Here is a 57,671-nt window from a genome sequence, read left to right on the forward strand (position 1 = left end):
ATGCTTATCAATTAAACTACACGAGGGCTATCCACATATGTCGCCATTTTCTATCAATAAAGAAGGAAGCTCCTCCTGACGTGGAATTCCTCATCAGTAAAGAGCTTCTTCCAATCCGACCTGGACGCAAAGACCCTCGCAAAGTCAAAGTCCAAACCGCTATAAGCTTTCTGTACAGAGTAGCTTAACAAACTAATTATACTATCATTTCGGCAGATGGACATCTGCCTATTTTCTATGCCCTGAAGGTTTAAAAACCATCAAAAAAAGAGAACTGATTACCTTATTCAGGTTCTCAGTTCTCTATTTCTTTTTGTTGTCATCTTATCTTAATGACATTGCTCAACTGAGCCGTTCTTTTTAATGGATTAGGCGGGAGTCGAACCCGCGTCCAAAAATTCATCCCCTGTCCTTCTACTATCATAGCCGGTTATTTCGGAATTCTGCATTCCTGTTCCCTCATACCTGCGGTAACTGGCAACTGCAGATAATCGGTAGCCCCTGATACGTCCATGGAATCGAGGCATCTTCCATGTCGTTTCCTACAAAGTTTGACGCCGGTTATCTGATGTGTAGGTGCATCAGAGCCGACGCGCCGCACTTAGGCAGCGAGTGCTAAATTATCGTTAGCGTTTAATTTTAATTTGAGGTTTAACGCAACCGTCCTTCGGATAGCTTCTCCAGCTTCAAAATCCCTGTCGAAACCTTTACTAACCCTTATTCAATTTGCTTAATCAGTATATCGGCTTTTGATTATAAAATCAATAACCTGCAGGTTTAGTTTTTTGAGTCACCGGGGACGTTTCAGATTGACTCAAAATGAGTCAATCTGAAACGTCCCCGGTGACTCATTTTTCCTTTACTTAAAGCTCTGCCTGAAGTCCCTCATAGCTTCCCTCTGCTGATCCTTCTTGGCCATGTCGGCTCTCTTGTCGTAGAGCTTTTTACCTCTGGCAAGACCAATCTCAACCTTGACTCTTCCGTTCTTGAAATAAACTTCAAGGGGCACTAAAGTGTAGCCGGCAGTCATCTTCTGCTGGTCAATCTTTCTGATCTCAGCCTTGTGAAGAAGAAGTCTCTTTACACGAAGAGGATCCTTGTTGAAGATGTTTCCTTTCTCGTAAGGGCTGATATTCATACCATTAATGAAAGCTTCTCCCTTATCAATAGTAACCCAGGCTTCCTTGATGGAGCACTTTCCCTGGCGGATAGACTTGACCTCAGTACCAAAGAGCTCAATTCCTGCCTCGTACTTCTCTTCTATGAAATAGTCGTGATATGCTTTTTTGTTGTTTGCGACAAGCTTCCTTGCCTTATTATCTTCTGCCATTGTTTATCACCTGTAATCTGTTATCTCTTCTTTTTTCTGCCCTTGCCCTGGGAGCTCCTGGCTGCCTTGCTGGTAGCAGACTTCTTGTACTTATGTACCTTGTACACTTTCCTTCCTGCAGGTTTCTTGAGCTTAGGCTTACCGGTTCTGGGGTCAGGTTCCACGTCCCTAAGGTCCACCATCTCTCCACGAACATTTACCTTTTTTCTGCTCTTTTTTGGCTCTGATTTCTTCCTTGGAGCTTCACTGTGCACCCCAGACTCATGATCATATTCATAACCATCGTCTTCATCATCTTCTTCAGCTACCTCCTGGGCGATTCCCATGAGCTTTCTGACCTTGCTGGCCCTAAACTCCGCAGCCTTTCTTGCTTCGGAATACTCAACAAAATCGTCTCCGTCATCCTCAGCATCGGGATCAATTATCTTAAAATCTATAGCCTTGGTGAGTCTGTCAGCGCCCACAACCTTGATCCAGACCTTCTGTCCAAGATTATACTCCTTGTGATAGCGCTCTCCAACAAGCTTCATGTTGTTCTCATCATATACATAGAAGTCATCTTCCATGGATGCTGCTCTGATCATTCCCTCGCAGGAATTCTCAAGCTCCACAAAAAGTCCCCAGGCTGTAACACCTGAAATAACTCCCTCGAAACGCTCTCCGAGGTGATTCTCCATATACTGAGCCTTCTTGAGCTTGTCAGTTTCTCTCTCAGCCTCTTCAGCTCTTCTCTCGGTCTCGGATGAGTGCTTTGCTACTTCATCCAGAATCTCTGTGTAATGATGAGCCTTAGCTTCGGTCATCCTTCCGCGCAAATGATCCTTGATGATCCTGTGGATCTGAAGGTCCGGATAACGCCTGATGGGCGATGTGAAGTGACAATAAAAATCAAAAGCAAGTCCAAAGTGACCTGTACATTCAGTGCTGTACTTGGCCTGCATCATGCTGCGCAGCGCCATTCTGCTGATAACGGCTTCTTCCTTGCTGCCCTCGATATTTTTGAGGAGCTTCTGAATCTCTTTTGGCTTAACCTCACCGTCATTTCTTATCTTCATATGATGGCCAAGGTGTCCGGCAAAAGTCGCCAGTGTAGCCATTTTCTCCGGATCCGGCTGCTCATGGATACGATATACGAAGGGACTTTGCAGGTAAAAGAAATGTTCTGCAACCGTCTGGTTCGCAGCCAGCATAAAGTCCTCTATAAGCTTGGTAGCAGTATTTCTCTCATGAGGAACAATATCAACAGGATTTCCATCCTTATCAAGGATGATCTTGGACTCCGGGAAATCAAAGTCGATGGCGCCCTTCTTCTCCCTCTTCTTGCGAAGGATTGACGAGAGCTCTGCCATTTCCTTAAACATCGGAACCAGCTCTTTATATTTCTCTATGGTTTCAGGATCCTCATCCTCTAATATTCTGGCAACGTCTGAGTAATTCATTCTCTCATTGACGTTAATGACAGTCTCTGCAATCTCGTGATCAACAAGTCCGCCGTTCTTATCAAAAGTCATAAGGCAGCTAAGAGCGAGTCTGTCCTCACCGTGATTGAGCGAACAGATTCCGTTTGAAAGCCTGTGGGGAAGCATGGGGATAACCCTGTCCACCAGATATACACTGGTGCCTCTTTTAAGAGCTTCTCTGTCAAGGGCCGAGCTCTCCTGAACATAGTTGGTTACATCCGCAATATGAACCCCCAGATGATAAAGACCTTCCTCATCTATATGAAGGCTTACTGCATCATCAAGGTCTTTTGCATCTTCACCGTCGATGGTGACCATAACAACATCACGCAGATCCTTACGGCCATACATGTCAGCCTCACTGATCTGATCGGGGCATCTGTTTGCCTGATTAATGACCTTCTCCGGAAACTCGTAGGGAATGTCATATCCCATGACAATTGATAAAATATCAACTCCGGGGTCGTTTATATTGCCAATGACCTCCTTGACCTTGCCCTCGGGCTTCTTGCGCTTTATGGGATCGCCGTAATCAGTAATGGTGACTACGACCTTATCTCCGGTCACAGCTGCTCCGTGGTGCTCAATGGGAATAAAGATGTCGCTTGTGATCTTGCCGTTGTCAGGAACAACAAAGCCAAAGTTCTTCTCACCCTGGTAGGTTCCAACGATCTCCTCAATTCCTCTTACCAGTATATTCCTGATACGTCCCTCTTGTCTCTTACCCTGTGAGTCAGGTAAAAGCTCAACTTCAACGGTATCTGTGTGGAAGGCTCCGTGAACATAGTCCTCGGGGATAAAGATATCTTCCTCCATCCCTTCAACTTCCACAAAGCCAAAGCCTCTGGCATTGCTTATAAACTGGCCTACCACATAGTTCTTATTATTCTTTTTTGTGCCAAAAAGGCTGTCATCCATGCGCTTTATGCGCTTTCCTTTACTCATAAACTCTACCTATAAAACAAGGCACCCTAATTAAAATTAGAGTGCCTTAAAACAATTCATCAAAAGAAATTAGGGAATTAAAGGATTCCCATATTAAGAACAATAGCCAAAACAATGAAAAGAACTGAAAGAGCAATTGTTATCTTCTTAAGAACGCCCTCTCTTGAACGGCCCTTGTTCTTGCTCCAATATGTATTCTCAACTGTTCCCTGAATTGCACCAAGTCCCTGGTTCTTGCCTTCCTGAGCAAGCACGAGAACTACAAGTGCGACACAAACTATGATAAATAATACTCCGAAAACATAACCTAAAACGTTCACGATCAAACCTCCAAAGGTAAAACTATCATTAAAAACACGCAACAGTTAATATAACATATTAGTAACGCCGAGTCAATTCTTTCTTAAATCATTTCTTAATAAGAAGAGACTTTCCTGTCATTTCAGCAGGCTTCTCCTCGCCCATGCACTCAATAAGCGTAGGAACGATATCTGCAAGACATCCGCCCTCTGCAAGTGTGTATGCAGGATCATAATTAACAAGGATGAAAGGAACAGGGTTTGTTGTGTGAGCTGTCCAAGGCTCTCCTGTCTCATAGTCAACCATCATATCTGCATTACCGTGGTCAGCGCAGATGAACAGTGTTCCGTTTGTTGCCTTAATAGCATCAACGATCTTACCAACGCACTCATCAACAACCTCGATAGCCTTAACAGCTGCAGGAATAACGCCTGTGTGTCCAACCATGTCAGGGTTAGCAAAGTTTGCTACTACTACGTCATACTTCTGAGAATTGATAGCATCAAGGATCTTCTCGCAAACCTCGGGAGCGCTCATCTGAGGCTTAAGGTCATAAGTAGGAACGTCCTTAGGGCTGTTTACAAGTACTCTGTCCTCGCCCTCGTTAGGCTGCTCAACACCGCCGTTGAAGAAGAATGTAACATGAGCATACTTCTCTGTCTCAGCGATACGAGCCTGCTTCATTCCCTTGTTTGCAAGCCACTCGCCAAAGGTATTTGTAAGCTGAACCTTCTTGAAAGCAACTTCCTTGTTAGGGATAAGTGGATCGTAATCTGTGAAGCAAACGTAAGTTACGTCCTTACGAGGTCCTCTGTTAAACTTATCAAACTCATCATCACAGAAGCAGTGTGTGATCTCTCTTGCTCTGTCAGGACGGAAGTTGTAGAAAATGACTGAATCTCCATCCTTGATAGTAGCTACAGGAGCACCGTTCTTCATGATGACTGTAGGAATTACGAATTCGTCTGTCTTACCGTTCTTGTAAGAGTTGACCATGCACTCGTGAGCTGAATCAGCCTTGTTGCCCTCGCCCTTTGTAAGTGCATTGTATGCGATCTCTACTCTGTCGTAGTTGTTATCTCTGTCCATAGCGTAGTAACGACCTGAGATTGAAGCGATGGCACCAACGCCGAGCTCCTTCATCTTGTCCTCAAGCTGCTGTACGAAATCAATTCCGCTCTCCGGAGGAGTATCTCTTCCGTCGAGGAAGCAGTGAACATATACCTTATCAAGGCCGTTCTTCTTAGCAAGCTCTAAGAGGCCATAGATATGTGTGATGTGGCTGTGTACACCACCGTCTGAAACAAGGCCGTACATATGGAGAGCTGAATTCTTCTCCTTGCAGTTGTAGATTGCCTGCATAAGACCTTCATTTGTAAAGAAATCGCCGTCCTCAATAGACTTTGTGATTCTTGTGAGCTCCTGGTAAACGATTCTGCCGGCGCCCATATTCATGTGACCAACCTCGGAATTACCCATCTGTCCGTCAGGAAGACCAACAGCAAGACCTGAAGCGTAGCCCTTTACGAAGGGATAATCCTTCATAAGGCCATCCATTACAGGAGTGTTTGCCATTGCAATGGCATTATACTCAGGATTGTCATTAAGACCATATCCATCAAGAACTAAAAGAACTGTAGGTTTAGAACCTCTCATATTTATATCCTCCATTTTTACAATAGATCAAAACATATTTGTCCTTGCATAGTATATCTCATTGAGGTCACATATGACAAGCATTTAACAATACTTTTATAATTAGTGATAAGCGTAGTACCCGTCAATATCAAGATACTCAACATCCCCGTCTTCTCCGATGCGCAGATATACCCTGGTCAGATATAAAAGGCCGCCGTCCGGTGTGACAACAGGTGTGCTTATGGTATGCGTAAAATCATACTCTATTCCATCATTGTCATAAGCTGCCTCAAGCTCTTTTACCATAAAAGACAGGTCCGCATATCCGACAACTGAGGTTTCCTGACCGTTTGAAGCCTTAAGCTCAAACCTTGTGACATCAATCTCCCCACCGTCATCATCTGCATGAGTGCTGATCACAGCAAGATTCTTGTATCTTGAGACATCTATCACATCCACATCGTTATAGGCATAGATTTCCTTATCGTTCCCAAATGTATCTTCATAATAGTAGGAATCACTTGTGCCAAGCTCATCACCAAAATCAATATCAGGATATTTCTCCTCAAGCTCTTTTAAAAAGCGCAATCCTTCTGCATTACCGTTGTTCTCAATCTGTCTGTAAGCAGACTTCGCCTTGGCTTTTTCCTGAGAATTTATCTCATTACCGCCTGCAGCTGCCACGACATATTTCATTACCACTGCCTTCTGAGAGCCGGTAATTGCCGCATAGACATTGATTCCGGGCACAAGATAGTAGATAACCACGAGGACCAGAGCAATTGGGAAAAGAAATCCACCAATCCCCTCCTGCTTTCGAAACCTGTAAACATAGTAAATAAGGTAGATCACCTCGAAAACAATAAACATGATTCCGAGATATCTTCTGGTTGTGATCCCGTACTGACCAATTCTCATGGCAAGACACATGATCTGAACCACGATAAAAGGCACAAATAAAAGCGGAGAAATCTTAAGCATCTTTAATAGCCCACCCTCGGTGCAGCCCTGAGCCATTGTTATTACAACAAGCCCTGTGGCAAATAAAGATGTGGTAATGGTGTAGGCTTCGTTGGAAGGGAATGTCCAGGTAAAGATTATCTTAAGAAGATAGACATATACGATAACCGCAGCGACTGCCAGAAGTCTGGTGAATACATAGCCCACCATGACCTTTGAAAAGCGCGCCATGTTCTCTCCCATTTTTGAAAGGCCCACAAGCAGCGCAGGGTATCCGACAAGTGCTGCAATTAAGAGTTCCACAGTCGCGGCATAATCAAAGCTTACGATAAGTGAATCGAACACCCAGATAATGCAGAGAAATCCTATTGCTACAACAGCGTAGACCGCCAGCGCCTTAAGGCTTCCAAGGAAAGCCTTTACGCTGTAGCTTTCAAAAGACTCTCCGCTCTTTTTGTACATGAAGTACCATGCGCTTATAATGCACACAGCAATGTACACCCAGAAAAAGCGATAGAATATATCAAACCTGATTCCAAGCTCGGCAGAAGCAGAAAGATCTTTTGACGTAATATATGCCTGTCTGTAGGCATGAACTATGCTGAGTAAAAGAGATATCGCCATCACAATGGCATAAATCAAAGACCCTCTTCCATCAAAGAGCTTCTGCAATTTGCCGATCTGTTTTTTGTAATTGTAATTGGATTCACATAGGACAAAGCCGAAAATAAGGCCTAATGATAAAGTCTGGATAAAGGTAAGGATCTTCCAAATGCTGCTATGATCCTTAACATTCAAAATATCCTCAAGAAGCGCAGTACACACTGCAAAAATAAAGACACTGACAATAGAAGCAGGATGCTCTTTGAAAATCCCCTTGGCATCCTCCTTAAGCTTTTTAACCCACAACATTCTCTTTTCATTCCTCTCTCATTTGTTTAGTTATTCCCAGATGACGCTAATGAGCAAAGTCCCCTCTTTGACTGTAACTTCCGCTTCCTCATCAATGATAAACTCATTGCTCACACCCAGCGGAAAGTCTCTTCTTAGTTCGCCATCCTCCATGCCATATAAAAGGCCCTTAAGGCTCACGCCACGGGATACCTCCGATAAAGAAAATACCGAGAGGGTTCCTGTGTTTCCCCTGTGAAACTTAATAGTCTCATTCTCTGCTAAAAAGAGCATGGAGTCCCTGTCCATTATATATCCTCTGCCTCCCTGGTGTTTTATAAACTCAAGTGTCTGGATATTGGCAAAACTGTGATCGAAGCGCTTTCCTCCCATAGCACCGTAGAGATAGAACTTCCGATACCCCTTAGATAAGCCTATCTTCACCGCACGCATGGTGTCTGTATCATCCTTCATCACTTCCAGCTGCACGACGCGCCCCGGATCATTTTCTGCAATTTCCCTAATACCACGAAGGACCTCAGGTGGTGCGTCTTTTGCTGAATCAAAATCTCCCACAATGAGGTCCGGTAGAATACCGAGCCTTTGCGCGTAACCAAATCCCGCGTCCGCCGCGATACAAAGATCGCCCTCCCGAAGGTCTATCTCCACCTCCGGAAAACTTCCCGCTGATATGATCACACACTTTGGCTCACTATCAATATTATTCATATTATGCTCTAATCCTGGATTCGATGGTATCGATATCCATTTCCCATTCGTTTTCTCCACCCCAGTCGCCGACGATGGAATTGATGGTACTTCCATCTTCAGAAGTGATGGTGGTCTCAAGCCTGTAATTCATCTTGATGGTCTTGGTTGACTTACCTGAAGTTATATAGCTCTTAAGGTAAGTTACGTCGTACTTGGTGTGAGGATAAAGCTGTCCGTCTATAGCGCCGGGCTCATAAGAAATTGAATCTCTCTGTACACCATCATCCTCAAAGAAGTTGGCCCAAAGTGTTATAACACCTGTTGTCTCAGGATTCTCTTCAAAATCAAGGAACCTGTAGGACCATTTCCCGTCATTTCGGTTAAGGATCATTGCCTCACGGCTTATTGGCACATAGGTTGTGTTCTCCTGAGGTGTATATTCATCATTTAAAAAGATATCTCTGAGAGCCAGATACTCATCTGATACAACAAAGCTTCTGAGCTCATCTACATTTCCAACATCAAGCTGTGTGAAGATGTCAGCAAAAACTGCCTGAACCTCCTGTGCGTTTGAAAGGCACTCCTTAAATGAATCAAGGTTCTCATCTGTTCCGCAGGCAGCCTCAACCTGAGATATCAGCTCCTGATAAGCCTCCACGTCTGAGTAGTTCATGGTAAAAGAGCTGACTCCGGGTGTAGCGTACTCAAGGATTACCTTCTTAAGCTCGTCAGTAGGGTTGGTCTCATATATTGCCAAAAGCTCTTTCTCAAAGTTCAGATACTCTTCAAATGAGAAGGTATCACTTCCGCGCTCGCTTGAATATGTTGAAGCATCAGATCTAAAGAGTGCATCTGCGTTGTAGCTGTATGCATCATCAAAAACTCTTGTATATGCTGCATCTAAAAGCTCTACTGCATCCTTGTTGGTGTTGTCATCCTTAAGCACTGATTCTATGGAAAGAACTGTCTCCATATCAGCGTTCTTGGTGTTCATGGAATCTACCGCTTCATTTAAGATAACTGTGTGGTAGTTGTCCAAAAGACCTGTGTTCTCAGTGTTCTGCCATCCATCATAGAGGATCTTCTTGGCAGACTCAGAATCATCTATACTAAGGAATGCGCCTGCCATATTGCTGTAGGCTGTAACTGAGTGCTTGTCTATCTTGATTGCCTCTGAATAGGAATCGATTGCTGCCTCGTAATCAGCATCCTCAGTATATCTGTTTCCTGCTGCTATCGCTTTATTTACTTTTACAAAAGGAAGGTGATTATAAACTGTATATCCGCCAACTACTGCCAAAACTGATGCTGCAGCTATTACTGCGATCTTTCTCATATCGTAGTGGCGCCTCTTCCTTATTTTTGGTCTTCTGACAGTTACGTTTCTGCTGTAACTCTTGTCCGAATTTCTGTAACTATTAACTCTTGCCGTGCTCAAAACTAAATCCCTTACTTCCCCTCATAATAAAAATTAATGCAACAAAAGAAGCCATATGCTTCCCCACATACAGTTTCTCTCCTCGAAAATCATACACACTTTTGATAGTATAGCACAAACCTTCCTGAACTGAAAGATAAATATTAATTTTTTCTTAACAAATATCTTTTGACTAAAATCTTGAAAATATGACACATTGACCTCAAAAGCGTAGACACAGGTCTATTCGAAAAATAAAATATACTTATCAAAATATACATTTATTTAAACTACTGTTGTTTTGGAGGGATTTAAAATGAAAATTGCTCTTATCAATGAGAATTCTCAAGCAGCCAAGAACGCAATGATCTATGGCGCGCTCAAGAAGGTAGCTGACAAGCACGGTTTTGAAGTGTTTAACTACGGAATGTACTCAGCAGAGGACGAGGCACAGCTTACCTATGTACAGAACGGTATCCTTGCCTGTGTGCTCCTTAATTCCGGCGCTGCCGATTATGTTGTTACAGGCTGCGGAACAGGCGAAGGCGCTATGCTTGCATGCAACAGCTTCCCTGGTGTTATCTGCGGACACGTAACAGATCCTCTTGATGCCTACACTTTTGCACAGGTTAATGACGGAAATGCCATCGCCATGAACTTCGCCCTTAAGTCAGGCTGGGGTGCCGAATTAAATCTTGAGTACAGCTTCGAGAAGCTCTTTAGTGAGCCAAGCGGACAGGGATATCCAAGAGAAAGAGCTGTTCCTGAGCAGCGCAACAAGAAGATCCTCGACGAGGTAAGAAAGGTTACTGTAGTTCAGGATGTTCCTGCTATTCTTAAGAGCCTTGATCAGGACCTTGTTAAGGGTGCATTCTCAGGTGAGCACTTCCTTGAGTACTTCGATGCCAATGCTAAGGATGAGAACATCAAAGCTGCTGTTCACGAAATCCTCGGTAAGTAAGATTTTAAGAAAACCGTCCCCTGGGTCACCGGGGACGGTTCTTTTATTTTAGAATTATTATCACATCATCAAGGATATAATGAAAGGTCGGATACGACGTATTCTGATTTTCAATATATCCATTCTTTAAACTTATCTTATCAGACGGGTTCTTTGGATCAGTTCCTGTATAATCTCCCCAGAAAACGAAGTCATTGTGTCCTCTCTTGAATTTATCTATCGCAACATTCATGGCTTTTTGTGTTCCGGGAGCACAGACCTGGAGATTTAAGTCAACTATTTCAACCCATCCGAACTCATATCCTGCTGCTATATCAGTTCCGTGAACGCTTCCCTGTACAACGCTCTCAATCTCTCTGCTGTTCATCACAGCATCAACCGCTCCAAGCACGTATGGCTCCCAACAAATTCTGGATGTTACCAGTGATGATCCCGGTGCAACCTCTGACATACTCTGGTTATAGCCGACAAAGTAAACTTCCTTTTTGGCTGAAGCCTCTTCACATGCAATGGCAGGTCCAATGGTATCGGTGTGCTGCGACAAAATAACACATCCGTCTTTAATAAGCTGCATCGCTGCACTCTTTTCATGAGCATAGCTGCTCCAGGTATTGGTGTAGCAGACCTTCATCTTAGCTTCTGGAACAATACTTCTTACTCCCAGCAAAAATGCCGTGTAGCCGGATATTACTTCAGATGTTGGAAATGCTGCGACAAAGCCTACCAAGGCCTCATCAGATCTTATTGTTCCCTCGCTTATCATCTGCTTTATCTTCATGCCGGCAGCAATTCCGCTGACATATCTTCCCTGATAAGCTTCCCCTTTAAATGTGTGGTAATTCTCCGGAACGGGAACTCCGTTCATATCCATATACGAAGTCTGGCAGAACTGGGTATTGGGATATTCAGGAGCAAGCTCTTTAACCATCTCACTATAACCGTTGAAAAAGATGATATCGCACCCCTTGTCTGCAAGCTCTCTTAAAGGCTCTTCCATCTCATCGTCAAGAACGTTGCTGCAGGTAAATATCTCTACATGATCACCGTATTTCTTTTCCAGTGCGTCCTTTGCCAGAGAGAAGTTGTAAGTATATGGAGTGCTCTCGTCGTTGTCATAAATAAAGCCAACTTTTAGTGTATCTCTGCCCACCGAAGGATTGAGGATCTTGAACACAATACAGAATGCAGCGAGCGAAACAAGGCATGTTATAAAAGTTATAATATGAGTTTTTTTCATACCTTATCCTTTCTCCGCCTTATCCTGAGCCGGTTCGTTTTTCTTCATTTCAGCTTCCTGTATCTGTTTATCTTCCTTCTGCCTTCTCTCAAGTTCTTCCTGTGACTTTTCATCAACCTTCTGAATCTCTGACTGTTTCTGGCCATAAATAGCTTCCAGGTCGATAACTCCTTTGTCTACTAGACGAAGGAACGCATCAAGGGCATCAGGATCAAACTGTGTTCCTCTTCCCCTCTTCATCTCATTCATAACATAATCGTTATCCATGTGATTACGGTATACACGGTTTGAAGTCATGGCGTCGAAAGCATCCGCCACACCGATTATTCTTGCAAAAAGAGGTATCTCCTCTCCTTTTAGTCCATCCGGATATCCACGGCCGTCGTATCTCTCGTGATGATATCTTGTTCCGTCCTGAACATGGTCAACCAGCGTGAAGTCTTTAAGGATCTCTGCTCCGCTTACTACGTGGGATTTCATCTTGGCATACTCTTCATCCGTAAGACGACCTACTTTATTAAGCACGCTGTCAGGAATTCCAATCTTACCGATATCATGCATCTGTGCTGCTTTTCGAAGGTTTGAAAGAGCTTTTTCTCTCTGCCACCAGGGGAAGCAGTTCATCTCTTCTGCAATAAGCACAGCATAATCCGCTACACGGGATGAGTGCTGACTTGTACGAACATCCTTGGCATCGACGGAATTAGCTATGGCCATGACCGTCTCATTTGCCATATTGATCTTAACCTGCTGCTGACGGAGCTGTCTTTGAACCACAAGCCAGGTTGTCCAAACGATCAGCGCTATAAGTACAAGGAGCATATATAATAAGAACCCTGACTGTTCATAGAACTCACCTTCTTTTATTACCGTGAACTTTCGCTCCTCAAGCACTTGTTCTCCGGCACTGTCCAGTATTGCCAGATGGAATGTGAACGTGCCTGAGGGCAGGTTTACGTAGATGATATTGCTGAGGTTATTCTGCGCAACCTTGGTCCACTGGGTATCATAACCTTCAAGATAATAGCCCACATTTGGATCCTGAATGGTATAGTTTAATATCTCGGGATCAAGTTCAACTCTGCTGATGCCCTGACCGATAGTAATTGAACCATGGCGATCTATAGGAACCGGAGTTCCGTCAAGCTTTACAGCTGCCAGCTGCATTCTATAGGATCTTACATCGCTGTTGTATTTTTCAACATCGATGACATAAACACCTGTATCACAAGGAAGGAACAGCTCTCCGTTTCCGTTGTAATAATTCCAGGAATTGGCTGTAAGTGATGTACCTAGTCCTCTTCTTGCATCTAAAAGCTCCCAGGCAATCTCGCCGCCTTCAACAAGTTCATCACGCTCAACAACATAGATTCCGGCACTGGACATTACAAAGAGAGTATCCGCATCCTTTACCCAGATATCATAGTTGTTAAAGTAAGGGAACTTGTCCAGAACTCTGATATTTTTGTTCTCGTCAAGATAACACAGACTGTTACTGGTAACGAGAAATACGCCTTCGGATTTCGGATCCTTTATTGTCCTTAAAATTACACCGCTGCTAAGGCCGTCATCCCTGGTAAGCATCCTTTCTACTTTGCCGTCTTTTATTACCGCAATGCCGTCTCCGTCTGTGCCTGCCAGGATTGTTCCATCTCTCATCTCGGTAATGGTAAGGATCATGGAGTTAATAAGACCATCTTCGTTCTTTATTGTCTTTGTTACTTTATGGTCTTCTATGTAACTGATGCCGGTATCTCCCGCTGCAATGATGGTGCCATCAGAAAGCCCTGTCACGATACGTGCTCTGCTTCCAAAGCTTCCGTTATCAGCATTATATGCCCAGCTTTCGCCGGTGGGTGAATACTCTATAAGGCCGTTTCCGTAGGTGCAAACCCACAAATGGTTTTTCTGGTCAACGTAGAGGCATCGTATTCTCTTTCCCTCAAGCTCCTCTGTAAGCTCATTTTCTATCTCGTTGTGACATCCCTTGTCTACTATATCCAGACCTTTATCAGTTCCGATATAATAGTTTCGCTGCCAGGAAACAATGGAATTCACCACGTTTCTCTCCATTCCGATAGCGCCGTAAACATCCCTGAACGGAGATTTTGCAAGACGAAGAAGGCCAAGTCTTGATGATGTAAACCAAAGATTGCCCTGATAGTCACACAACATATGATCAATGGAATTATTAAAATCGTTGGTATTAAGATGATGGAACCCATGGATATTAGAATAAGAAACTCCGCTGTCAGATGAAACAAACATGGTTCCGTTATTTAAAAAGCTGATGTCATTAATATTGATAGCGCCCTCGCAGGTGGTTACTCTTATCTTCTTAAAACTTCCGGCTGAGATGTCGTAGTTGTAAATATTATTGGTAGAAGTTCCGACCATAAGCGTTCCGTTAGGCGCAAAGGTACAGCAATTGAACTCCTCTCCATCCTGGGACAGCTTAATGGAATTTAAAATATTACCGCTCTTAAGAAGGTATAGCGTTCCATCTGATGAAATGGCAGCTACATGCCCCTCATCATCAGCGGTTATACTCTCAACATAATAAACTTCGGGGAGTGTACTTGCAGCCTTAAGTCCGTTGTTCATCACCAGGATCTGCATACTTCCGCTGGTACCAATATAATAGTATCCATCAGTGGCACGAACTATACTTTTAACAGAATTCGAAGGAAGCCCTGTGGACTGATCAAGAACATTTACTACCTTCTCGCGGATAACAATGGACAGACCATTATCGTTGGTCCCGATCCAAAGTCGTCCCTCTTCATCTACATAGAGGCAGTTTACGTTTTTTACAGATTCATAATTGTCTATCCAGCGAAATTCCCTTCCGTTATACCTATAGAGTCCTGCGTAAGTACCAATCCAAAGCACGCCGTCATTGGTCTGTGCAATATCATTTGCCTCACCACAGGGAAGGCCATTATTGGAGCTGTAAACACTTTGAACATAGTCGTTGTAGTCTTCCGTAGTATCCGCAGTAATATCCTCTGCTTTTGAAGGGAAAGATAAGCACATCGACAGACACAGGATAAGAGCAGCTCCTGTTGTAGTGCCCTTCCTTACTGCATCAATTTCATCCTGATTGTCCTTGATATGCATTAAGAAAACCGTAACGAAAACTGCACCTATTGTAAGAACCTTGTCTACAAACTCAAGTGCCAGCTGTCCGAAGACAAAACACAAAAACGGAGGCCAATTCCTATCAAAAAGATAGTAAATCACTCCGTCTCCCCACTTATTTCCGGTAAAACCTTCTGTAAATATCATATTGACGGGAACTGAAACGACGAGTGCTGTCAGAACAACTAAAGAAGCGGCTTTCATATAGCCATAGAGATAATCAAACCAGTTTTTCCTGGCTGCTATTCCAACAATAATACCCAGAGCAATACTGGTAATTGAATATATGGTTGAGAGCGGATTCACCAAAGAGTATGCCAGATTTCCCGTAACTCCGACCATGGCGCCACATACAGGTCCTAAGACATAAGCACAAAGTGCCGTGCCAAAAGAGTCAGCCCAAAGCGGAAGCTCAAGCCATACAGCCAAAAACTTGCCACCTATATTGAGACCTACGCACATAACAACAAACAGAACAATCTGCAGACTCTTCCACTTTTTCATTGGCAATTTCTCCTAAACTCCCAACATTATTGATATTTTTGTACATTCATCCCTTATTACAATTATATTCTATAAAACGTACATAATCAAAAGAAAATAAAATATATAAAATTTTTATAAATACCAGCTTCAATCTTCTGCAATTATCGTCATAACGTACAAAAGGGAAGAAAGAGCCATACTGGTTTCTTTCTTCCCTTATTTTTTATATCAAAGCTCCGGTCATCAGCTAAGTCCCAGCACTTCACCGTAGATCATAACTGCATTTCTAACGCACTCCTCGCACGGGCAAAGAGGCTTACCATCTGTAACGGTTTTTAAGTCCTTACATTTTATTGCTCCGCATCTGTTATTGAACTCTTCCTGGATCTGCCTTGTAATTCCAAGAGTTCCTCTTCCTTCAGTCTTAAGTCCTGCTATCATTCCTGCACCTATAAGCGCTCCACAGGTTGCCTCAAGATTTCCCATACCTGCGCAGAACCCTGCTGATATCTGCCTGAGTTGTTCCTCAGAAAGCCCCGTCTCATCAGCAAGTGCCACAGTTACCGACTGAGCACAGTTATACATTCCGGAGTTTTTCATTTCAACTGCCTTTGCAGCTCTTTCTTCTAATGTCATATTTCAGGCTCCTTTCTTTGCCTTGATCTTACAGATTCCCTGAGTCATGGTTCCCATAGGACAGAACGAGCACCAGGTTCTCTCTTTATATAGTGCCATTACTATAAGTCCGATAAGGGTGGATGTCAGCATCAGGCTATAGAATCCAAAGCCAAACTGCGCAACCCAGTCGGGGAATATACTACCATTATACGCCCATTTCCACGGAACTCTAAAGGTCCAGAAAAGTTTAATTGCTTTTCTCAAGGTCTGAGCTCCCGAGAACACCATATAGGTCTGGAATACCATCGTTCCGAACATAGTCAGGAAAAAGGCGAGGAATCCATACCTGAACCACTTTGATGATATCCACTTTGGCGCCTGCTTCCTTCTTGAGAATTTAAGATTTCTTCCAAGCACCCAAAAGAGCTGTCCTCTTCCGCACATGTGATTGCAAAACCACTTGTTTCCTCCTGCGATTGCAAATATCAGCGGCAGGATAAAATCTATCATTCCAAGCCATGTAAATAGAATATTAAAAAATCCGAGAGCAAAATAGATAATTGACCAGATCCATAGATAGTCATACCAGTGACTCTTTTTGTTAACCGCTTTCTTCATCTGCCCCCATCCTCCATTTCCTGTACTCTTATTGATCCGGCAGGACATGCCTTCTCACAGATTCCGCATCCTACACACATAGATAAATCCACATCCGCATAGCACCCTTTGTAAATACTTATGGCGCCTCTCGGACACTGCCCGGCACATACTCCGCAGGCAACACATCTGTCTGTATCGTTTACTGCCCGTTTCATTCTAATAATCTCCTACATACACTTGATTTATTTAAGTAACATGGATATTATATCTGGTATAAAAAGTATATCAAGTACGCAGTTAATATTGACCTGGTAAGGAAAATGATACTATGAGTAAAATAGCGAAAAAAGAACCATTATGTGAAGATATTGCCGGAAAAGGGTGCGGTCTTAAGAAGGTCCTGGACATTGTCGGAGGCAAGTGGAAGATCATGATTCTCTGCGTCATCGACAACAGGGAAGTCGTGCGCTACGGAGAACTGACAAGAGCCATAGCCGGAATCACCAATACCATGCTCGCCAATTCGTTAAAAGAGCTTGAAGCTGACGGCCTCGTCCTTAGAAAGCTTTATGATGAGATGCCTGTAAGAGTTGAGTACAGTCTCACCGAAAAAGCAAAAAGCCTCATCCCCATTCTTCTTGAGATGAAAAAATGGGGTGAGGACAATCTTTGATCTGTTATTTTAATACTGTTTACTGTTTACATATTCCTTAAATCTGGGAAGACGAAGCACAATCTTGCCACGTATGGAGCCATCTATAACGCCTTTTTCTATGAGGCGTTTCCTGGGTTCGCTCCAGTCACTGTGGCTTTTTTTGGTTATCTCCAAAAGTTCTGAGGCATCCATGGAATCCTTCTGAACAATGAAGCCCAAATACCATTTATCCTTCGGTGGCAGTTCGCTCCAGATCTTGTCATACACCTTCTGTGCAAGAGCATCATCAACCTTAGCAAGGACCATAGGAGTAATCTCTTTTTCCTTTGAATCCCACATGTATTTTCCAAAAGCCTGATAAGCAAAAGCATATCCCTTGGTCATCACAGCAAGGTTATAGGCAACCTCATCTGAAAGTCCCATTGTGAGCTTATAGTCTTCTTTTATAACTCCAATATTAAGAGGTGTCATCTCATACTTGGTGGAACGGAGGAAAAAAGTAAGTCCATCCGTGTTCTCAATATCTTCAATATCCTCATACAGCCCTGCAACCAGCAGGTATATCGGAATATCTTTCCTTATCAGGATCTGATATTCCTGAATAAAATCCACAAGAGAATCTGTCTTTCTTACCTCATCTATTGTGACAAGCACCCTCTTCTTTTCTTTTTTTATAACAGTGAGAAGTTCTTCCAAAACCAGATCAAGACTGGCTGCGGGACTTTTCTTTTTTAGATTAAGGCCTATTCCGAAGGCTGAAAGATTCAAATTCGCATCTACATAAGATGTAATAAACGGCACTTCCGTATATAGCTTAGCCACAAGATCATTAGTAATCTCTGCTCCGGGTTTTAAATTTACAATGATCCATTCGCGGTCATCGGAAAGTTCTTTTTCTATTGCAGTAAGTGTAACGGTCTTACCTGTTCCTCGTATTCCCGTTATCTTAAATGCCTGCTCTTCGGCAATGTCACTGTTAAATGCACTGACGATCTCATCAATGATAATATCTCTGCTAATATACTGTGTAGGTATTCTCCCAAAGCTGATGGCATATGGATTTCTCTCAGTCATACGAACCTCCGTAGTATCTCAAACAATATAAAATCATATAAAGTAATTGTCGAAGCTATAATATCATATAATTTAATATAATTCCATATAATACACTATAATTTACTATAATTATCCCATTCGAACTATAAAGCAATATAAAACAGCGATGGATCATATAAAATCCACCGCTGCTGATCATTCAATTTCCGGGCATCATATCAGGCAATTGTGTAAGACACTTTAAATTTCTCTCCTGCCCCCAGCTTATTGACATACTCTCTTTCACTGAGGTCTCCTGTAAAGCCCGTCCTGTCGCATCTTCCGTACCAGGGCTCTATGCATACAAACGGGGCATTCTTATGATCAGGTGACCATACGCCAAACAGCGGAGCATCAAAGCTTACAGTAACTATAGTCTCTCCATCTGCAGCAATAATAGCAACTGTATCAGCCTGTCTGTTCTCGATCACCAGCGCATCCTCATCAAAGAGTTCAGGCTTAAGGGCAAGCACTCCGTCATCAAGTACAACCTCTGTAGTTTTGTCAGAAAGACATCCGCTTCCATCAAGCATTACTACATTAGAGGTAAGATTACCTGATACCTTTTCTCCCTTGTTCATAAATAACAGCTTATCCTTGGTAAGATCACAGTTAAATGCCGGGTGACCTCCGATCGAGAAGAACATATCTCCATCGGATGGGTTCTCAACCTCCCAGATTACTTCAACTTTATCATCAGTCAGTTTATATCCCAGCTTTAACACAAAATCAAAAGGATATTTTGCTTTTGTGTCTTCACTGTCCCTAAGCTCAAACACAAGCTCATCACTTGTCTGTGAGATCATCTTAAAGTCCATGTCTCTGGCAAAGCCGTGCTGTCCCATTTCATAGGTCTTGCCATCATGTCGATATTTCTTTTCCCAGACAGCACCTACCTGAGGGAATAGAACAGGTGATGTCCTGCCCCAAAATGCAGGATCTGCATGCCACATAAGCTCCCTGCCGTTTTTTAAAAGAGAGGTGATCTCAGCGCCGTGGTCTGAAACTGTCAGGTTGAAAATGTCATTTTTGATGTTGTACTTTTTCATAGTCTTCTACCTCTTATCCAAGTCGATCATTTCCAGTAAGAGCACTGTAACCATCACATAAACGAAGGTCCACATGATAAGCCATCCCCAACATTTAACAACAATCCTCGGATCAAAGTCATAGTCATGGTTCTGGTTGAGCTCTCCTGTCTTCATAAGTATGTCATCTCTCATATTATTCTCTTCTATCTCTCTAAACAAGGTCAAAAGAGGTTTTTCTCCCTCAACTTCAACATCTTTCATCTTGAGGGCATTGTTCCACACACTTACCATTGGCTTTGAGTTGTAATCGCCCTGGGCGCAGAGAGCCGTAAGCCCCCACTTTGTGGCAGTCAGGTTGGTAAGTGGCATTGCCTCCTCAGGAAGAGAAAAGAATGCACCTGAAAACAGGAGCTGTACTATGAGGAGAAATGGCATTATAGTCATGGCTGTTGTCGTAGTCTTTGAAAATGCAGAGATAAGCAGCGCCAGCATGTCTGCACAATAAGTTATGAGGAAAAGAGACAATCCAAAATCCACTAAAGGCCACGGAGTAATAAGGCTACCCTCAGGGAATTTAACCTTCATAAGAAGGCATACGCCGATTGTTATGATCGCCTGAAGGATGCATAAAAAAGCCTGGTAGATCATGTGAGCTGCCACATAGGACGTCATGTGAAGTCCCGATCTGTGCTCTCTTTTTACTATTGCTCTCTCACGGCAGATAACCTGTATTGAGTTAAAAAAGCCGTTCCAGATACAGATACACGACAGGGCAAAAGTACCCATCAGTGTTCCTTCCATGGTCTTAAACAGGTTCTTTCCCACAGTAAATGAAACCAGGCCTGCAATGACCGCAGCCATCGGGAGAACCTTCCAGTCATTCTGAAAGAGAAACATTCTAAAGAGCTTGCCCAGATATATAAAGGTCTGAAAAACTCTGCCTCTGTGCTTTGTCTTATATTCAGTCATGTTGCATCACCCCACTTTTTCCTTAATGCGGTCAGCATACTTTTCTACGAACTCATCCGCTCTGCCTTCTCCACCTTCGTCCTTCTGATTGATTGAAAGAAGGATTTCTTCCATGGAGGACTTTCCGAAGAATTCATAGGCCTCATCAACAGGGCCGTACCACGCAAGACGTCCTGTTCTTGTGGCATCCTTGGCAAGTACGATCACATCATCAAAAAGATCTATTACTCTGTCAGGGGTGTGGGTAATAACTACAACAATCTTTCCTTCATCTGCAATTTCCCTGAGCCTTTCAAAAAGACTCCTTGCTACTACGCCGTCAAGGCCCGAATCCGGCTCATCAAGAATAAACAGTGACGGATTTGAAATGAACTCCATGGCAATTGAGAGCCTCTTTCTCTGACCTCCCGATAGCTTCTCAACCAGATTGTTTCTTACTGCAGTAAGACCGAACTGATCGAGCATGTAGGCTATGCGATTTTCTCTCTCCATAACAGATGTGTCTTTTGAAAGTCTCATCAGTGCTGCATCTGTGAGAGTCATTTCCACAGTATCATTGCCTCTCATCAGATCCTGCTGAGGAACGAAACCGATGTCGTATTTCATCTTGCCGTAATCTGTGTAAACATCATTGTTATCAAGCTTAATGCTGGCCTTTGCCTTCTCATAACCCGTCACAGCATTCAAGAATGTGGTCTTTCCGGCTCCGGAACCGCCAAGAAGAAGCACCATGTGGCCTCTTGGAATGACCATGTGTATATCCTTAAGTAGAGTCTTTTTCTTAAAGAAATCAACTACAGTCCTGTCGGTAATGTTTACCGTAAGCCCTTCTGTTGCAGCGCTTAAGTTTTCGCCAAGCTCTTTTGCACCTGTCTTTTCAATATGTTCAACCTTTTTGCCCGGAACAAAGCGCTTTGAAATTCCCCAGATAATAAGGGTTATTGACTCAAAGAAGAAAAATGCAAGGATCCATTTTTTCTTTTTATCAAATACCTTTATCAGCCCCAGATAAACCTTGATTATATAGATCTCAATGGCGACACCGATTCCGACTATCGGTATCAGAAGAAACAGTACAAAAAGATTATCCTTCGGAAGAAAAGGAACCAGAATCGTAAGAAGATCGTAGAAAAATACAAGTATGGTATAGACTCTGCCGTCCTTCTCTCTGTCTGCACAAAGGCTTATATGATATTCCCTTGCAACCGGAATAAAAGCCCATACCTTTTTTACATCGCATTTATTAAAGAGAAACCAGCATCCAATGGTCATCAGAATCTGATGCCTTAAAATAACAGGCAGATTTGTATAATCCATTTGAGATGAAAGCATTTCAATCATCAGCGTTCTCCTTTTTCATGATCATATTTACATAGTTGTATGGAATCTCGATTCCATTATCACAAAGAGCCTTGAAAATTCGGGTGTTCACTTCATCCTTTACAACTTCTGTTCTAAGCTCATGTGGATAATAGATTGTTGCCCCAAGTATGATCGCGCTGTCCGTGATTTCAAGAAAATATACGGATTTTGAATTGGGGTCATCCTCTTTGTATCTGTCTTTGTTGAGCGTAAGCGGACAGTCGCAGATTGTCTGTCTTATTATCTCTTTGGCCTTATCAATATCCGAGTTATATCCGATTCCAAATCTTACATCAAAAGACCTTGGAACATGTTCTGCGTAACTGTAATTAACTATTATGCTCTGGTTAGCCTTACTGTTCGGGATTATAACGCGTGTTGTGTCAATGAGTCTGAGTACAACATGACGGAGCGTCAGCTTTTCAACAATTCCCGCTCTTCCGTCCTCGAGCATGATCCTTGATCCGATATCGAAGGGCTTATATATGCTTATCTCAAGGCCTGCGAACATGTCCTTTAAAACTTCATTGGCAGCAAGACCGACTATAACAGCAAGAACTGCCGTTGATCCAAGAAGGGACCTGGCCAGTTGTTTTCCGCCCAAAGGAAGAACTACAAGAACGGCTATAAGTAAAAGAGCTATAGCCTTCTGTAAAAACTGAAGTGTTATGCTGTTTCCTCTCTTCTTTTCAATCCTCTTGAATATGGCCTTGTTGAGTTTCAGGATGAAGTAGGTCAGAAGGATATACACCGCAGCCGTTAAAAGAAACGTTATTATTGCTATGATCACAATCGATACGATTTCTTTAGAAGTAAGATTATTAAGAATTTCTGTAAGACCTGATCCATTTAGATCTATGCTGATATCCTGCATGATTTCACCTCACTATTTTACGTTATATTATCATTTTATCATTGATAAAGCTCATTACAAAGAATTGCAATAAAAAACCGGGAGCTAATGTCCCGGTTTTTAAGTGATCGTGATTTAATTATTTGCAAAGCTCATATGTATCTCTAGCAATTGCAAGCTCTTCGTTGGTAGGAACTACCATAAGAAGAACCTTGGAGTCAGCAGCTGAGATTGTCTTCTCTTCGCCGCGAACCTTGTTAGCCTCTGCATCAACGGTTGCGCCGAGGAATGAGAGTCTCTCACAGATAAGTCCTCTTGTGAATCCGCTGTTCTCGCCAACACCTGCTGTGAAGCAGATCACATCAACGCCGCCCATAGCTGCTGTGTAGGAGCCGATGTACTTGGCAACTCTGTAAGTAAATGCATCAACTGCTCTCTTAGCACCTTCATCACCCTTAAGGTATGCATCCTCAAGATCTCTGAAGTCTGATGAAAGGTTATTTGAAAGTCCGTAAACACCTGACTTCTTGTTGAGAAGATTTGTTACGTCAGCAACTGTAGAGTTCTCTTTCTTCATGATAAACTCAACAACTGAAGGATCGATGTCACCGGTTCTTGTTCCCATGATAAGACCCTCAAGAGGTGTAAGACCCATTGAAGTGTCGATGCACTTGCCGTCCTTAACAGCTGAAATAGATGCGCCGTTTCCAAGGTGGCAAACAATGATTTTAAGATCCTTAATGTCTTTTCCAAGGATTTCTGCAGCGCGCTTACTTACGTATGAATGGCTTGTTCCGTGGAAGCCGTATCTTCTGATACCGTACTTCTCGTAGTATGAATATGGAAGGCCGTAAAGGTAAGCTTCCTGTGGCATTGTCTGATGGAATGCTGTGTCGAAAACTGCTACCATAGGAACTCCCGGCATAACCTTCTGGCATGCTCTGATTCCGATAAGGTTTGCAGGGTTGTGAAGAGGTGCAAGATCTGAAACCTCCTCAATTGCCTTAATAACTTCGTCATTGATAACAACTGACTTGGTAAACTTCTCACCGCCGTGTACGATACGATGTCCAACTGCTCCGATCTCCTCGAGCTTAACTACGCCGTCGTTCTCGTTTGTAAGGGCCTCGATAACCATCTCGATTGCCTTGTTGTGATCTGGCATGGGCTCTTCCTTTGTGATCTTATCCTTGCCTGCAGGTGTATAAACGATACGGCTTCCGTCGATTCCGATTCTCTCGCAGAGTCCCTTGCAGATAACTGCCTCTGACTCTGAGTCGATAAGCTGGAACTTCAGTGATGAACTTCCACAGTTGATAACCAGTATTTTCATAAAGTAACCTCTTTTCCCATTAATAAGTAAAGTCAAAAAACTTCCAAATAATAATATAATTATATTATAATTTAAGGACAAGGTAAAACTTGTACAAAAATTGGAAAAACAGGTAAATTCACTATGAAAACTATCGGAATAATAGCAGAATTTAATCCATTTCACGAAGGTCATAAACACCTTATCGAAAAGTGCAAGGAAAACCTTGGTGCTGACAGAGTCGTTATCGTCATGAGCGGAGACTTTGTTCAAAGAGGCGCTCCTGCCATCGTGGACAAATACGCAAGGGCCAAAATGGCTCTCAGGAGTGGCGCCGATCTGGTACTTGAACTCCCTGTCTATTACAGCACGGGAAGCGCTGAGTACTTTGCTCAGGGTGCAGTTTCAATCTTAAACAGCCTTGGCTGTATCGACTATCTGTGCTTTGGCAGCGAACATGCTGACCTGAAAAAGCTTGATAACATCGCAAACATTCTGCACTCCGAATCGACTCTTTACAAAGAGATTCTGGAAAAAGAGCTTAAGCAGGGTAAACCCTATCCGGCAGCCAGCGCAAGTGCGCTTATGGCAGCTTTAAAAAATCAGTCCGTTGATAACAATATCGATGTGTACCGTCAGATTTTCGAATCTCCCAACAGTATTCTTGCCATTGAATACTTAAAGGCACTTAAGAAACAAAAGAGCAAAATAACCCCCTACACCATCGAGCGTATAGGACAGCCCTATCACTGCGACGATCTTGGCGGAGTTCCAAGTGCATCCGGTGTAAGAGCCAGAATCTTTACAGCCTCTGAGCGCTACACAAAGGCCAATGCTCATGAAATTTTAAGTGGTTTCATGCCGGAAGGCGCAATCCATGAGATTGCCTCCTACAGCGGTAGTTTCTTATCTTCCAACTCACTCTCAAGGCTTATGCACTATAAGCTCACCCTGGAAAAAGATAAGGGCTATACGGATTACCTTGACGTAAGCGGCGACATTTCAAATCTCATTGTCAAGAATCTCGACGGTTTTGATGATTTCAGCGGCTTTTGCTCCAAGCTAAAGAGTAAAAACCTGGTATATACAAGGATAAGCAGATCTCTTCTTCATATCCTTCTAAACATAACCAAGGAAAACATGAATGAGTACAAGAAAGGCTCTTTTACCTGCTATGCACGGGTACTGGGCCTAAAAACCGACTCCTCGGACGTCCTTGCACTCATTCATGAAAAATCAAGCATTCCTGTCATCGACAGAATAAAATATGCAGATAAACTCCTTGATCCTCTGCAGAAGAGACTCTTTGACGAGACTCTAACTGCCAGCAGCATATACAACTCTATCTCCAAGTCCTATGAGGGCTCAGAATACAGTATAAAACCTGTACTTCTCTGATATTAATCATTTGAAGTAAAGTTTTATACGTGATAACATATATGTGTATGGTCACTTATGTCAGATTCCCGGAGGCGCCATGGGTCTTATTAAGCTCGAAAAAGGTCAGATCCTTCATAAAGCCGGTAAGGATATCGTATCTACCGTGGAAGTTCTTGTTAAGGGTACTCTAAAGATTTCTAACCCTTATTCTTCCATCACGGCCGGCGTAGGAACCTTTATCGGAATCGTAGAGCATCCGGGACAGCCCTATAACTACACCATCGAAGCGATTGAAGAGTCTTCCGTCTATTCATATCCATACGAATCCATCGAGGATATTCCCAAAATTGTAAGATCAAATCCGAAGATAGCTCCTGTTCTGGCAGCTCAGTCCACTGATACTGCTGCGCGTATTTGTGCTGTTTATGACCAGCAGTTTGATGAGGTTGCTAAGGAATACGATCAGCTTATGGCTGATTACACCGACTATCCCAATCTGTGCATAAAAGTTGGCGAAGTGGTAAAAGAGTTCCCGGAGTTTGAAGCCATCATTCCTCCGGAGAGAATAAATAGTATTCCCCAGTGGGCAATTGATTTCATAAACTCCTTAAAGGAAAACGAGGAGATCATGAAAAAGAACCTCTATCCCATAAATGTGGAAATTGCCATCGGAATGATCATGAGTACCTTTAATATCTATAACACCATTTCCGAAGAGGTACTTCTTTTAAACGAATACAGAAAAACTCTTAAGAAAAGAACTACTGCCTTCAACACCACCATGACTGCCATAAAGACAAAACTCGCAGAGCTTGAAAGAGCTGAAAACGGCGAGGGTGACGGCAGCGTTAAAATTGTTAACGCGCTGGCCACTATTCTCTCCTACGCAGGTGTAAGCGGAGAAGTCGCAGGATGGTTTGAAGATCTGATATCTCAGTTTAAGGCAAATGAAAACAGATATGACTCTTCTGACGAAGCAAGGCTTCTTAGAAAGAACATACAAAATACGTTCTATGACATTTATTTGCCTGCTTTTATGAGAAGTCTTACCGACGATGACATCCCAATTGAAGTAAAGATGTTCTTTATGTTTGGCTTTGTTGATGAGGAACTTGCAGGCGAAAAAAATACAACCATCCTCTACAATATGGCCAAATCCTATACTCGCGATCCTGAAGGAAATGTCTTTACTGTTTACGAGTGGCTTAAAATGATCTTCATGAGTGAAGCTGAGCCCTCCAAGAACGAATTTGACCAGGACTGGCCCACATACTTAAGAGATCAGAAAAACAGCGGAGCAATTACTGAAGAGAGAATGGAGGCCATGTTAAATAACCCTCAGAAGAAGCTGGATTTTGAACTTCGAAATCTCTTTGCACTGGGTAACAGAATGACCTTTGGCAGAGTCACTTCTTTTGTTCCTGTATTTGATGCGCAAAACGTTCTGCGTCCGCTTGATATGGCATATATTACTGCCACAAAGATAAACGAGTATTATGAAAAGATCCGCAGCATAGACTATAGCGTATTCTGCAGACAGGCTGTTTATTCAAATCCGGAGATAGGAATCACTCAGGTTTACTACGACGAGGACATTACTCCTATCATGATTCTGATGCCCAATGTCGGAAGCAGAGCTGCTCTTTGGCAGGATATAGATGGCAAGAACAGAAGAACCAGAGCTCGTATGCTGGTATCAATCTTCAACATAGAAAACACTGAAGATGCAATGCTAAAGCTCTTTGGCGAGTTCAGATGGGAATTGTGCAAAACAGTTCAGGGTGTGCATTGGAATGATGTCACAGACCCATCCCTTACATCAATGTACTGCGACTATCTGCAGTTCTTTAAAAAGAACTCTGCTCTCTCAGCAGATAATAAGGAAAAGCTAAAGACTGACCTGAAGAAATTTAATAACAACTTTAAACATGTCTTTATATCAGATTACCTCTCCTACATAAAATTTGAGTCAGCCGGATCTCCAAGACTGAACAAGGTAGCAAGAGAAATCCTCTTTACCTTCTGCCCTTTCTCCAAAGAGATCAGAGATAAACTCTCGGACAATCCGCAGTACACCGAGCTCATAAATCACCACAATGCCCGAATAGGGAATATAGCAAAACCAATTTCAAATCTGATCCACAAGCTTACCAAGGAAGGCATCCATGTACCTGTCCAGATAGCAGGTCAACTCGAGCATCTCAAAAAATAAAAAATCCCTGACCACCATAACAGTGATCAGGGATTTATATGTTTTATATAACTTTAATTAGTTAAGTGCCTCAATAGCATCAATAAGTGCGTCTGTTGAATCCTCGTTGAAGCATGTTGCTGCAAAAGCAAGCATGTAGTCACCCTTCTGAAGGTTAACCATCTCGTTGTGGAATTCAACACCGTTGAAATCACCGTTCATCTTAAGGACCTTGTGAGTCTCACCTGCAATTTCTCTCTCAACAATCTCTGTTGTGATGTTTGAGATACCCTGAGCCTCAAGAGCACTCTGTGCCTGAGAAATGCTTGCGTTAAGAACTGCCTCCTCATCAAGGATAGCGTTAGCAAGTGTAGCATTTGACTGAGCTGTTACATTTACGTTGCAAAGGCCTGTTGCATTCTGTGCATATGCAACGATTGTTGCCGTACCTTCCTCAATAGCCTTTGTAGCAAGCTTGTTGTCAGAAAGCATATCAGTTGTCATACCTGTGATCTGAGCAAGTGTCTCATCATCAACAAATGAATATCCATCAAGAAGGTTGAGCTTAACACCAAAGTACTCGTTTACATAAGCGTTGCCCTCAACTGTACCGATTGAAAACTCGCCATCAGCTTCTTTTGTGCTCTCCTCTGTTGTAGTCTCTGCTGCTTCTTCTACAGATGCTTCCTCAGTAGCAGCCTCTGTAGCTTCCTCTACAGTAGCCTCTGCTACAGGCTCCTCTACCTGAGCGCTCTTACCACATGCTGAAAGCGCCATTACCATTGTCATTGTCATTACCACTGCAATAAATTTTCTTTTCATAATTCTCTCCTCTAAAATACAATTATTGCTTAAAATACAACCTTGAATAACTTAACAGATGTGGTGATTTTCATCAATGAACAATTTTACCAAAGATATTTCATCTATTGTAATATTTTTCTATCACAGATTCAATGCATTTTCTTGATTCTACGGCTGTTTCCGGCTTAGTATCCTCAAGGGTTGCATGAATAAAGGGCTTGTTTTCAAGAGCAAACTTCACTATCTGAGTGTAATCCATATCTCCAAAGCCGCATCCTACGCTCTTTACCTTGTCCCCTTCAAGAAGACAATCCTTTAAATGGATCATGGCAACGTCTTTTCCGATAAGATCGATTGCTTCAGCTATAACTTCATCTCTCTGTTCATAATTGTCAGTCCAGATAAGATTTACAGGATCAAATATGATCTTAAGATTCGGAGAGCCGATACGATCAAGGACTTCTCTGGCTCTTTTGCCGTCATATACTATGTGCCTGTAAACAGGCTCAATTGCAAGGATCACTCCACATTTCTCGGCGCAGTCAATAACAGGGCGCAGGTTCGTAATAAAGGTCTCCAGCGCCTCTTTTGAGTGACAGGCCTCCTTGTCATAGACATAACCCTCATTTGGCGCACCGGTCTCTGTTCCAACCATTCCGCAGCCGGCAATGGATGCAAAGCGAAGGTGTGCGTAGTACTTCTCCTGAATCTCGGAGAGCTTCTCGGCATTTGGGTTTGCCAGGTTTAAGTAGCAGCCAAGAACAGCCATATCAAGATCAGCCTTTCTTAAGGCATTCTTCAGATACATGGCATATCCGGGTGTTAGAGCATTTGTATCTGCCGTAAATCCCGGGACCTTGGAAAGCGCTAAGTGGATGCAGGAAAAGCCCTGGTCCTTAACCTCCTTTAATCTCTCCTCAAAAGGAAGTTCTCTGGTGTCATGAAATCTAATTCCAAGCTGTATCATCTTGTCATCTCCATTCTATAGAATATACCTCTTTTTTCCATCAGTTCCTTTGCAGTACCACACTCTGCCACGGTTCCGGCATCTATAACCACTATCTTGTCTGCCTTCTCTATCGTGGCCAGTTTGTGGGCAACTATAAATGTCGTGCACTTATCCGACATATTTTCAAGAGCGTAGGTTACCTCTTTTTCAGAGAGCGCATCCAGGGCCGATGTAGCCTCGTCAAGGATGATCACCTTAGGGTGTCTGATAAGAGCTCTTGCGATTGATATCCTCTGCTTCTGACCGCCGGAGAGCTTATCGCCGTGTTCGCCCACCTTGGTATCAAGCCCAGCCGGGAGCTTGTCAATTACGCTCCTAAGACCTGACTCATCAATTACTCTGGAAAGCTCCTCCTCAGTCACATCACTGGTTCCGTATAAAATATTATCCCTGATGCTACCGGAGAACAGGATTGTGTTCTGGGGCACAACAGCCAGATTCTTTCGATAGCTCTGAAGGTTGACCTTGCTGATATCCTTATCGTCAACCAGGATACGTCCGCTTGACGGAAGTCCAAAGCCCACCAGGAGGTTCATTATGGTGGATTTGCCGGCTCCCGACTCACCCACAAAGGCCACCGTCTCACCCGGTTCAACATGCAGGTTTATGTTGTGAACAATCTCTTCAGTGCTGTCAGGATATGAATATCCCACATTCTCAAAGGTGAACTCACCCGTTATCTCTCCGATTTCTTCCTTGTCTGAGCTGTCCTCAACGTGCTCAAACTCCAGGATTTCCCCGATACTTGATACGGACTCAAGACCCTTTGATATAACAGGAAGCAGTGTCAAAAGAGATGATACCTGTCCCACAATTGATGTGAAGTAGCTCTGGTACAGCACCACATCTCCGACCTGTACTCTTCCTTTTACAGCAAGTATTGATGTAAACGCAAGGCACAGAACCTGGAAAATCTGGAAAAACGCCCAGCTCACAGCTCCGAAATTACCCTGAATGATATCAAGGTTGTATCCGGCCTGTGCAATGAGATCCACCTGTGTATCCATTCTTACGATTTCCTCATCCTCTAAGGCGTGAGCTCTTGTTACGGGCACCAGCTGAACCATCTCCATGACCTTGGCTGAGGTCTCTTCCATCTCTTTTCTGAACCTCTGGTTGTGCTTTTTGATAGGCTTTTTAAAAGTCACCACCAAAACTGCCGCAAGAGGCACCATGAACAGGAAGAAGAAAAATACCACGATACTCTTTGTTATGGTAACCGTAAGAGCTACGGACATATTGATCACGATATTGATGAGGGAGACAAATATCTGGTCTGACAAAGTCTCCACCGCTTCAACATCCCTTATAACCTTGGACTGAAGCCTGCCTGATAGCATATCCTTCTGATGAGGAATGGACATGACCTGTATCTTGTGGACCAGAGCGCTCCTAAGTCCTGCCTCCACCTTCCTAACTGACTTACTCCTGAAGTGTATGTGCAGATAGTTCATCGGGACATTCAGGATAAGGAGAAATACCATAAGCACAATGTTGAAAATGATCAGAGTTACTACATTAGGATCATGATCAGTTACCGCATTTATGATATTTGCAGTCACAATGGGAAGTATCCACACCGGGCTGTGCTTTATCACATAAAACACGGTAGATAGCAAAAAGTTATGGTACATTCCCTTATAGAACCCAATCAGAGTCATCAGGGGATTTCCCTTATGTCTTTCATAGCTGTCAAAATAGACGTCTGTATCTAATTTCATCGATATTCCTCTTACATCTCCTTAAACATATCATCTCTGAAGGAAACAATCATCTCATTTGCGCCTGAAAAAGCATACATTCCGACCATTGCTCCGGTAAATCTCTTGCCCCTGTCAAGGCCTTCGTCGCACAGATAAAAGACATTGTCCAGTGTTGCAAAGTGTCTTCTGTCGCCTTCTTCGTTCAAGCAATACGAAAGCTCTCTTCTTAGATGATCTGTATCCATATATAGCCTTATAGATTCTGCTGTACCTTCAAGTGGCTCTTTTGACAAAAGAGCTCTGTCCTCATCTCCAATGTGCTCGTTAACATATAGATATCGCCTTCCCTCTTTCCTTGTGATTCCAAATTCAAAGAAAGTGTTCTCATCATAGTATCCGCAAATTCCGGCGCTCTGTCCATCCTTAATATCCGGAATATCCATTGAAACCGAATATGAAAAGACTAAACTACTCTGCCTTCTTAAAACTATGTTCCTGCTATCTACGCTTGAAAGAGGCGCTCTGCTTCCCTTAATTTGGAACTTCCTCTCATCAGAACTGCAAACAACTTCGCCATCCTCAAAGGGACGGGGAGTCATATATTCCATGTAAAGCCCGCAAGGGGATATTCGCACTCTTTTGCCATTATCGGCTTCTGCATCTGAATCTGTATCCATCTCAGGAAATGGTTTGACCTGCATAGCAGACGGTCCCTTAAGATCATTTACTATAGGCCATCCGTCAGGCGTCCAGGTCACGGGATCGATTGCCGTCTCCCTTCCAAGAATACTGTACCTGCCATCCAGTGCTCTTCCGCAGAGATAGACCATAAACCATCTGCCGTCCTGAGTCTCTACCAGGTCCCCGTGTCCGCATCTCTGAATTGCAGCAGTTTCGTCTTTCTGCCTCATTATTGGATTGTAGGGGCATCTTTCATAGACGCCGAAGAGCTCTTTTGACCTGGACACAGTAACCCTGTGGCCCGGGCCCGTACCACCCTCAGCCTCAAGCAGGTAGTAATATCCGTCCTTCTTGTATAGATGAGGCCCTTCGGGAGCTCTTTTATGGTCTCCGTAGTAAAGAAGCTGAGCATCGGAAATCTTCTTCGTTCCGGATTTATCCAGCTCGAAGATCCTCGCTCCACGGTTTAGGAGCATATATCTCCTGCCGTCATCATCATTAAAGATACTTGGATCGATTCCATCTTCATCAATGAAAACAGGCTCGGTGTAAGGGCCTTCCGGCTTATCAGAGCTTACAACAATCTGCCTTCTGTAAGTGGGCGGAACGTCATTTAGCCTGTAGGTCGCCGTTATGTAAAATCTTCCCTCGTAGTAGGAAATATCAGGAGCCCAGTAGCCCCTTCCGCCTTCAAGTTCATCAAGATGTGCCCAGTCAGGGTTTGTTATGGCATGTCCTATTATCTCCCAATGAATAAGGTCTCTCGAATGTGAGATCGGAATACAGGGAAAAAAGATGAAGGAAGAGTTGACCATATAGTAGTCAGAGCCAACTCTTACAATTGACGGATCCGGGTAAAAACCACGTCTTATGGGATTGTGATAATAATCCTCATATTTATGGCTAAACTTATTCTCTAAGTAATTCTCGATATTTATATATCCTAAAGCCAATGAATCCTCGGGATATTCTTCATACATATTCTCATAGCTCTGTCTAAGATCATGTACAATATCCCATGGTGTTACAAGGTCTGAATCTCCCTCAAGAGGGTCCATACCACATCTCTCAACCAGGTATTTAAACACCTCTAAATCACCGGATTCAGCGCCAAAGTGAAGCACATTCCTGTGTTCATCATCGTACTCATTAAGGCTGATCCTGGAGTATTCAACAAGGTATTTAAGGATGTCCAGATTCCCGAGCTTTGCAGCTTCAAACAGAGCCTCCTTACTTACTTTCGAAGGCTCGTTTATCAATATCTCTTTTAATCTGTCAAGGTCATCATGCCTTATCGCATCAATCATTGTAGCTCCTCTACAATAAAATTCTTAAAGTCAGCGTGTCCGTGATCTTTGTTGTTACCACCAAGAGACAGGGCGAATATTCCGAGCTTTGCCCCTACCCAGGTGTGATCCGAAGGCGTGTAATCTATGCCAAGATCAAACATCTTTACTCCATCAAAGGAAATACAGACCTTGAGTTTCATGTCTTCTGCTTCCTGGCTTTTAGTAACGTTCTGAAAATAAGTATCTGCTCCGGTGAAGGTCATAACCCATTTGATGTTTTTGAGAGCGTCCTCCAAAGAAAGTTCGCTGTCTTTTACATAGTTTTCAAAGAGTTCCGAAAGGTCTGTTGCCTCACTCTTGTGCGTATCATCTCCCTCAGAGTGAATGGTCCTTACATAATATTTACCGGCAATATCTTTCTCTATAAAAGCTGCAACGTACTGACCGCCTGTCATGCAGACGCCCGCTCTTTCTCCCGGCAAAAGCCCTGATGCATCCATTTCAGCTTCTGCCCTAAAGGAAGGGTAAATCAGCTTCTGCGTAAGAACATTGCTGCTCCTCCACAGAACCGGCATTTCTTCATGAGACGGATTCTGGCAAAAGAGCCTTAAGCCGTCTCTTTCAGCGCCGGTTTCATCTGTTACACTTCCATAAAAGCTATCGTCGTGATCACCCATCCATTGCCACGAAAGATTTGGTTTACCGTCCTTAAAATCATCTGACCCTTCAAGATATACGGGCTCTTCGCTTGTAATAACAGGCTTATCCAGCTCAAAGGCCGGCTCTCCAACTCCGTTTTCATCAGGATTTATTCCGATAACAGGCCATCCGCCCTTCCAGCATACCGGCTGAAGATGACATATCCTTCCATAGAGTCCTCTGTCCTGGAAATGAAGGAAATACTCTTTTCCATCCGGAGTATCAATAAGACCTCCCTGGTGAGGGCCGTTGATAACAGTGCCGCCCTGAGCCATCACAGTCTTTATCTCATAGGGGCCGTGAATGTCTTTTGACCTGAGTGCAACCTGATAGCCTTCCCTTACACCTCCGGCCGGAGCAAGGATATAGTAAAATCCATCCCTCTTATAAACCTTGGGCCCTTCTATGGTCACTGCCGGGTGAGACGGGTCATTTCCATTAAATACAAAGTGATCTTCACTGATAGCCTTAAGTCCGTCAGGACTCATCTCGAATATACCGAGAATGCTCTTAAAGCCGATTCTGGACTTGGCATATCCGTGAATGATATAAGCCCTTCCATCCTCATCCCAGAATGGGCACGGGTCAATAAGGCCTTTCCCTTCAAGGACAAGAACCGGCTCTTCCCACTCTCCTAAAGGGTCTTTTGTTCTTACTACGTAGTAGCCTTCATCAGGCATTCCGTAGTAGATATAAAACATTCCCTCATGAAATCTGATAGCCGGAGCCCAGATGCCTTCTGAGTGCCTCGGTATCTTAAATCTCTCCTGCCCTATATTTTTAAGGGCATAATTAACCAGGCTCCAGTTCACAAGGTCTTTTGACACAAGGATTGGAAGCCCCGGTGTGTAGTTGAAGCTGCTGGCAGTCATATAAAATGTATCTCCGGCCCTTATTACATCAGGGTCAGAGTAATCTGCAAACAGCACAGGATTTCTAAATTTATCTCCAAGATCAGAATAAGTTTTCATGGTTTTCTCATCCGTTTATCTCAATATTCGTCGTCTCTTTATTAAGCTCCTCATCTGCAAGGAGGGATGCATAAACACCGCCAAGATCCTTAAGTCCCTTAGCTATCATGCCTGCATAGAGCATTGCTCCTTCGTACTTTAAATGGGAGTTATCTATCTTACCCTCAGGAGCCCAAGATGCCTCTCCCGGTGCAAGATTCATATAGTACTTCTTTGTAGCCTCATCACCTGTCTTAGTTAAAAAGTCCCTGCTCATGGTAAAAAGATCCACAACCGGAACATCAAATTTTTCAGCAGCTTCTTTCATCCCCTTTACATACTCAGTGTGTTCGGAGGGCTTAAGTGCGCCATTTTCATCAAACAGCCTTCTTTCAACCGAGGTAATGAAAACAGGATATGCGCCTTTATTTCTGGCTACATTCACATACTTGCCAAGGTTGACAATAAACTCCCCATGGGGATCTGTATATCTGGAAGGGTCATTTTTCTTTTCATCATTGTGTCCGAACTGGATAAAAAGAAAATCTCCCTCTGTGATCTCATCATAAATCGGCGCAAGGCGTGATTCATCTATAAAGCTCTTGGTGCTCCTTCCGTTTACTGCTCTGTTGCATACACAGACATCCATGGCAGTGAACCTGTCAAAAGCCTGTCCTATCCCTGTTTGGGGATAAGTTGATGCCTTGTTGGTAGCTACCGTCGAATCTCCTGCCCAGAAAATATGTCTCATCTTTCTACTCCTTTAAAAACAGCCGTCCAAGCAAAAAACCTGGACGGCCTGTTAAAATGATTATCTGATTTAATATTACTCTTTTACAGCTCCTACGTTAACGCCCTTAACGAAGTACTTCTGAAGGAAAGGATACAGAAGCATGAAAGGAAGGATTGCACAAACGATGGCTGAATAGTACAGAGTACTCTGTGATACCTTATAAGCCGTCGTCGGCGTATCTCCGTCCATGACCATAACTCTCAGGATGTACTGGAAGTTAACCTGATCACGGTTTGTGATGTAGATCTGAACTGTTGAATAGTCGTTCCATACAGTTACGGCAAACATCAGACCGATTGAAGCAAGGGCTGCCTTAGAAAGAGGAAGCACGATCTTGAAGAAGATACCCATTGGTGAGCATCCGTCAATCTTAGCTGCTTCAAAAAGTGATCCCGGTATTCCTTCAAAGAAGTTACGCATAAGAACCAGGTTGTAAACATTCATACCATGCTTAACAACAAGGATCCACATCTTGTTAAGAAGGCCAAGCTGTTTCATAACCAAGTACTCAGGGATCATACCACCTGAGAAGATCATGGTGAAGAGAAGGAAGTATGCAAAAAGTGTTCTTCCGGGCATCTCGTACTGTGAAAGTACATATCCACCAAGGGTTGACATTACAAGACCAAGCAGTGTTCCAAGAATTGTTGTAACAACTGAATTAACGAATGGCTTGTAAAGCTTAGCTGTGTGAAGGATTGTACGATATCCGTCAAGTGTTGGCTGATTCGGGAAAAACTGGAATTTGTAAACACCAACGGCGTTGAAGGAATCAACAACAACCTTCCAGATTGGGAACAGAACTATAAGTCCCAACAAAATAAATACTATGTAATTTACTACGTCAAATGTATCGGTCTTTTTCTTACGACCTGCACCAAATTCTACTCTCTTTGCCATCGTAAGCCTCCTTAAATAATTCCGCGGCCGCGGACTTTCTTGCTGGCCCAGTTACAAATAAGTACCAGTGCGCATCCAACCAGTGACTTGAAAAGACCTACCGCTGTTGTGTAACCATAGTTAGGAATAGCTGTCATGAAGGTCTTACGATAGATGTATGTTGAAATTACATCCGAAACAGCAAATACTCGGTTGTTGTACATAACGAATACTGACTCAAAGAGGTTAAGAACCTTAGCCAGATTCAGGATAAGTACGATGATTACTGTGTTGAGAAGTTCAGGTACTGTTACATACCAGATCTTCTGAAGTCTTGTAGCACCATCGATATCTGCTGCTTCATAGAGCTCGGGGTTAATTCCTGAAAGCGTTGCCAGGAAGATAACGGTTCCCCATCCTGTCTCCTTCCAGATATTTACCAGATAGTAAACAGGTCGCCAGAGCGTGAGCTCATGCATGAAATCAATACTCTCTTTTATCAGTCCCCAACTCTTAAGTGTTTCATTTACGAAACCTGTTGAAGAAGTTGAAAGGAAAAGTGTGAAGATAGCTGCTGTAACTGTCCATGACATGAAATGTGGCAGGTAGATAACTGTCTGCAATACTTTCTTGGCAAACAGGTTTGCCATCTCATTGATGAACACAGATACAATAACCGCAGTACCTGTGGTGATCAGCAGCTTGATGATAGAAAGCTGTAGTGTATTAAAAAAGGCTTTCCAGAAATCAGCATCTGAGAACATCTTCTCAAAATGTTTAAAGCCTACCGGTTCCAATTTCTTAAGTGTGTAATCATAGAAAGCATATCTTACGCCAAGCATTGGCCAATAGTAGATAATAAGAACATAGATAACTACAGGAAGAAACATAAGATAAAAACCTCTGTGGTTCCATATACGCATTCCCAAAGGCTTTTTATTTAAAGTTTGTCCTGTGGATGTAACCTTCTGTGTTTTGCTCATTTTACTGCCCCATTCATATTTATACTTGTTGATTGTGGTAAAGGAAAGGATCTCTTTAAGGTTCTGCATGGGCACCCGGATGGATGCCCATACAGTTTATAGATAGTTTAAAAGAATTGGTTTTGAAAAAAGAAATTACTGTGCGTTAAGCTCGTCAAGGATCTCTGTGATTGTATCGCCCCACTTAGCCTGGTACTCAGCGATAGCATCCTCTGCGCTCTTCTTACCTGCAACAACTTCGTTCATAAGAGTTGTCTTATCTGTTGCAAGATCAGCCTCAACCTCTGTGAGGATCTCTGATGAAGGTGACTGAGGAGCGTCTACGCAGTTCTCTGTGAAGAACTTGTTACCAGCCTGTACAAGCTCGTCGTTATCTACGAAACCGTTTGTAAGAGGAGCAATAACAAGTACTGGATCAAGGTGATTCTTCTTCCATACAGAGTTAGGGTCGTTAGGAGACTGCTTAAGGTGGAACTGACCTTCCTCGTACTCATAATCTTTCTTCTTGTCAGGATCATCAGGGTTAGTTGTGAATGACTCTGCGTGTGTTGACCAGTGAACATCCTCAGCACCATATGTCCAAAGTGTCTGAACCTTGTCACCGTCAAGCATTGTCTCAAGGAGTGCATCGAAGATAGCCTGCTCACGAGAGTTGTCTCCGTCGCCATCATCTGTGATTACCCATACAGGAGCCTCACGGTTGATGTATCCGCCCCATGTATCCTTGATCTCCTTGATAGGAGGAAGCTGTACAAGTCTGTCATCGCCAAGATCTGTATCAACGTCGTTCTTGTCAAGGTTATCTGTAAGAGTTCTAAGCCATGTGCCAGCCCAGTAAGTGAATACACCTTCTGATGTTGTCTGGTCATTTGAGAACCATTTCTCACGTGCTGTCTTTGTTGAAGCTTCCTCAGTATCCTTATCGATTACGCCATCAGCGTAGCCCTGAGCAAGTCTTGTAAGAGCATCGATTGTAGCCTGCTCCTGGAATCCGTCAACCCACTGTCCGTCCTTCTGGTAGATAGCTGGGTAAGCACCCTGCCAGAACTCAGGCATGTAGTTGATGTATGGAGCCTCGTCAAGCTTACCGAATCCTGCTGCGATAACACCTGTCTGGCCATCCTTTGTGAAAGCCTTGAGCATGTTGTAGTAGTCATCGAATGTCTTGATGTCATCAACCTTAAGTCCTGCAGCATCGAGCCATGACTGCTTGATGTATGTAACACATCCGTTACCATATGTAGGAGCGAAAGCGTAAAGCTCTCCGTTTGCAGTCTTCATGTTCTCGTTGATTGAAGGAAGTGTGATCCTTGACTGGAACTCTGCGTTTGCATAAGCATCAGCCATGTTCCAAAGGATACCTGTGTTCTGATACTGCTTGAACATTGTAGCGCTCATGATAAGAGCATCAGGATACTGTCCGTCACCGGGCTGTCCTGTTGTAAGGAGCTGAGCTACATTGTCCTTGTAACCTGAGTGCTCAGGCTGGTTGATGTGAAGCTTGATGTCATGACCAATCTTCTCTGAAACAGCTGCTTCCCACTGCTCGATGAAAGCATCCTGTCCGTTATCAACGTTTGCTGTAAGTGTTCCGTCTACTGTGATGTAGAGGTCTGTGAGCTCATACTCACCTGCCTCAGCTGTCTCAGCTGTCTCTGTTGTAGCTGTAGCATCAGTTGTCTGAGCTGCTGTGTCAGTGCTCTGGCCGCCGTCTGTTGTTGCAGGTGCTGATTCTGATCCGCATGCTGCAAGAGAAGCAACCATTGCTGTTGAAAGAATTAATGATAAGACTTTCTTTTTCATTTAATTTGTTCCTCCCAATTTGATTTTTGAAAATTAAATGTAAGCACTTTCATTTGCTTGTAACTGTACTTTATCATGTATCGCAATCCTTTGCAAGTACAAATTTTGTAAGATTTGTAACAATCTCCTCAGTTTTTTGTCGAAAGTAGCATTTATACGCCAATTTTGGAAAGTGCTTACATGTAAAAATTTACAAAAAATTTCTTTAAAGTGTTACTCCTCTTTTCCATATTGCCATATCATGGAAACCTGCCAGTTCACTTTTAAGCTTTTCACCTGATGCTGTTCTTACAATCTTGTCAAAGAGTTCATCAGTGAGGTCCTCAAAGGTTTCTCCGTCTAATATACGGCCTGCACAAAAGTCGATCCAATTGCCCTTCTTCTGAGCAATGGTATTGTTGCTGGCTATTTTCATAGTAGGAACGGGACATGCAAAAGGTGTTCCTCTTCCTGTTGTAAAGAGCACAATCTGAGCTCCTGCACTGGCAAGGGCTGTTGCTGCACAGAGGTCATTGCCGGGTGCGCACAAAAGGTTGAGTCCTGTCGTCTCAGTTCTCTCACCATATTCCATAACGTTCATTACAGGATAATCGCCGGACTTCTGTGTGCATCCAAGGGACTTATCCTCAAGTGTTGTAATTCCGCCCGCCTTATTTCCGGGAGATGGATTCTCATATATAGGCTCGCCCTGCTTGGTGAAGTACTCTTTGAAGCCGTTGATCATATTGACGGTATCTTCAAAGGTCTTTTCATCCTTACATCTATTCATAAGAATAGTCTCTGCTCCGAACATCTCAGGAACCTCAGTCAGGATGCTGGTTCCTCCATACTCTATAATGCGGTCTGAAATCCTGCCCACAAGAGGATTGGCTGTGATTCCGGAAAAGCCGTCGCTTCCGCCGCACTTAAGTCCGATTATGAGCTTTGAAAGATCAGCATCTGTTCTTTCATCAGCTGATGCTGTGTCTATAAGCTCTTTTAACAGATTAAGTCCGTCCTCCATCTCGTCGTCTGACTTCTGGCATACCAGGAACTTAACTCTGTCCTTGTCATACTCTCCTATATAAGGCATCAACACATCGATATTGCTGTTCTCGCAGCCAAGGCCAAGAACAAGCACTCCGCCTGCGTTTGGATGTTTAATAAGGTCTGCAAGAATTGTTCTTGTGTGCTCCTGATCGTCTCCTGTCTGAGAGCATCCGTAATTATGTGTAAAAGCAACTACTTCATCAATACTTCCCTTAATATAGGAATTAGCCTGCTTGGCAAGAGCTGTTGCAATGTTGTTTACACAGCCGACTGTGGGAATGATCCATATTTCATTTCTTATGCCTACTCTGCCATCACCCCTTACAAAGCCCTTAAATGTGCCCTTTCTCGTGCCCATCTTGGCCTCTTTGGCAGGAACATACTCAGGATCGGGCTGATACTTATAATCAAGGATTCCCTCAAGATTAGTCTTGATATCATGTGTGTGAACCCATCTGCCTGTGCTTATCGCTTCTGTAGCATGTCCGATGGCGTATCCGTATTTCACAATGTCTTTTCCGTCATCAATGTCCTTAACAGCCATCTTGTGGCCTGCAGGAATATCTTCCAAAGCCTCTACCGCTCTGCCATCTCCAAGAGTTACGCTCTCGCCTTTCTTTAATTCTTCAAGGCATACAACCACATTGTCCTGGGGATGAATCTGTAAAAATCTGCCCATTTGTAACCTACCCTTCTTGTGTTTTGAAAATATGTTGTAAGCGTTTACAATAAAATCATATATTTAACTAAATCAAACGTCAACAAATTTTTCTATTGTAATTGCCGTGGCTGTCTTGTATAATCAATTTGAAAAAAATTATGAAAATGCTTTCATAATTGAAAGGTTTGGAGGGTATACAAATGAAAAGATTTATGGACGAAGATTTCCTTCTGCAGTCTGAATCTGCCAAGAAACTGTACCATGATTATTCAGAGAACATGCCCATTCTTGACTATCACTGTCACATCAGTCCAAGAGAGATAGCCGAGGATCGTCATTTCGACACAATCACACAGGTATGGCTCGGAGGAGATCACTACAAATGGCGCATGATGCGTTCTTTCGGGGTTGATGAGAAGTTTATTACAGGAGATGCTTCTGATAAGGATAAATTTCTTATGTTCGCAAAGTGCCTTGAGAAGTCGGTAGGACACCCGCTTCATCACTGGGCACATCTTGAACTTCGTAAATATTTCGGTTACCAGGGCGTTCTTAATTCAAAGACCGCCGAGGAAGTTTATGATCTTTGCAACAAGGTTCTTCAGGACCCTGCAACAAGCGTAAGATCACTTATCAAGGCTTCAGGTGTAACTCTTATCTGCACAACAGATGATCCTGTTGATACTCTTGAGTGGCACGACAAGATTAAAGAAGATCCAACTTTTGATGTTAAGGTTCTTCCTGCATGGAGACCTGACAAGGCTAAGAATATCACTAAGCCTGAGTTTACTGATTATCTTAAGGCTCTTTCAGATGTAAGCGGAGTTAAGATCGACTCTTTCGCTTCACTTAAGGAAGCTCTTAAGGTAAGACTTGATTACTTTGCTTCAAAGGGCTGCACAGTTACAGACCACGCCCTTGAATATGTTATGTACTACCCTGCTTCTGACGAAGAAGTTGAGGCAATCTTTGCAAAGCGCCTTGCCGGATCAGAACTTACCAAAGAGGAAGATCTGAAGTTCCAGACAGCATTCATGCTCTTTGAAGGTGAAGAGATTGCAAAGAGAGACTGGGTAATGCAGCTTCACTTCGGATGCAAGAGAGACAACAACACTCCTATGTTCGAGAAGCTCGGTCCCGATACAGGATACGATTCAATCGATGCTTACTATCCTATGGGTGAGATGGCAGATTTCCTCAATGCCCTTCATGTAAAGAATTCTCTTCCTAAGACAATTCTCTACTCACTTAACCCTAACGATAACAAGATCATCAACACTATGCTCAACTGCTTCAACGAAGGTCCTGCAGTTGCCAAGATCCAGCAGGGAAGCGCATGGTGGTTCAATGACAGCAAGTTCGGTATGGAGGAGCAGCTCAGATGCGTTGCTGAATCCAGCAATCTCTCAGGCTTTGTAGGAATGCTTACAGACTCAAGAAGCTTTACTTCCTATACAAGACATGAGTACTTCAGAAGAATCCTTTGTAATTATTTGGGATCTCTTGTTGAAAATGGTGAATATCCTTCAGAGGACCTTGATATTCTCGGTGAAATTGTAAAAGATATCTCTTATAATAATGCAGTTAGATATTTCAAATTCCCGTTAGAAGAAAGATAACTTTATGAGCAACCAGATGACAATATATGACATTTCCAAGAAGGCAGGGGTTTCAATTGCCACAGTATCCCGTGTACTTAACGGATCCACCAATGTTAAGCCCCGCACTCGCAAGAAAGTCATGGACATAATTGAACAATATGGCTATAAGCCCAATGCTTTTGCCAGAGGACTTGGTCTTAATTCCATGAAGACCATTGGTATTCTCTGTGCCGATGCATCCGATCTGTACCTTGCCAAGGCCATCTACTACATAGAGCAGAAGCTCCGTGAGAACGGATATCACTCAGTTCTTTGTTGTACAGGTTATGAGGTTGAGACCAAGAAAGAGTCGGTTAATCTCCTCTTGTCCCAGCATGTAGATGCGATTGTCATGATAGGCTCCAACTTTATCATGAACACTTCCGAGGATAACCAGTACATTAAGGAGGCAGCTGCAACTGTGCCTATCATGCTCCTTAACGCGGACTTTGACTGTAACAATGTTTACTGCACTCTCTGCGATGATTACAAGGCAACACAGGATGCAACAGAGCAGCTTATTAACGGCGGAGCCAAGGATATCCTTTATCTCTACAACAGTAACTCCTACTCAGGTCTTAAGAAGCTGGCAGGATTCCAGAACGCCCTTCTTACACATGACATTCCGCTCAAGAAGCAGCTCATGCAGTGCTTTAAGGGAAGTCACGAGGACATAGATGGTGTTAAGGGCTTTGTAGAGAGCCTTCACGCCAAGGGTCTTAAGTTCGATGCCATCGTAACAAGTGATGACTTTTTGGCAGTAGGTTCCATGAACTTTGCCAGAGCTAATCACATCAAGGTTCCTTCAGAGCTTCAGGTTATAGGATACAACAATTCAATCCTCTCCCACTGCTCTGAGCCGGAGCTCTCCTCAATCGATAACAGACTTGAGGATATGTGCATTCAGCTTGTTAAGACACTTATCGGAACCCTGACTCAGAATGAGATGCCACAGAAGACCATCTTCTCAGGCGAACTTATCAAGAGAGGTTCAACCAGGATTTAACTACTTTCTATATACATTTAAAAACAACCGGTAAATGAGGCCATGCTCATTTACCGGTTGTTTGATTTATTTGATCTGTTAAGCGCCTTTCTCCTCTTTCAGAAAGTTGTCAGACTGCTTATCTTTATCCTCCAGTCTTCTGTAAATATTAGCTAAAAGCGCTCCTGATATGTTGTGCCATACAGAGAAGATTGCTCCGGGCACTGTTGCCATTGCAAGGTCAGGGAAAGCTGATCCAGCAAGGGATGTTGCGAGACCTGAATTCTGCATTCCAATCTCGATAGAGAGTGCTTTCTTTTTGGACATTGGAAGCTTGAGTACAAGTCCAAGCGCAAATCCTACAACATATCCGAGAACATTGTGAAGGATAACTACTACAAATACGATAGCTCCTGTTTCAAGGATTCTCTCAGCATTGTGAGAAACAACCGCTGCAACAATAAGTGTTATTGCAACTACAGAAATAAGCGGAAGTACATCTGATACTTTTTCTGTATATTTGCTCCAGAATCTGTTAATGATAAAGCCCAGCGCAATGGGGATGATAACTACCTTGATGATTGAAAGGAACATGCTCAGCACATCCACTGATACTGTTGTCTTTAACAAAAGGTATGTAATAGCAGGTGTAAGAAGTGGTGCCAGGAGCGTGTTGACACTGGTCATTCCTACTGAAAGGGCTACATCTCCCTTACTCAGATATGTCATTACATTGCTCGCTGTTCCGCCCGGACAGGTTCCTACAAGGATTACTCCGGCCAGAAGACCTGTCTCAAGGCCGAATATCTTACCAAGTGCAAATGCCAGAAGAGGCATTATGGTAAACTGTGCAATACAACCGATAATGATATCTTTTGGACGTTTGAAGACTACTGCGAAATCGCCAAACTTCAAAGTAAGTCCCATTCCAAACATTACAACCATAAGCAGGTAGTTGATCCATGATGTCTGTATCCACAGGCATGACTTTGGTACAAAAAGTGCCAGAGCTGCAACTACGAGAACAATTATTGCCATATACTTTCCAACAAAGTCACTAATCCTTTTCATATTCAGTTTTCCTTCCTCACATAGATGACTGTTAATTAAAGTTCAGATGTGCAGTGAGGGCATCTTGTTGCCTCAATGTTGATCTCACTCTTACAACGTGGGCAGATCTTAGTTGTAGCAGGTGCTTCTGCTTCTTCCTTTTCAAATCTTGCTGCTATCTTATTCATGGATTTTACAAGGCAGAAGATTACAAGTGCCATGAGAATAAAGTTGATGATTACTGTAATGAATGTACCGTAGTTAAGTGTAGCTGCTCCGGCCTCTTTTGCTGCCTCGAGGGTGGCATATGAACTGCCATCAAGAGAAACAAACATGTTGTTGAAGTCAATTCCACCGGTAAGTAAGCTGATGATCGGCATGATGATGTCATCAACCAGTGATGAAATGATCTTCTGGAAAGCTCCGCCAATGATAACACCGACTGCCATATCCATCACGTTTCCACGCATGATGAACTCACGAAATTCGGCCGCAAAGCCCTTGCCTTTGCCGGCCACGTTTTTGATCTTTTCTGTCATATCCTTTTACCTCCACAAAATATTTTTCATACTCTTGAAATTATAGCACAGAATGCCTAAAATAAAATAGTTGGAAGGCGCAGGATTAGTACATCGGTAGTATGTCAGCTTCCCAAGCTGAAGAGGCGGGTTCGATTCCCGTATCCTGCTTAAGTCAAGCGATGCAAAAATAGGCATATAATCAATTGAAACGCAAGCGTTTCTAATTGACTATATGCCTATTTTTATACCGCGCGTCAGTGCGGCTAAGGATTGCGGAGCAATCCTTAGATGCATCGCAGGCGTTTTATTTAGCTGTTTTCATTAACATATATTGAAACTCTGCTCTGGATAATATCTGCCACCTCCTGAGCACTCTTTTGCCCCTTAAAGTAAGCAGCTGCCTCTTCGCTTATAATGTTGCTTACAGCCTCATTGGAGGAATAAGTAAGGGTAAGAGACTCAACAAAATCTGTAACAGTATCCACATCCTGCTGAGTAAGCGGCTGAACTTCAATCTGTGTATCGCCAACCCAGTAGTACTCTTCTTCGTAGTGCTTCTCTCCGTCATCGTCGATCCAGAACTGCTTTTCCATGGACTTCTTGGCAAGTTCATCGAACTTGTCCTTCCTGATTGGGAAGTCGTATTCTATGGTGTCCTGATACTCATCCAAGTAGAGTTTTCTAAGGAACTTCCAGCACTCCTCAGGGTACTTGGTCTGTGAGCTGACAGCAAATCGCGCATTGGGAGTTAAAATGGAACAGTTAACCCCAAGTTCATTAGGGAATCCAATCAGCTTGATATCACTGCCAAAGGTTCCGTCAACATACCTTTTGTAGGGCCTAAAGCCGTTTAAATATGTAAGTGAAAAAAGTGCTTCACCCGTCCTGTAGCTGGCCTCGTCGTAGTCCATCCACATATCTTCAGTGATCTCATCAGGAAATTCATTAGCAAATTCCAAAAGCTCAATAAAGCCATCGCTGCCAAAATTGCAGGATTTGTTCTCCCAATCAATGAATTTATTGCCTGATGTCATAATTCCATAGTACATGATGGTATCTTTTGCCGTCATACCAAAGGAATCTGAAAATGTCACACCCTTTTGCTTTATCATTTCCTTGCAGTCCTTAAGGGTAAGCGTATCCATTCCCGGTACATTTGAAGCCTTTACAGCCAAAGTGTTTACATAGAATGAAGGAATGATCTGGTAAAGCTTATCTCCTGTCTTAAAGGCATCAAAAGCATTCTGTACAAACTTCACATCCTTAAGCTCAGGGTCGGAAGCAAGGTAGCTGCTCATATCAAGGAACAGTCCCTTATTGATGTAGCTGTCAACAGGCTCGTCATTTACAAAAAACATGATATCAGGGATATTTCCCGATACAATATCAAGGTTAAACTGTGTAAGTCCTGCCTGCCAGTCATCTTCAGAATCCAGTGATGCATAATCAACGATTTTTATCTTGTAGCCATCAGACTCTTGATTGAATTTATAGACCATATCTCTTACATTGTAGTCGATGCCTCTTCCTGCAAGAGTGATAATTGTCTTGTCTCTTACCTGATCTGCAGGAACCTTGGTCAGTCTGTAAAGTGCGTAATTATAATTCTCATCAGGAAGGTTTGCGATAAACTCCTGATCGCTTACAGCAACTACACTGTTTATCGAATAGCCGATGCTGAGGTCTGAATCAACGTAATCAAGGAGCTTGGTCAGTGCATCTTTCCCTTTATCATAGCCATAGAATCCATCTGTCTTTGACACATAAAGGTCATATCCGTTTCCGCTAAAGAATGAATAATCATCATAAGTCTCGAACTGTCCTGAAGGGTCAGAGAGCTTACCTGTTTCAGGATCAAAGCTTCTAAGCTCAATTCCGTGATCTCCCCAGAGAGAAGCAAATATCTGTCCGTCAAAGCCGCTGTACAGGCTTATTGAAGTATCATAAAACTCACTGGCTGAATCAGTTGTATCGAGTATCATGTCAAAAGACTGATCGACTTCATTAAACTTCTGGATTCCTCTGTTTGAGCTGACGATCAGACCTTTATTCTCATCGTAGACCATTCCATACATTGAGAAGTAGTTCTCTTCATCCTGTCCGTCAGAGAGCATGATGTTAAAAATCTCATTACCCTCAGCGTCATACTTCTGAAGGTACTGTTCCTCATGGTAGTCATAGTCATCGTCCATGTTCTCACCGTCCGGAACCATCTTATCTACGATAATATCTCCGTCAGCCGAAGTCTCCTCCTCAGTCATGGTGATGACTTCTCCATCTCCCATACCCTCTTCTTCGTAAACGTCTTCCATATCAACAACATTGCCCTGCTTATCAGTGTAGTAGTACTTGTAGAGAACGCAGTAGAGATTGCCGTCCTTGTCATAGGTCATATTGCCATGGCTGTCTGCATCACTCTCAGGGATCTTCACCGTCTTTAGGTCACTTCCGTCGGAGTTAAAAGAGCATATGGTGATATTTTCGCCATCGGAATAAGTTGTTGCGTAGATTCTCTGCCCAACGATTGAAATATTGCTGTAATCCGAAGCATCAATAATATCGAGCTTCTCGCTCTTAAACACATAGTCCTTTGTGCTCTTTGAAGCTTCGTCCACAAGGCTTGATCCGCCTTTATTTCCCATAGAGCATCCGCTTAAAGTCCCCAGTAAAAGAGACATAAGCGTCACCAGGGATATCCCCCTCTTTAACAAAGATTTCTTTTTCATAATTTCTCCTTTTTCCTCTTATGTTCAACTTCCAAATCGTATTTCTTATCTGAAAGGTATTTGACAATTCCCCTTACAGTCCACTTCTTGTGCCTGTAAGCGCCAACCACAAAGACTACAAGTATCAGAATAAGCACTGTCATGCATATCATTCTCACAAGCAGTATGAGCGATAGAATATCCTCATAGCCTCTTGCAGTATTTTCCCAGTAAGGATAAAAGATTGCTTTATTCCACATACTTCTTGTAAAGAAGTTTCTGAGTACTGCTATAAGTGAAAAGAAAGAAAACCTCTCTGTATTATCTACCACTGTCACATACTCATCACCGATTCCAAGACTCTCCTTACATATCTTGGCAGCAAGTCCCCTTACGGGATTGGGACATACTACTTCAATGCAGGTAATGCCTCCTGACTTCGCAGTGGTTCCGTCCTCGGAAACATCATGTTCCTCGGTTACTCCACTGAGGATCGTTCCATACTTGGACAGAGAGTCATAGGACATATAAACATAGCTGGTATCCTGCTGGGCAGCCTTTTTAATCCTGCCTTTATCCCTCTTTACAACACCCTCTACGTAGTGAGGAATGCCTTCGATCTCAACACACTCTCCAATGATGTCTGTGGATCCAAAGAGCTGCCATGCCATCTCTTCATCAATGACAATGCCATCCTTCATCAGGTCATCTCCTGAGAAATAGGATCCGGACACAAAGGTCATGGGATGGAACAAAAAGAAATCTCCTCCCACTCCGATTGCAGAAGCTCTGTCAGCTGTTCTGTTCTCAAACTTCAGGTTCACCTTGCCCTGGGCGCAGTACGCGATGTCGTAAAGCTCTTGAAGAGGTGTCTTTTGAGGCATACTCTGCTCTTCTTCCTCTTCTTTGTTCATATCATCGATATTTATTGTATCAATGATCTGAGGATTTTTACCTTGCTCTGCATCTTCGTCCTCTTCACTCACAACACCGGATTCCACGAGCTTTTTTTCAAGAAGATAGGTGAATTTCTTCAGGTCTTCTTCCTTAACAAGCTGATCTTGTGTCACAAAGATACTAACCTGAGCCATATTCATCTCATCCGACCATCTATCTGCAAGTTGCTGTTCAGGAAGACCATTTATTATATGAGTTGAAACAAGTCCCATGAGCATGTATATGACAAGCAATACAGCACTCAGTATTATGATGAAAGCTTTTTTCTTTATAAAGTTAACTGTTTGTTCTTTTAATCCGTCAAAACTCATTACTCGTTTGAAAGCCTCACCTGATCTCCGGCCTTTATAAGTGTTGTAGCAGTTGTGATGACATACTCATCTCCTTCTACCGCAGCAGCAATGGCTGTATTGTTGTCATCAGAAGCTTTGACTGTGACGTCAACTCTTGATGCCATGTATCTGTTGCCCAAAGGGCTTGATTTGCTCTTTACTACAAGAATGAACTTACCATTACTGTCTGTCTTGATCGCACTGTTTGGAACGATGAGATCGTACTCAACAGCTCTTTCGCCGATGGCAAGTGATATGCTCTGTCCGGGAGCAATGTCCTTACTCTCAAGCTTGAAGGTAAGAAGCTTCTTATTTCCCGGATCTGTTTTATCATTTCTGATGGAAGTGAGAGTTGCCTTAAAGTCATCCCCGTACTGCCAGATATTCTGAGGCTTCGCAGCATCACCGACCTTAAGCTTCTGAGCCTGGGCATTGGTAACTGAAAAGCTTGTTGTCATGTCTTTTCCGTCAACCTGGACAACTGCTATTGTCTCATCAGCTGAAGTTGACTCACCGGAAACCTTTGAAAGACTTGATACAGTTCCGGCAACAGGAGTCTTAACGGATGCTCCGACTGACTCAGCTTCAAGCTTTGCAACCAGGTCTCTTTGCTCACTGATCTTGTCTCTCATCTGGCAGAGACTTATCTCGGTATTGATGCTCTTTAAAAGATTTGTTTTCTCCAGTTCAGCAGCCTTAAGCTCTGCTGCGGTCTTAGCCTTTGTCTGGAAAAGCTGGGCAAGCTTCTGATCATAGCTAAGATTCTGCTGTGTTCCGTAGTTTTGAAGCTGTGAGCTGTCTTTTGTCAGCTCTGCGATCTGATTCTCAAGTTCCTGTACTCTGTCGTCATTTCCTTCGTTCTGAGCCTTTGTAAGCTCATAGTTGAGCTGCGCAATGCTGTAGCCCGGTGTTGCAGCATTATAAGAATTGCCGGCTGAATCATAGTTATCCTTCTGGGTAACATAATCTATGTCTGCCTGAGCAGCATTGTCCGCATTTAAGGCATTGTTGTATCTGTCTGTTGCAGCTGCAAGCTCAGCCTGATATGTATCATAAGTGGTTTTCCTGCCACTTCTTACGTTTGTGATGACATCATTTGGAACATCACCGGAGAACAGCGACTGCTCATATGAAAGCTCGAGTTCATCGAGTTTGTCCTTGGCATCCATAAGCTCCTGTGACTCCTTGTCCTCAAGATAGTAGATGACATCTCCCATCTCCACGTGAGCACCTTCCTTGACCGCCACTCCCGATATTTTTCTTGTCTCTTTTACCGTGATATTATAAGGATCCTCGGCAGATACGGTTCCTGTACCTCTGATCTGAGGAGAAATGGTTCCGCTTGTTATCTGCTGGGTCGCCACCTGAGGCAGCGAATAATTCATGATGGTGTTGGAGAAAAATGTAAGGATAAGCATGATTGACAAAAAAGCTATGGCAAAGTTCTTCACCATGTCCTTTCTGTTTCTGCCGGAATCCTTTTTATCATCTCCGGACTCACCCATATTTTCTCTTATTACAAATTCTTCTGACATAACAAAACTCTCCCGTAAACTAAATTAACCCTTGATTCCTCCCTGGTAAGAAATTCCCTCTACCAGATAATCTTCTCCATATAAAAATATCAGAAGCGGCGGAATGAGATATATCACCGCCACAGCAAATGCCAGGCTTATCTCCCCTGTGTTTATCCTGGACAAAAATACCGAGAGCGGATGCATATCCGAATCCGGTAAAAGAACCAGTGGCTGTTCCACCATATTCCAATAATCAAAAAATATCAGAATGGCTATGGATGCCAGACCTCCCTTACACAGCGGAAGGCATATCCTGGAAAAGATCATCCACTCGCCTGCACCGTCGACCCTTGCTGCCTCCATAACTTCAGTAGGTATCCTTCTCATGAATTTCGTAAGAAGGTAGACAGCGAAGGGACTAAAGAATCCCGGAAGCAGTATAGCCCATTTGGTGCCGTAAAGCCCCAAAGATTTTGATACCAGAAAGTTTGGTACCAGTGTAACCTGATAAGGCATGAGCATGATAATGATATAAGCAAAAAATATCGCTCTTTTAGCCTTAGAGTCGTACCTTGAAAAGCCGTAGGCAGAAAGCGCTGCAATAGCCAGCTGCACTACTACAATGGGAAGTGTGTAGAACACTGAATTCCAAAACTTTAAAAGATACTGTGGACTCTTGAAAAGAACTGAAATGTACTGCGCAAAGGTTATCATGTCGGGTATGAGCTTTAGGTTTACTTTGTTTGACACAAATACTTTCCCGCCCTTTTCAGTAGTCGCAAATATACTTCCATAGTTTGAAGCTATCTCCGATGCCGACATAAAGGAGTTTGTAACAGTGAGTATGATTGGCATCAGGAAAATGATAGCAAAAACTATTGCAGCCGTAGTTACAATAACTGTTTTAAGATCATTTATTCTCTTTTTTCGTTTATAGGCTCTAAGTAATGGCCTTGTCAGCTGTCTCATCAGCCTTCAACATCCCTTCCATACAAGTTTTCTACCTTTAACATCACAAAGACCAGGGCTGAGACCACAATAAACATTATGATCGCTGCAGCTGAAAGCTTCTGATAGTCCAGCGAAGCGAAGGTATTATTCATGAAATGCTGAAGCATATATAGCGTTTCGTAAGGGTGATCTCCCGTCATAAGATACACTTCCCTGAATACCTTAAAGGAATTAATAAGGGACATGATGGCCACAAATAAGATCGTGGAGGACATGTATCTCACCTTTATATACCAGAAAATCTGGTATTTATTGGCATGCTCCAAGGCCGCCACCTCCAAAAGGTCCTTGGGGATACTGGCCAGAGCTGCCATAAACAGGATCATGTTATATCCAAGATTCTTCCACAGGAAAAGAGCTAAGATAACGTACATAGCTTTGTCCGACTTAAGGAAATCTGTCTTGGCTATTCCGAATTTCCCGAGGAAATCATTGACCAGTCCGTTATAGTTAAACAGCACCTGCCAGATAAGTACTACCGATGCGATAGGAACCATAAGAGGGCTTAAGAAGCTCGTTCTGAAATAGCTCTTTCCCGGTATTCTTGATTCCATCACCGCCGCCAAAAACAGTGATAGCACAACTGCCAAAGGCACTGCCACCACAGAAAACTGCAGTGTATTAAGGCCTGCCTGTTTAAATGCCGCATTGTTCCATACATTGACGTAGTTCTTAAGTCCCACAAAGTTCATCCTGATCGGGTTATCAATCACCGAATAAAAGATGACCACTATGAAGGGAGCTACAAAAAACAGAAGAACTCCAAGCAGGGATGGCAACAAGAATGCCCATGAAACCAGTCTTCTTTTCCTGTTTGCGGAAAGGCTTTTAAATTTAGTTGGTATCTTCTTTAACAAACTGCGGAACCTTCCCTTTTAGAATTGAGCAATACAAGCTCGAATACTGGTAATTACCGTCTCTTAGTATTTCAACCGAATACTGATCATTAAACAGACGATAGTCAAACCAGGGATTATATGTATTACTGTACACCGATGCCTCCAAAAGCTCTTTTATCTGCTCAGGATCCGTATAGGTCGCGTGAGAAGTCTCAACGTTTGGATCCGGGTCGCTGATTGATTCGGTTTCCAGGTCATATCCCGGGTAGTAGTTGTTAACCTTGATTTCTCTTACATCTGAGGCATCAATCTTATAGTCGATATAAATGCCAAGCTTTTTAAGGTAATCTATTGTATTGGTATAAGTCTCAAACACATCCATGCTTCCGTATACGTAATTCTCGCTGTTACCTTCATAGTTCACGCATCCTATAGGCATGTTCTTACTTGCGTATTCAAAACTGTAGTTGTCCAGAATGTCTTTTCTATAAGCTTCACTAAACTCTTCATAAGAGAAATTCCTGGTGCTCTCTGATGCGCCCATAGAATCATAGACAAGATTATGGAGAGAAGGAACATCAAGCTCTCTTACAATTCCATCGTTAAAGATATCAAAATATCCTCTCTTAAACTCCTCGCTGTCAACTATCCTTGCCAGTTCTTCGTTTACTGTGTCATAGGGAACGGTAATGTATCTGTAAACCTTTCTGCCGTTCTTTAATCTATAGACAATTTCAAGTTCATAGCCCATGGAATCGTAAATATTGTCATCATAATTCTTTTTCTGAAGCTTTCTGTTTTCCATTCCGGCGGATGCGATCTTTACGAAATCTTCCGTATTGGTTATGGTCATCAGTTCTTCATCATAAATACTGCCGTTAGCCAATACACTGTAAAGATTAAATGCCCTTGCATTGTTTACGATAGCGCAGCTCTCAATCTTGTCAGCAGCAGGTACATAGCTGTCAAATCCAAGAAGGTCTCCTCTGTAGATAGTGAATATCAAAAGTACTATTGCCAGAGCCATAATAGTTTGGCACTTGCCCTTAAATACTCTCCTGATATTTCCCTCAAGGATTACTTCGGCAATGCATCCGGTAACGATTGTAGTCAGAGCCATTATCAGACACATCTGAGTAAAGAGCTTCTGTGACCACACAGTCTCATATACAAGATATACGATGTATCCCACTCCAAGGCCTGCTGCAACACATACCACGATCTTGACAAGCCATCTGAAAGGCCTTATAACAATACCCTTTCCAGCCCACTCTGCCTGTCTCATTTTTGCAAAGATAAGAGCAAAAACAAATGCAATAAGTCCGGTTACAAGGGTGTCGATCTCTTTAGGAAGTATCCTTGCAATAACACCGCTTATATACTCATGACTTATAAGCGCATATGATGATCGTTGTTCTTCAACAAGAGAGATATAAATTCCAAATCTGTCATATAAAGGAGAAAACCATGCTTTAAATGGCTGCATCGAGCTGTGAGTAGCAAAAAACATGCTGTTAAAGAAGTAAAGCTCTCCTGCAAAAAGTATTGATATAAAAGCAAAGCATCCGGTCAGCAGAATTGCAATCGGAAGGCTTCCGCTTAACATCACTGCCAGAACTGTTATGTTGTAAAAAGCAAAGAACAGGTTAAATGCTCTTATGGTCTCAATAAGAACCGACAGATACAGGTACTTGCCGACTGCTCCCATACATGCTGCAATAATAAGCGCAATAGCTTCGCACCCTACATACATGATCAGGAATGATGTGATCGCATTGAAATAATTCTTGGCAATCCTCTGTGCCTTGGTAGTAGGCTGGCTTAAGTAAAAGTCCAGCTTGCTGGTATCAAACACATATGAAAAGCCCTGAAGAGCGAACATAACAGCTATACCGATGACAATAACAAATCCAAACTGTTCAACGCCGAGTACTCTCGAAACTGCTCTTAGCTTTTCCTGATACAGCACAGCATCACTCTGGTTATATCTTGCTGCATAATTGATGGTCCTTGAGATCATCATGATAACGCCAAGAATAAAATATGCTGCCAAAAAAGGAAGTGCTATATATCCGGACCAAAGGGTCCTGTTTAAATATGTTCTGTGATTCTTTAATTTCTCACCCAAGGACAAATTTGCGGATGTCATACCCAACTACCTCCGTTTCACTGATAAAGATCTCTTCCAATGAAAGTGCCAAAACTTCAAAGAAGATTGGATTGCCTCTGCCAAAGGCCCTCTCTATCTCTTCTCTCTCACCTCTTATTGTGATGGTGTGAAGTCTTCCCCTGGTCTCATGAAGAAGAACATTGAGGCCTTCAAGTGCTTTCTTTTCATCTTCCTCCGAAGCAAATACACACTGTACCTTCTGCATCTTGATCTTCATATCCTCAATATCTTCCGAGAGGATCACTCCGCCCTGGTGAAGAAGACCTATGTGATCACAGATATCTTCAAGCTCCCTTAAGTTGTGGGAAGCGATAACCGGTGTCAGTCCTCTGTCAGCCATCTCTCCGGCAAAAAGACTCTTAACTCCCTGCCTTACAACCGGATCAAGGCCGTCAAAGGTCTCATCGCACAAAAGATACTTTGTTCCAGCACAGATTCCAAGAAGAATTGAAACCTGCTTCTTCATACCCTTTGAGAAAGTGTTTATCCTTCTCTTTACATCCAGCCCGAATCCGCTGCATAGTTTATAGAATCTCAGTTTATCAAAGCCGGGATAAATGTTCTCGTAGTATACTGCCATCTCCTCAGGAGTTGAGTTCGGAAGAAAGTACTGATCGTCTGATATGTAAAAGACATCTCTTTTAACCTCAGGGTTATCGTAAACAGGTCTCTTATCCACCAGAACAATTCCCTCATCCGGCTTGATTACTCCTGATATGATCCTGAGTATCGTACTCTTTCCTGCACCGTTGGTTCCGACCAGTCCATAGACCTCACCGTCTAAGATGTTTAGTGAAACACGATTGACAGCTTTTATGTCGTCAAATGATTTTTCAAGATTCAGTAATTCAATCATGCTTACCCTCCCCAAGCTTATCCAAATGCTTTTTTATCTCCTCAACAAGCTCATCCAGTGAAAGCCCTATTTCGTGGGCTTCTGTAAAGAGCTCAACTATCTCTTTTACCAGTTCAGACTTCTTGCCTTCTAAAAGAATGTCCCCTCCTTTTACAAAGTTCCCCCTGCCTTTCACTGTATAAATAAATCCCTGTCTCTCCAGCTCGGCATAGGCCTTCTGGACTGTGTTGGGATTGGTGGAAAGCTCCACAGCAAGGTTTCTTACTGAGGGCATCTGGTCCCCCTCCTGAAGGATTCCTTTGTAGATCTGCATTTTGAAGTTTTCAACAATTTGTTCGTAGATAGGCCTGCTATCCTGGTAGTCGATCAAATTCATGGTAACCTCCACGTTTTGCTTATCCCCGACAAGTGCTCTGCACAAAAAATACAAGGTGTACTATCTGAACTAGTACACCTTGTATTCTATTCCTATCACATAAAAGTTGCAATAGCTTTTTTAAATTGCTTCTACATTTCTTGTAGCAACTACATCAACGCCTGTTCCGGCAACATCTTTTATAAGAACATCACCGATGTGGGCAGGAGCCTTAGCCTCTGCTGCATCAATGTCTTTCATTACCTCAAAGATCTTGCTCTTTGGAATGTCGTTTGCAGTCTTAACAGAAACTCTCTCCTTGTCACCGCCTACGATCTTAACAGTGCTGGTAACAATTCTTGTGGGATTGACCACTTCTTTTCTGGCGTAAATATCGCCCTTGGCACATGTGTTACCTGTTACCTCTTTAACTTCTCCATTATCCAAAGTAACTGTAACAAGGCACCCCATAGGACATCCGATACATGTTAATTCTCTGGTTTCCATAAGCCTTACTCCTTTTCTATCTTTACAGTTATCTTCTTAAGATTTGGATACTCATCGAGTTTCTTTTTCTGAAGAATGATCTGCTCCATCTCACCGGGTGCCAGGATTCTCTTTTCGTTGTGCATTACTCTCTCATCATCGAAGTATACACTTACGAAGGAATTCTTATAAACATCACCTACTCTGAATCTTACTGTGAGAAGGTCATCCATTCTGTCTTTGTTGATGGTGCTTGGTACTGTGTATCTTGCGCCGTCTGTAGCACACAGCTCAATAACATTTGCACCCTCAGCTTCCTTACATCCGTCAGCGATGTACTTAACAGCATTCTGTCCGGCTCTCTTAGCTTCCTCAGATACATAGTCAACAAGGTCATGTACGTGAAGAACGTTACCGCAGGCAAATACACCGGGGATGTTGGTCTCAAGAGACTCGTTAACAACAGGTCCTGATGTAACAGGGTTCATTGTTACGCCGGCCGATCTTGAGAGCTCATTCTCAGGAATAAGTCCGCAGGAAAGAAGGAGTGTATCACAGGTATATCTCTCTTCTGTTCCGGGGATAGGCTTTCTGTCAGGTCCGACCTCAGCGATTGTAACGGCTGTTACATGGTCTTTTCCCTCTATATCAACAACGGTATGTGAGAGCTTAAGAGGAATTCCGTAGTCATCAAGACACTGAACGATGTTTCTCTTAAGGCCGCCTGAGTAAGGCATAAGCTCTGCTACAACCTTAACCTTGGCGCCTTCGAAGGTCATTCTGCGGGCCATGATAAGTCCGATATCACCGGATCCAAGGATTACAACCTCACGACCGGGCATGTAGCCTTCAATATTTACAAGTCTCTGTGCAGTACCTGCTGAGAAAATACCTGCAGGACGATAACCCGGAATGTTCAGGGCTCCACGAGGTCTTTCTCTGCAGCCCATTGCAAGGATAACTGCCTTGGCAGGAATCTGGAACATTCCGTCTTCTCTGTTCATGGCTGTTACAGTCTTGTCTGCAGCGATGTCCATAACCATGGTATTTAGCTTATACTCAATACCAAGATCAAGAACCTGCTTGATAAAACGATATGCATACTCGGGACCTGTGAGCTCTTCCTTAAAGGTATGAAGTCCGAATCCGTTGTGGATACACTGATTTAAGATTCCACCAAGCTCATGGTCTCTCTCGAGAATAAGGATGCTGTCATTGCCGGCTTCCTTGGCTGCTACAGCTGCTGCGAGTCCGGCAGGGCCGCCGCCTACTATTACGATATCATATGTCTTCATGACCCGCTTACCTCCCCTTTTGTTCTCTCAAGGACAATGTTTGACTTACCGCCGCTCTTTGTGATCTTCTCATAAGGAATACCCAGTTCGCGGTGAAGGATTTCCATTGTTCTCGGTGAGCAGAAA

Annotated in this window: 46 protein-coding genes, 1 tRNA gene, 1 other RNA gene and 1 pseudogene (1 of these 49 running past the window's edge); 7 read left to right on the forward strand and 42 right to left on the reverse strand. The window is 43.1% G+C overall.

Translation table 11 applies throughout. The features are described 5' to 3' along the window. Positions 1–361: 361 nt before the first annotated feature. From ssrA to G632_RS0109095, 8 genes and pseudogenes are all read right to left on the reverse strand, one after another. Positions 362–717, reverse strand: a transfer-messenger RNA (tmRNA) gene (gene ssrA / locus G632_RS21740). Positions 718–859: 142 nt separating this feature from the next. Further along, complete coding sequence (smpB, locus tag G632_RS0109065) at positions 860–1,330, reverse strand: SsrA-binding protein SmpB (protein ID WP_022768718.1); 471 nt, start codon at positions 1,328–1,330, stop codon at positions 860–862. Between the two features lie 392 nt (positions 1,331–1,722). Then, positions 1,723–3,744: pseudogene (gene rnr, locus G632_RS0109070) on the reverse strand (ribonuclease R); the annotation flags it as partial. Between the two features lie 68 nt (positions 3,745–3,812). Then, the gene (gene secG / locus G632_RS0109075) at positions 3,813–4,055 is read right to left on the reverse strand and encodes a preprotein translocase subunit SecG (protein ID WP_022768721.1); all 243 of its coding nucleotides are present in this window, start codon (positions 4,053–4,055) and stop codon (positions 3,813–3,815) included. A gap of 88 nt (positions 4,056–4,143) precedes the next feature. Beyond that, a complete protein-coding gene (gene gpmI / locus G632_RS0109080; protein WP_022768722.1) occupies positions 4,144–5,691 on the reverse strand; it encodes a 2,3-bisphosphoglycerate-independent phosphoglycerate mutase in 1,548 nt (515 codons plus the stop codon). Between the two features lie 102 nt (positions 5,692–5,793). Beyond that, positions 5,794–7,545, reverse strand: a complete 1,752-nt coding sequence (locus G632_RS0109085) for a DUF4153 domain-containing protein (RefSeq protein ID WP_022768723.1) — start codon at positions 7,543–7,545, stop codon at positions 5,794–5,796. 30 nt (positions 7,546–7,575) lie between these two features. Then, positions 7,576–8,253, reverse strand: coding sequence for a thiamine diphosphokinase (locus tag G632_RS0109090; RefSeq protein WP_022768725.1), 678 nt, complete (start codon positions 8,251–8,253; stop codon positions 7,576–7,578). 1 nt (position 8,254) lies between these two features. Beyond that, the gene (locus tag G632_RS0109095) at positions 8,255–9,673 is read right to left on the reverse strand and encodes a tetratricopeptide repeat protein (RefSeq protein WP_155828871.1); all 1,419 of its coding nucleotides are present in this window, start codon (positions 9,671–9,673) and stop codon (positions 8,255–8,257) included. 295 nt (positions 9,674–9,968) lie between these two features. On the opposite strand from G632_RS0109095, the gene G632_RS0109100 reads away from it, so the two are divergent. Then, positions 9,969–10,613, forward strand: a complete 645-nt coding sequence (locus tag G632_RS0109100) for an RpiB/LacA/LacB family sugar-phosphate isomerase (protein ID WP_022768727.1) — start codon at positions 9,969–9,971, stop codon at positions 10,611–10,613. 43 nt (positions 10,614–10,656) lie between these two features. On the opposite strand, the gene G632_RS19440 is transcribed toward G632_RS0109100, so the two are convergent. From G632_RS19440 to G632_RS0109125, 5 genes are all read right to left on the reverse strand, one after another. After that, positions 10,657–11,850 (reverse strand): BMP family ABC transporter substrate-binding protein, encoded by a 1,194-nt coding sequence (locus tag G632_RS19440; RefSeq protein ID WP_022768729.1) that lies wholly within the window; start codon positions 11,848–11,850, stop codon positions 10,657–10,659. A gap of 3 nt (positions 11,851–11,853) precedes the next feature. After that, positions 11,854–15,495: an HD domain-containing phosphohydrolase gene (locus tag G632_RS19445; protein WP_022768730.1), complete on the reverse strand. Its 3,642-nt coding sequence runs from the start codon at positions 15,493–15,495 to the stop codon at positions 11,854–11,856. Positions 15,496–15,720: 225 nt separating this feature from the next. Continuing rightward, entirely contained in the window at positions 15,721–16,113 is a 393-nt protein-coding gene (locus G632_RS0109115; protein ID WP_022768731.1) for a C-GCAxxG-C-C family protein, read from the reverse strand. Positions 16,114–16,116: 3 nt separating this feature from the next. Further along, positions 16,117–16,713, reverse strand: coding sequence for a 4Fe-4S binding protein (locus tag G632_RS0109120; RefSeq protein ID WP_022768733.1), 597 nt, complete (start codon positions 16,711–16,713; stop codon positions 16,117–16,119). After that, positions 16,710–16,910 carry a 4Fe-4S binding protein gene (locus G632_RS0109125; protein ID WP_022768734.1) on the reverse strand — a complete coding sequence of 67 codons (201 nt, stop codon included), beginning with the start codon at positions 16,908–16,910 and terminating at the stop codon, positions 16,710–16,712. The genes G632_RS0109120 and G632_RS0109125 overlap by 4 nt, the downstream gene beginning before the upstream one ends. Before the next feature lie 113 nt (positions 16,911–17,023). Between G632_RS0109125 and G632_RS0109130 the strand changes: the two genes are divergently transcribed. Further along, positions 17,024–17,368 carry a winged helix-turn-helix transcriptional regulator gene (locus tag G632_RS0109130; protein WP_022768735.1) on the forward strand — a complete coding sequence of 115 codons (345 nt, stop codon included), beginning with the start codon at positions 17,024–17,026 and terminating at the stop codon, positions 17,366–17,368. 9 nt (positions 17,369–17,377) lie between these two features. Here the strand turns inward: G632_RS0109130 and G632_RS0109135 are convergent, their stop codons facing one another. From G632_RS0109135 to G632_RS0109160, 6 genes are all read right to left on the reverse strand, one after another. Further along, complete coding sequence (locus G632_RS0109135; RefSeq protein WP_022768737.1) at positions 17,378–18,424, reverse strand: ATP-binding protein; 1,047 nt, start codon at positions 18,422–18,424, stop codon at positions 17,378–17,380. Positions 18,425–18,624: 200 nt separating this feature from the next. Next, positions 18,625–19,494, reverse strand: coding sequence for an aldose 1-epimerase family protein (locus G632_RS0109140; protein ID WP_022768738.1), 870 nt, complete (start codon positions 19,492–19,494; stop codon positions 18,625–18,627). Between the two features lie 6 nt (positions 19,495–19,500). Continuing rightward, positions 19,501–20,445, reverse strand: a complete 945-nt coding sequence (locus G632_RS0109145) for an ABC transporter permease (protein WP_022768740.1) — start codon at positions 20,443–20,445, stop codon at positions 19,501–19,503. 6 nt (positions 20,446–20,451) lie between these two features. Next, positions 20,452–21,786: an ABC transporter ATP-binding protein gene (locus tag G632_RS0109150; RefSeq protein WP_022768741.1), complete on the reverse strand. Its 1,335-nt coding sequence runs from the start codon at positions 21,784–21,786 to the stop codon at positions 20,452–20,454. Continuing rightward, positions 21,779–22,681, reverse strand: a complete 903-nt coding sequence (locus G632_RS0109155; protein WP_022768743.1) for a mechanosensitive ion channel family protein — start codon at positions 22,679–22,681, stop codon at positions 21,779–21,781. Before G632_RS0109155 ends, G632_RS0109150 begins: the two co-directional genes overlap by 8 nt. 118 nt (positions 22,682–22,799) lie before the next feature. After that, a complete protein-coding gene (locus tag G632_RS0109160) occupies positions 22,800–23,993 on the reverse strand; it encodes an acetate/propionate family kinase (RefSeq protein ID WP_022768744.1) in 1,194 nt (397 codons plus the stop codon). A gap of 123 nt (positions 23,994–24,116) precedes the next feature. Here G632_RS0109160 and G632_RS0109165 point away from each other — a divergent pair, with 123 nt between their 5' ends. Together G632_RS0109165 and G632_RS21150 are read left to right on the forward strand one after the other, a co-directional pair. Next, the gene (locus G632_RS0109165) at positions 24,117–25,370 is read left to right on the forward strand and encodes a tRNA(Met) cytidine acetate ligase (protein WP_022768745.1); all 1,254 of its coding nucleotides are present in this window, start codon (positions 24,117–24,119) and stop codon (positions 25,368–25,370) included. Between the two features lie 79 nt (positions 25,371–25,449). Further along, the gene (locus G632_RS21150) at positions 25,450–27,564 is read left to right on the forward strand and encodes a cyclic nucleotide-binding domain-containing protein (RefSeq protein WP_022768747.1); all 2,115 of its coding nucleotides are present in this window, start codon (positions 25,450–25,452) and stop codon (positions 27,562–27,564) included. A gap of 57 nt (positions 27,565–27,621) precedes the next feature. On the opposite strand, the gene G632_RS0109175 is transcribed toward G632_RS21150, so the two are convergent. The 10 genes from G632_RS0109175 to G632_RS0109220 form a co-directional block, all read right to left on the reverse strand. Further along, the gene (locus G632_RS0109175; protein ID WP_022768748.1) at positions 27,622–28,365 is read right to left on the reverse strand and encodes a hypothetical protein; all 744 of its coding nucleotides are present in this window, start codon (positions 28,363–28,365) and stop codon (positions 27,622–27,624) included. Positions 28,366–28,465: 100 nt separating this feature from the next. Further along, positions 28,466–29,314: a sugar phosphate isomerase/epimerase family protein gene (locus G632_RS0109180; RefSeq protein WP_022768749.1), complete on the reverse strand. Its 849-nt coding sequence runs from the start codon at positions 29,312–29,314 to the stop codon at positions 28,466–28,468. Beyond that, positions 29,311–31,077 carry an ABC transporter ATP-binding protein gene (locus tag G632_RS0109185; RefSeq protein WP_022768751.1) on the reverse strand — a complete coding sequence of 589 codons (1,767 nt, stop codon included), beginning with the start codon at positions 31,075–31,077 and terminating at the stop codon, positions 29,311–29,313. The genes G632_RS0109180 and G632_RS0109185 overlap by 4 nt, the downstream gene beginning before the upstream one ends. A gap of 11 nt (positions 31,078–31,088) precedes the next feature. Beyond that, positions 31,089–33,047, reverse strand: coding sequence for a family 43 glycosylhydrolase (locus G632_RS0109190; RefSeq protein WP_022768752.1), 1,959 nt, complete (start codon positions 33,045–33,047; stop codon positions 31,089–31,091). Next, entirely contained in the window at positions 33,044–34,699 is a 1,656-nt protein-coding gene (locus G632_RS0109195) for a glycoside hydrolase family 43 protein (RefSeq protein WP_022768754.1), read from the reverse strand. Before G632_RS0109195 ends, G632_RS0109190 begins: the two co-directional genes overlap by 4 nt. Before the next feature lie 7 nt (positions 34,700–34,706). Continuing rightward, on the reverse strand, positions 34,707–35,429 hold the full coding sequence (locus G632_RS0109200) for a rhamnogalacturonan acetylesterase (protein WP_022768755.1): 723 nt from the start codon (positions 35,427–35,429) through the stop codon (positions 34,707–34,709). Positions 35,430–35,504: 75 nt separating this feature from the next. Next, the gene (locus tag G632_RS0109205; protein WP_022768756.1) at positions 35,505–36,371 is read right to left on the reverse strand and encodes a carbohydrate ABC transporter permease; all 867 of its coding nucleotides are present in this window, start codon (positions 36,369–36,371) and stop codon (positions 35,505–35,507) included. Positions 36,372–36,382: 11 nt separating this feature from the next. Beyond that, complete coding sequence (locus tag G632_RS0109210; protein WP_026512504.1) at positions 36,383–37,333, reverse strand: ABC transporter permease; 951 nt, start codon at positions 37,331–37,333, stop codon at positions 36,383–36,385. Positions 37,334–37,468: 135 nt separating this feature from the next. Then, positions 37,469–39,136, reverse strand: coding sequence for a hypothetical protein (locus tag G632_RS0109215; RefSeq protein ID WP_022768759.1), 1,668 nt, complete (start codon positions 39,134–39,136; stop codon positions 37,469–37,471). Positions 39,137–39,341: 205 nt separating this feature from the next. Next, positions 39,342–40,844 (reverse strand): UxaA family hydrolase, encoded by a 1,503-nt coding sequence (locus tag G632_RS0109220; protein ID WP_022768760.1) that lies wholly within the window; start codon positions 40,842–40,844, stop codon positions 39,342–39,344. A gap of 182 nt (positions 40,845–41,026) precedes the next feature. Here G632_RS0109220 and uxaC point away from each other — a divergent pair, with 182 nt between their 5' ends. Further along, complete coding sequence (gene uxaC / locus G632_RS0109225) at positions 41,027–42,445, forward strand: glucuronate isomerase (protein ID WP_022768762.1); 1,419 nt, start codon at positions 41,027–41,029, stop codon at positions 42,443–42,445. 4 nt (positions 42,446–42,449) lie between these two features. Further along, on the forward strand, positions 42,450–43,472 hold the full coding sequence (locus tag G632_RS0109230; protein WP_022768763.1) for a LacI family DNA-binding transcriptional regulator: 1,023 nt from the start codon (positions 42,450–42,452) through the stop codon (positions 43,470–43,472). Between the two features lie 78 nt (positions 43,473–43,550). On the opposite strand, the gene G632_RS0109235 is transcribed toward G632_RS0109230, so the two are convergent. Continuing rightward, entirely contained in the window at positions 43,551–44,522 is a 972-nt protein-coding gene (locus G632_RS0109235) for a bile acid:sodium symporter family protein (RefSeq protein ID WP_022768764.1), read from the reverse strand. 35 nt (positions 44,523–44,557) lie between these two features. Next, positions 44,558–45,040 carry a large conductance mechanosensitive channel protein MscL gene (gene mscL, locus G632_RS0109240; protein WP_022768766.1) on the reverse strand — a complete coding sequence of 161 codons (483 nt, stop codon included), beginning with the start codon at positions 45,038–45,040 and terminating at the stop codon, positions 44,558–44,560. Between the two features lie 79 nt (positions 45,041–45,119). On the opposite strand from mscL, the gene G632_RS0109245 reads away from it, so the two are divergent. Further along, positions 45,120–45,190 (forward strand) — tRNA-Gly (locus G632_RS0109245). A gap of 140 nt (positions 45,191–45,330) precedes the next feature. Here the strand turns inward: G632_RS0109245 and G632_RS0109250 are convergent. The 11 genes from G632_RS0109250 to G632_RS0109300 all read right to left on the reverse strand — a co-directional run. Further along, positions 45,331–47,748, reverse strand: coding sequence for an ABC transporter substrate-binding protein (locus G632_RS0109250; protein WP_022768767.1), 2,418 nt, complete (start codon positions 47,746–47,748; stop codon positions 45,331–45,333). After that, the gene (locus G632_RS0109255; protein WP_022768769.1) at positions 47,745–48,995 is read right to left on the reverse strand and encodes an ABC transporter permease; all 1,251 of its coding nucleotides are present in this window, start codon (positions 48,993–48,995) and stop codon (positions 47,745–47,747) included. The genes G632_RS0109250 and G632_RS0109255 overlap by 4 nt, the downstream gene beginning before the upstream one ends. Continuing rightward, positions 48,995–50,551: an efflux RND transporter periplasmic adaptor subunit gene (locus G632_RS0109260; protein WP_022768770.1), complete on the reverse strand. Its 1,557-nt coding sequence runs from the start codon at positions 50,549–50,551 to the stop codon at positions 48,995–48,997. The genes G632_RS0109255 and G632_RS0109260 overlap by 1 nt, the downstream gene beginning before the upstream one ends. A 24-nt stretch (positions 50,552–50,575) precedes the next feature. Next, positions 50,576–51,502, reverse strand: coding sequence for a carbohydrate ABC transporter permease (locus tag G632_RS0109265; protein WP_022768772.1), 927 nt, complete (start codon positions 51,500–51,502; stop codon positions 50,576–50,578). Beyond that, entirely contained in the window at positions 51,502–52,401 is a 900-nt protein-coding gene (locus tag G632_RS0109270) for a carbohydrate ABC transporter permease (RefSeq protein WP_022768773.1), read from the reverse strand. The genes G632_RS0109265 and G632_RS0109270 overlap by 1 nt, the downstream gene beginning before the upstream one ends. Next, positions 52,379–54,532 carry a DUF6449 domain-containing protein gene (locus G632_RS0109275; protein ID WP_022768774.1) on the reverse strand — a complete coding sequence of 718 codons (2,154 nt, stop codon included), beginning with the start codon at positions 54,530–54,532 and terminating at the stop codon, positions 52,379–52,381. The genes G632_RS0109270 and G632_RS0109275 overlap by 23 nt, the downstream gene beginning before the upstream one ends. Beyond that, positions 54,504–55,409: an ABC transporter ATP-binding protein gene (locus tag G632_RS0109280; RefSeq protein WP_022768776.1), complete on the reverse strand. Its 906-nt coding sequence runs from the start codon at positions 55,407–55,409 to the stop codon at positions 54,504–54,506. The genes G632_RS0109275 and G632_RS0109280 overlap by 29 nt, the downstream gene beginning before the upstream one ends. Then, positions 55,402–55,785, reverse strand: a complete 384-nt coding sequence (locus tag G632_RS0109285; protein WP_022768777.1) for a GntR family transcriptional regulator — start codon at positions 55,783–55,785, stop codon at positions 55,402–55,404. The genes G632_RS0109280 and G632_RS0109285 overlap by 8 nt, the downstream gene beginning before the upstream one ends. A 120-nt stretch (positions 55,786–55,905) precedes the next feature. Next, positions 55,906–56,271 (reverse strand): DUF1667 domain-containing protein, encoded by a 366-nt coding sequence (locus G632_RS0109290; RefSeq protein WP_022763714.1) that lies wholly within the window; start codon positions 56,269–56,271, stop codon positions 55,906–55,908. Positions 56,272–56,276: 5 nt separating this feature from the next. Next, complete coding sequence (locus tag G632_RS0109295) at positions 56,277–57,545, reverse strand: NAD(P)/FAD-dependent oxidoreductase (RefSeq protein WP_022768779.1); 1,269 nt, start codon at positions 57,543–57,545, stop codon at positions 56,277–56,279. Then, on the reverse strand, positions 57,542–57,671 hold the 3' end of the coding sequence (locus G632_RS0109300) for an NAD(P)/FAD-dependent oxidoreductase (protein WP_026512510.1). The gene runs 1,319 nt beyond the window's last position; 130 of the gene's 1,449 nt are visible here — the last part of the coding sequence; the start codon falls outside the window, past its right edge — the gene reads right to left on this strand; it ends in the stop codon at positions 57,542–57,544. The genes G632_RS0109295 and G632_RS0109300 overlap by 4 nt, the downstream gene beginning before the upstream one ends.

It is taken from the genome of Butyrivibrio sp. NC2007, from assembly GCF_000421405.1.
In the GTDB taxonomy this organism is placed as follows: domain Bacteria; phylum Bacillota; class Clostridia; order Lachnospirales; family Lachnospiraceae; genus Butyrivibrio.

What these genes read in the sequence shown, in the direction of transcription:
- smpB (WP_022768718.1), bottom strand. Translation starts at nt 1,330, where the DNA reads ATGGCAGAAGATAATAAGGCAAGGAAGCTTGTCGCAAACAACAAAAAA.
- gpmI (WP_022768722.1), bottom strand. Translation starts at nt 5,691, where the DNA reads ATGAGAGGTTCTAAACCTACAGTTCTTTTAGTTCTTGATGGATATGGT.
- G632_RS0109085 (WP_022768723.1), bottom strand. Translation starts at nt 7,545, where the DNA reads ATGTTGTGGGTTAAAAAGCTTAAGGAGGATGCCAAGGGGATTTTCAAA.
- G632_RS0109090 (WP_022768725.1), bottom strand. Translation starts at nt 8,253, where the DNA reads ATGAATAATATTGATAGTGAGCCAAAGTGTGTGATCATATCAGCGGGA.
- G632_RS0109100 (WP_022768727.1), top strand. Translation starts at nt 9,969, where the DNA reads ATGAAAATTGCTCTTATCAATGAGAATTCTCAAGCAGCCAAGAACGCA.
- G632_RS19440 (WP_022768729.1), bottom strand. Translation starts at nt 11,850, where the DNA reads ATGAAAAAAACTCATATTATAACTTTTATAACATGCCTTGTTTCGCTC.
- G632_RS19445 (WP_022768730.1), bottom strand. Translation starts at nt 15,495, where the DNA reads ATGAAAAAGTGGAAGAGTCTGCAGATTGTTCTGTTTGTTGTTATGTGC.
- G632_RS0109115 (WP_022768731.1), bottom strand. Translation starts at nt 16,113, where the DNA reads ATGACATTAGAAGAAAGAGCTGCAAAGGCAGTTGAAATGAAAAACTCC.
- G632_RS0109120 (WP_022768733.1), bottom strand. Translation starts at nt 16,713, where the DNA reads ATGAAGAAAGCGGTTAACAAAAAGAGTCACTGGTATGACTATCTATGG.
- G632_RS0109125 (WP_022768734.1), bottom strand. Translation starts at nt 16,910, where the DNA reads ATGAAACGGGCAGTAAACGATACAGACAGATGTGTTGCCTGCGGAGTA.
- G632_RS0109130 (WP_022768735.1), top strand. Translation starts at nt 17,024, where the DNA reads ATGAGTAAAATAGCGAAAAAAGAACCATTATGTGAAGATATTGCCGGA.
- G632_RS0109135 (WP_022768737.1), bottom strand. Translation starts at nt 18,424, where the DNA reads ATGACTGAGAGAAATCCATATGCCATCAGCTTTGGGAGAATACCTACA.
- G632_RS0109140 (WP_022768738.1), bottom strand. Translation starts at nt 19,494, where the DNA reads ATGAAAAAGTACAACATCAAAAATGACATTTTCAACCTGACAGTTTCA.
- G632_RS0109145 (WP_022768740.1), bottom strand. Translation starts at nt 20,445, where the DNA reads ATGACTGAATATAAGACAAAGCACAGAGGCAGAGTTTTTCAGACCTTT.
- G632_RS0109150 (WP_022768741.1), bottom strand. Translation starts at nt 21,786, where the DNA reads ATGATTGAAATGCTTTCATCTCAAATGGATTATACAAATCTGCCTGTT.
- G632_RS0109155 (WP_022768743.1), bottom strand. Translation starts at nt 22,681, where the DNA reads ATGCAGGATATCAGCATAGATCTAAATGGATCAGGTCTTACAGAAATT.
- G632_RS0109160 (WP_022768744.1), bottom strand. Translation starts at nt 23,993, where the DNA reads ATGAAAATACTGGTTATCAACTGTGGAAGTTCATCACTGAAGTTCCAG.
- G632_RS0109165 (WP_022768745.1), top strand. Translation starts at nt 24,117, where the DNA reads ATGAAAACTATCGGAATAATAGCAGAATTTAATCCATTTCACGAAGGT.
- G632_RS21150 (WP_022768747.1), top strand. Translation starts at nt 25,450, where the DNA reads ATGGGTCTTATTAAGCTCGAAAAAGGTCAGATCCTTCATAAAGCCGGT.
- G632_RS0109175 (WP_022768748.1), bottom strand. Translation starts at nt 28,365, where the DNA reads ATGAAAAGAAAATTTATTGCAGTGGTAATGACAATGACAATGGTAATG.
- G632_RS0109180 (WP_022768749.1), bottom strand. Translation starts at nt 29,314, where the DNA reads ATGATACAGCTTGGAATTAGATTTCATGACACCAGAGAACTTCCTTTT.
- G632_RS0109185 (WP_022768751.1), bottom strand. Translation starts at nt 31,077, where the DNA reads ATGAAATTAGATACAGACGTCTATTTTGACAGCTATGAAAGACATAAG.
- G632_RS0109190 (WP_022768752.1), bottom strand. Translation starts at nt 33,047, where the DNA reads ATGATTGATGCGATAAGGCATGATGACCTTGACAGATTAAAAGAGATA.
- G632_RS0109195 (WP_022768754.1), bottom strand. Translation starts at nt 34,699, where the DNA reads ATGAAAACTTATTCTGATCTTGGAGATAAATTTAGAAATCCTGTGCTG.
- G632_RS0109200 (WP_022768755.1), bottom strand. Translation starts at nt 35,429, where the DNA reads ATGAGACATATTTTCTGGGCAGGAGATTCGACGGTAGCTACCAACAAG.
- G632_RS0109205 (WP_022768756.1), bottom strand. Translation starts at nt 36,371, where the DNA reads ATGGCAAAGAGAGTAGAATTTGGTGCAGGTCGTAAGAAAAAGACCGAT.
- G632_RS0109210 (WP_026512504.1), bottom strand. Translation starts at nt 37,333, where the DNA reads ATGAGCAAAACACAGAAGGTTACATCCACAGGACAAACTTTAAATAAA.
- G632_RS0109215 (WP_022768759.1), bottom strand. Translation starts at nt 39,136, where the DNA reads ATGAAAAAGAAAGTCTTATCATTAATTCTTTCAACAGCAATGGTTGCT.
- G632_RS0109220 (WP_022768760.1), bottom strand. Translation starts at nt 40,844, where the DNA reads ATGGGCAGATTTTTACAGATTCATCCCCAGGACAATGTGGTTGTATGC.
- uxaC (WP_022768762.1), top strand. Translation starts at nt 41,027, where the DNA reads ATGAAAAGATTTATGGACGAAGATTTCCTTCTGCAGTCTGAATCTGCC.
- G632_RS0109230 (WP_022768763.1), top strand. Translation starts at nt 42,450, where the DNA reads ATGAGCAACCAGATGACAATATATGACATTTCCAAGAAGGCAGGGGTT.
- G632_RS0109235 (WP_022768764.1), bottom strand. Translation starts at nt 44,522, where the DNA reads ATGAAAAGGATTAGTGACTTTGTTGGAAAGTATATGGCAATAATTGTT.
- mscL (WP_022768766.1), bottom strand. Translation starts at nt 45,040, where the DNA reads ATGACAGAAAAGATCAAAAACGTGGCCGGCAAAGGCAAGGGCTTTGCG.
- G632_RS0109250 (WP_022768767.1), bottom strand. Translation starts at nt 47,748, where the DNA reads ATGAAAAAGAAATCTTTGTTAAAGAGGGGGATATCCCTGGTGACGCTT.
- G632_RS0109255 (WP_022768769.1), bottom strand. Translation starts at nt 48,995, where the DNA reads ATGAGTTTTGACGGATTAAAAGAACAAACAGTTAACTTTATAAAGAAA.
- G632_RS0109260 (WP_022768770.1), bottom strand. Translation starts at nt 50,551, where the DNA reads ATGTCAGAAGAATTTGTAATAAGAGAAAATATGGGTGAGTCCGGAGAT.
- G632_RS0109265 (WP_022768772.1), bottom strand. Translation starts at nt 51,502, where the DNA reads ATGAGACAGCTGACAAGGCCATTACTTAGAGCCTATAAACGAAAAAAG.
- G632_RS0109275 (WP_022768774.1), bottom strand. Translation starts at nt 54,532, where the DNA reads ATGACATCCGCAAATTTGTCCTTGGGTGAGAAATTAAAGAATCACAGA.
- G632_RS0109280 (WP_022768776.1), bottom strand. Translation starts at nt 55,409, where the DNA reads ATGATTGAATTACTGAATCTTGAAAAATCATTTGACGACATAAAAGCT.
- G632_RS0109285 (WP_022768777.1), bottom strand. Translation starts at nt 55,785, where the DNA reads ATGAATTTGATCGACTACCAGGATAGCAGGCCTATCTACGAACAAATT.
- G632_RS0109290 (WP_022763714.1), bottom strand. Translation starts at nt 56,271, where the DNA reads ATGGAAACCAGAGAATTAACATGTATCGGATGTCCTATGGGGTGCCTT.
- G632_RS0109295 (WP_022768779.1), bottom strand. Translation starts at nt 57,545, where the DNA reads ATGAAGACATATGATATCGTAATAGTAGGCGGCGGCCCTGCCGGACTC.